General features: G+C 44.7%; 51 protein-coding genes and 2 tRNA genes (1 of these 53 running past the window's edge). 28 read left to right on the top strand and 25 right to left on the bottom strand.

Annotation, left to right across the window (positions count from 1 at the left end; translation table 11 throughout):
• The 5 genes from accD to purF form a co-directional block, all read left to right on the top strand.
• Window positions 1-180, top strand: the final stretch of a protein-coding gene (gene accD / locus OH460_RS22225; RefSeq protein WP_004740637.1) for an acetyl-CoA carboxylase, carboxyltransferase subunit beta. Its footprint begins 747 nt before the window's first position; 180 of the gene's 927 nt are visible here — the last part of the coding sequence; the start codon falls outside the window, past its left edge; the stop codon is at window positions 178-180.
• Window positions 181-222: 42 nt separating this feature from the next.
• Entirely contained in the window at window positions 223-1488 is a 1266-nt protein-coding gene (gene folC, locus OH460_RS22220; protein WP_269999547.1) for a bifunctional tetrahydrofolate synthase/dihydrofolate synthase, read from the top strand.
• Entirely contained in the window at window positions 1489-2055 is a 567-nt protein-coding gene (locus OH460_RS22215) for an SPOR domain-containing protein (RefSeq protein ID WP_008220288.1), read from the top strand. It abuts the gene before it with no gap.
• A gap of 61 nt (window positions 2056-2116) precedes the next feature.
• Entirely contained in the window at window positions 2117-2608 is a 492-nt protein-coding gene (locus tag OH460_RS22210) for a CvpA family protein (protein WP_004740640.1), read from the top strand.
• Window positions 2609-2642: 34 nt separating this feature from the next.
• A complete protein-coding gene (gene purF, locus OH460_RS22205) occupies window positions 2643-4157 on the top strand; it encodes an amidophosphoribosyltransferase (protein ID WP_008220291.1) in 1515 nt (504 codons plus the stop codon).
• 75 nt (window positions 4158-4232) lie between these two features.
• Here purF and OH460_RS22200 read toward each other — a convergent pair whose 3' ends face one another.
• Window positions 4233-5108, bottom strand: coding sequence for a LysR family transcriptional regulator (locus tag OH460_RS22200; RefSeq protein WP_061033732.1), 876 nt, complete (start codon window positions 5106-5108; stop codon window positions 4233-4235).
• A 228-nt stretch (window positions 5109-5336) separates the two neighbouring features.
• Here OH460_RS22200 and OH460_RS22195 point away from each other — a divergent pair, with 228 nt between their 5' ends.
• From OH460_RS22195 to recR, 7 genes are all read left to right on the top strand, one after another.
• On the top strand, window positions 5337-6440 hold the full coding sequence (locus OH460_RS22195; protein ID WP_269999546.1) for a response regulator: 1104 nt from the start codon (window positions 5337-5339) through the stop codon (window positions 6438-6440).
• 149 nt (window positions 6441-6589) lie between these two features.
• On the top strand, window positions 6590-6727 hold the full coding sequence (locus OH460_RS22190; protein ID WP_004740644.1) for a hypothetical protein: 138 nt from the start codon (window positions 6590-6592) through the stop codon (window positions 6725-6727).
• Between the two features lie 74 nt (window positions 6728-6801).
• Window positions 6802-7173, top strand: a complete 372-nt coding sequence (locus tag OH460_RS22185; RefSeq protein ID WP_032498517.1) for a YbaN family protein — start codon at window positions 6802-6804, stop codon at window positions 7171-7173.
• Window positions 7174-7334: 161 nt separating this feature from the next.
• Complete coding sequence (gene apt, locus OH460_RS22180) at window positions 7335-7880, top strand: adenine phosphoribosyltransferase (protein WP_004740646.1); 546 nt, start codon at window positions 7335-7337, stop codon at window positions 7878-7880.
• An 18-nt stretch (window positions 7881-7898) separates the two neighbouring features.
• On the top strand, window positions 7899-10100 hold the full coding sequence (gene dnaX / locus OH460_RS22175; RefSeq protein WP_269999545.1) for a DNA polymerase III subunit gamma/tau: 2202 nt from the start codon (window positions 7899-7901) through the stop codon (window positions 10098-10100).
• A 152-nt stretch (window positions 10101-10252) separates the two neighbouring features.
• Complete coding sequence (locus tag OH460_RS22170; protein WP_004740648.1) at window positions 10253-10582, top strand: YbaB/EbfC family nucleoid-associated protein; 330 nt, start codon at window positions 10253-10255, stop codon at window positions 10580-10582.
• Window positions 10583-10654: 72 nt separating this feature from the next.
• The gene (gene recR / locus OH460_RS22165) at window positions 10655-11254 is read left to right on the top strand and encodes a recombination mediator RecR (RefSeq protein WP_269999544.1); all 600 of its coding nucleotides are present in this window, start codon (window positions 10655-10657) and stop codon (window positions 11252-11254) included.
• 80 nt (window positions 11255-11334) lie between these two features.
• Here recR and aqpZ read toward each other — a convergent pair whose 3' ends face one another.
• Complete coding sequence (aqpZ, locus tag OH460_RS22160; protein ID WP_269999543.1) at window positions 11335-12024, bottom strand: aquaporin Z; 690 nt, start codon at window positions 12022-12024, stop codon at window positions 11335-11337.
• A 93-nt stretch (window positions 12025-12117) separates the two neighbouring features.
• Complete coding sequence (locus tag OH460_RS22155; protein WP_105057441.1) at window positions 12118-12366, bottom strand: YkgJ family cysteine cluster protein; 249 nt, start codon at window positions 12364-12366, stop codon at window positions 12118-12120.
• Window positions 12367-12525: 159 nt separating this feature from the next.
• Between OH460_RS22155 and OH460_RS22150 the strand changes: the two genes are divergently transcribed.
• On the top strand, window positions 12526-12963 hold the full coding sequence (locus tag OH460_RS22150) for a YcgN family cysteine cluster protein (protein WP_061033738.1): 438 nt from the start codon (window positions 12526-12528) through the stop codon (window positions 12961-12963).
• 134 nt (window positions 12964-13097) lie between these two features.
• Here the strand turns inward: OH460_RS22150 and OH460_RS22145 are convergent, their stop codons facing one another.
• The 5 genes from OH460_RS22145 to rlmA all read right to left on the bottom strand — a co-directional run bounded on the left by OH460_RS22145 (window position 13098) and on the right by rlmA (window position 19273).
• The gene (locus tag OH460_RS22145) at window positions 13098-14675 is read right to left on the bottom strand and encodes an alkaline phosphatase (protein ID WP_269999542.1); all 1578 of its coding nucleotides are present in this window, start codon (window positions 14673-14675) and stop codon (window positions 13098-13100) included.
• 195 nt (window positions 14676-14870) lie between these two features.
• Complete coding sequence (locus OH460_RS22140; protein WP_105057439.1) at window positions 14871-16757, bottom strand: BCCT family transporter; 1887 nt, start codon at window positions 16755-16757, stop codon at window positions 14871-14873.
• 133 nt (window positions 16758-16890) lie between these two features.
• Window positions 16891-17244 (bottom strand): hypothetical protein, encoded by a 354-nt coding sequence (locus OH460_RS22135; RefSeq protein ID WP_269999541.1) that lies wholly within the window; start codon window positions 17242-17244, stop codon window positions 16891-16893.
• Window positions 17245-17428: 184 nt separating this feature from the next.
• Window positions 17429-18382: a ChaN family lipoprotein gene (locus tag OH460_RS22130; protein ID WP_269999540.1), complete on the bottom strand. Its 954-nt coding sequence runs from the start codon at window positions 18380-18382 to the stop codon at window positions 17429-17431.
• A 75-nt stretch (window positions 18383-18457) separates the two neighbouring features.
• The gene (gene rlmA, locus OH460_RS22125) at window positions 18458-19273 is read right to left on the bottom strand and encodes a 23S rRNA (guanine(745)-N(1))-methyltransferase (protein ID WP_116871789.1); all 816 of its coding nucleotides are present in this window, start codon (window positions 19271-19273) and stop codon (window positions 18458-18460) included.
• Between the two features lie 205 nt (window positions 19274-19478).
• Between rlmA and OH460_RS22120 the strand changes: the two genes are divergently transcribed.
• Window positions 19479-20447 carry a nucleoside hydrolase gene (locus OH460_RS22120; RefSeq protein ID WP_269999539.1) on the top strand — a complete coding sequence of 323 codons (969 nt, stop codon included), beginning with the start codon at window positions 19479-19481 and terminating at the stop codon, window positions 20445-20447.
• A gap of 103 nt (window positions 20448-20550) precedes the next feature.
• Here OH460_RS22120 and OH460_RS22115 read toward each other — a convergent pair whose 3' ends face one another.
• Window positions 20551-21435, bottom strand: a complete 885-nt coding sequence (locus OH460_RS22115; RefSeq protein ID WP_269999538.1) for a D-hexose-6-phosphate mutarotase — start codon at window positions 21433-21435, stop codon at window positions 20551-20553.
• A gap of 237 nt (window positions 21436-21672) precedes the next feature.
• Window positions 21673-22668 (bottom strand): type I glyceraldehyde-3-phosphate dehydrogenase, encoded by a 996-nt coding sequence (gene gap, locus OH460_RS22110; RefSeq protein ID WP_061033745.1) that lies wholly within the window; start codon window positions 22666-22668, stop codon window positions 21673-21675.
• A 358-nt stretch (window positions 22669-23026) separates the two neighbouring features.
• On the opposite strand from gap, the gene msrB reads away from it, so the two are divergent.
• Window positions 23027-23425 carry a peptide-methionine (R)-S-oxide reductase MsrB gene (gene msrB, locus OH460_RS22105; RefSeq protein WP_032498724.1) on the top strand — a complete coding sequence of 133 codons (399 nt, stop codon included), beginning with the start codon at window positions 23027-23029 and terminating at the stop codon, window positions 23423-23425.
• 159 nt (window positions 23426-23584) lie between these two features.
• Here the strand turns inward: msrB and OH460_RS22100 are convergent, their stop codons facing one another.
• The gene (locus OH460_RS22100) at window positions 23585-24394 is read right to left on the bottom strand and encodes a DUF2989 domain-containing protein (protein WP_269999558.1); all 810 of its coding nucleotides are present in this window, start codon (window positions 24392-24394) and stop codon (window positions 23585-23587) included.
• A gap of 113 nt (window positions 24395-24507) precedes the next feature.
• Here OH460_RS22100 and OH460_RS22095 point away from each other — a divergent pair, with 113 nt between their 5' ends.
• Window positions 24508-24789 (top strand): YeaC family protein, encoded by a 282-nt coding sequence (locus tag OH460_RS22095; protein ID WP_010437067.1) that lies wholly within the window; start codon window positions 24508-24510, stop codon window positions 24787-24789.
• 144 nt (window positions 24790-24933) lie between these two features.
• On the opposite strand, the gene ansA is transcribed toward OH460_RS22095, so the two are convergent.
• Together ansA and sppA are read right to left on the bottom strand one after the other, a co-directional pair.
• The gene (ansA, locus tag OH460_RS22090; RefSeq protein WP_105057433.1) at window positions 24934-25950 is read right to left on the bottom strand and encodes an asparaginase; all 1017 of its coding nucleotides are present in this window, start codon (window positions 25948-25950) and stop codon (window positions 24934-24936) included.
• Between the two features lie 119 nt (window positions 25951-26069).
• Entirely contained in the window at window positions 26070-27920 is a 1851-nt protein-coding gene (gene sppA / locus OH460_RS22085; RefSeq protein ID WP_116871792.1) for a signal peptide peptidase SppA, read from the bottom strand.
• Window positions 27921-28462: 542 nt separating this feature from the next.
• Between sppA and OH460_RS22080 the strand changes: the two genes are divergently transcribed.
• From OH460_RS22080 to OH460_RS22070, 3 genes are all read left to right on the top strand, one after another.
• Window positions 28463-30472, top strand: coding sequence for an NADPH-dependent 2,4-dienoyl-CoA reductase (locus OH460_RS22080; RefSeq protein WP_171731529.1), 2010 nt, complete (start codon window positions 28463-28465; stop codon window positions 30470-30472).
• 176 nt (window positions 30473-30648) lie between these two features.
• Window positions 30649-31197: an NAD(P)H nitroreductase gene (locus OH460_RS22075; RefSeq protein ID WP_008223265.1), complete on the top strand. Its 549-nt coding sequence runs from the start codon at window positions 30649-30651 to the stop codon at window positions 31195-31197.
• A gap of 114 nt (window positions 31198-31311) precedes the next feature.
• Window positions 31312-33306, top strand: coding sequence for a DNA topoisomerase III (locus OH460_RS22070; protein WP_269999537.1), 1995 nt, complete (start codon window positions 31312-31314; stop codon window positions 33304-33306).
• A gap of 18 nt (window positions 33307-33324) precedes the next feature.
• On the opposite strand, the gene OH460_RS22065 is transcribed toward OH460_RS22070, so the two are convergent.
• Window positions 33325-34326, bottom strand: a complete 1002-nt coding sequence (locus tag OH460_RS22065) for a DUF3080 domain-containing protein (RefSeq protein WP_269999536.1) — start codon at window positions 34324-34326, stop codon at window positions 33325-33327.
• 7 nt (window positions 34327-34333) lie between these two features.
• Complete coding sequence (locus tag OH460_RS22060) at window positions 34334-35020, bottom strand: SDR family oxidoreductase (RefSeq protein ID WP_269999535.1); 687 nt, start codon at window positions 35018-35020, stop codon at window positions 34334-34336.
• A 261-nt stretch (window positions 35021-35281) separates the two neighbouring features.
• Between OH460_RS22060 and OH460_RS22055 the strand changes: the two genes are divergently transcribed.
• Window positions 35282-36202 (top strand): histone deacetylase family protein, encoded by a 921-nt coding sequence (locus tag OH460_RS22055; RefSeq protein ID WP_269999534.1) that lies wholly within the window; start codon window positions 35282-35284, stop codon window positions 36200-36202.
• Window positions 36203-36394: 192 nt separating this feature from the next.
• Window positions 36395-38521 carry a methyl-accepting chemotaxis protein gene (locus OH460_RS22050; protein ID WP_269999533.1) on the top strand — a complete coding sequence of 709 codons (2127 nt, stop codon included), beginning with the start codon at window positions 36395-36397 and terminating at the stop codon, window positions 38519-38521.
• A gap of 75 nt (window positions 38522-38596) precedes the next feature.
• Here OH460_RS22050 and OH460_RS22045 read toward each other — a convergent pair.
• From OH460_RS22045 to OH460_RS22030, 4 genes are all read right to left on the bottom strand, one after another.
• A tRNA-Ser gene (locus OH460_RS22045) sits at window positions 38597-38687 on the bottom strand.
• A 400-nt stretch (window positions 38688-39087) separates the two neighbouring features.
• Window positions 39088-39178: transfer RNA gene (locus tag OH460_RS22040), tRNA-Ser, on the bottom strand.
• A 138-nt stretch (window positions 39179-39316) separates the two neighbouring features.
• Complete coding sequence (locus OH460_RS22035) at window positions 39317-41119, bottom strand: DUF3413 domain-containing protein (protein ID WP_061033754.1); 1803 nt, start codon at window positions 41117-41119, stop codon at window positions 39317-39319.
• Window positions 41120-41147: 28 nt separating this feature from the next.
• On the bottom strand, window positions 41148-41375 hold the full coding sequence (locus OH460_RS22030) for a YejL family protein (RefSeq protein WP_004740674.1): 228 nt from the start codon (window positions 41373-41375) through the stop codon (window positions 41148-41150).
• Between the two features lie 84 nt (window positions 41376-41459).
• Here OH460_RS22030 and yejK point away from each other — a divergent pair, with 84 nt between their 5' ends.
• From yejK to OH460_RS22015, 3 genes are all read left to right on the top strand, one after another.
• Entirely contained in the window at window positions 41460-42464 is a 1005-nt protein-coding gene (yejK, locus tag OH460_RS22025; RefSeq protein WP_061033755.1) for a nucleoid-associated protein YejK, read from the top strand.
• A gap of 104 nt (window positions 42465-42568) precedes the next feature.
• Complete coding sequence (locus tag OH460_RS22020) at window positions 42569-43957, top strand: Hpt domain-containing protein (RefSeq protein WP_269999532.1); 1389 nt, start codon at window positions 42569-42571, stop codon at window positions 43955-43957.
• A 76-nt stretch (window positions 43958-44033) separates the two neighbouring features.
• Window positions 44034-45212 carry a chemotaxis protein gene (locus tag OH460_RS22015; protein WP_269999531.1) on the top strand — a complete coding sequence of 393 codons (1179 nt, stop codon included), beginning with the start codon at window positions 44034-44036 and terminating at the stop codon, window positions 45210-45212.
• A 100-nt stretch (window positions 45213-45312) separates the two neighbouring features.
• Here the strand turns inward: OH460_RS22015 and nhaC are convergent, their stop codons facing one another.
• Complete coding sequence (gene nhaC / locus OH460_RS22010) at window positions 45313-46749, bottom strand: Na+/H+ antiporter NhaC (protein ID WP_239937998.1); 1437 nt, start codon at window positions 46747-46749, stop codon at window positions 45313-45315.
• A gap of 501 nt (window positions 46750-47250) precedes the next feature.
• On the opposite strand from nhaC, the gene asd reads away from it, so the two are divergent.
• Window positions 47251-48369 carry an aspartate-semialdehyde dehydrogenase gene (gene asd / locus OH460_RS22005; protein ID WP_008223285.1) on the top strand — a complete coding sequence of 373 codons (1119 nt, stop codon included), beginning with the start codon at window positions 47251-47253 and terminating at the stop codon, window positions 48367-48369.
• 410 nt (window positions 48370-48779) lie between these two features.
• Here the strand turns inward: asd and OH460_RS22000 are convergent, their stop codons facing one another.
• Together OH460_RS22000 and OH460_RS21995 are read right to left on the bottom strand one after the other, a co-directional pair.
• Window positions 48780-49622 carry an ion transporter gene (locus OH460_RS22000; protein ID WP_186170520.1) on the bottom strand — a complete coding sequence of 281 codons (843 nt, stop codon included), beginning with the start codon at window positions 49620-49622 and terminating at the stop codon, window positions 48780-48782.
• A gap of 148 nt (window positions 49623-49770) precedes the next feature.
• Window positions 49771-50409, bottom strand: a complete 639-nt coding sequence (locus tag OH460_RS21995; RefSeq protein WP_008223294.1) for a YchE family NAAT transporter — start codon at window positions 50407-50409, stop codon at window positions 49771-49773.
• A 640-nt stretch (window positions 50410-51049) separates the two neighbouring features.
• Here OH460_RS21995 and adhE point away from each other — a divergent pair.
• On the top strand, window positions 51050-53755 hold the full coding sequence (gene adhE / locus OH460_RS21990) for a bifunctional acetaldehyde-CoA/alcohol dehydrogenase (protein ID WP_061033761.1): 2706 nt from the start codon (window positions 51050-51052) through the stop codon (window positions 53753-53755).
• A gap of 159 nt (window positions 53756-53914) precedes the next feature.
• On the opposite strand, the gene OH460_RS21985 is transcribed toward adhE, so the two are convergent.
• The 3 genes from OH460_RS21985 to sodB form a co-directional block, all read right to left on the bottom strand.
• Window positions 53915-54598, bottom strand: coding sequence for an SDR family oxidoreductase (locus OH460_RS21985; RefSeq protein ID WP_061033818.1), 684 nt, complete (start codon window positions 54596-54598; stop codon window positions 53915-53917).
• A gap of 268 nt (window positions 54599-54866) precedes the next feature.
• A complete protein-coding gene (locus OH460_RS21980; RefSeq protein ID WP_269999530.1) occupies window positions 54867-55370 on the bottom strand; it encodes a VC2046/SO_2500 family protein in 504 nt (167 codons plus the stop codon).
• 233 nt (window positions 55371-55603) lie between these two features.
• Complete coding sequence (sodB, locus tag OH460_RS21975) at window positions 55604-56188, bottom strand: superoxide dismutase [Fe] (protein ID WP_004734050.1); 585 nt, start codon at window positions 56186-56188, stop codon at window positions 55604-55606.
• A gap of 269 nt (window positions 56189-56457) precedes the next feature.
• On the opposite strand from sodB, the gene OH460_RS21970 reads away from it, so the two are divergent.
• Both OH460_RS21970 and OH460_RS21965 read left to right on the top strand, forming a co-directional pair.
• The gene (locus tag OH460_RS21970; protein ID WP_004741702.1) at window positions 56458-56796 is read left to right on the top strand and encodes a Grx4 family monothiol glutaredoxin; all 339 of its coding nucleotides are present in this window, start codon (window positions 56458-56460) and stop codon (window positions 56794-56796) included.
• 96 nt (window positions 56797-56892) lie between these two features.
• Window positions 56893-57522, top strand: coding sequence for a DsbA family protein (locus OH460_RS21965; RefSeq protein ID WP_269999529.1), 630 nt, complete (start codon window positions 56893-56895; stop codon window positions 57520-57522).
• Window positions 57523-57671: the final 149 nt, after the last annotated feature.

Raw genomic sequence — 57671 nt, 5'->3', positions numbered from 1 at the left:
AGTGAGTTCCTACTAGACCACGGTGCTATCGATATGATCGTTGACCGTCGTGAAATGCGTCAGCGCGTAGCTAGCCTAGTTGCAAAAATGACCAATCAGCCTTCACCATTAGTAGTTTCTGTGAACGATTCACCGAATGAAGCTGCTTATGAAGTACCAGAAGCGCCAGAAAAAGGGTAAAGTACCTTCTAACAAACCAACTTTATTATGGTTATGAGTTAGATGAGTCAACAACCTATTCCTCAAGCCACATCCTCTTTGGAGATGTGGCTTGATTATTTATCAAACATCCACACCAGTGCTATTGATCTTGGACTAGACCGAGTTCAGGTCGTCGCCTCTAAGGCAAATCTTACCAAACCTGCTAAACACGTCATTACCGTTGCCGGAACCAACGGCAAAGGCTCAACGTGCGCACTGATGGAAGCCATTCTATTAGATGCGGGATACTCTGTTGGTGTCTACAGCTCTCCTCACTTAATTCGCTACAACGAACGTGTTCGAATCAATGGTCAAGATCTATCTGATGAAAAGATGGTTCAGTCTTTTGATTTTATTGAGAAAGAACGTGGTGAAATCAGCCTGAGCTTCTTCGAATACGGTACTTTGGCTGCGTTGCGCGCTTTTCAAACGGAAGCGGTCGACGTTGTATTGTTAGAAGTGGGCCTCGGCGGGCGCTTAGACGCTACTAATATCGTTGATCACGATGTGTCTGTCATCACAAGCTTGGCGGTTGACCATGTTGATTGGCTTGGCGATGACATCAATGTGATTGGTTTTGAGAAAGCGGGAATCTATCGTAGCGGTAAGCCGGCTATCTGTGGTCAACCTAAGCCTCCAGCGACGGTTGCTGCGCACGCCGATGATATCAAAGCTGAGTTTTATCAGGTCGGAATTCAATATACCTATGCCGTTGATGGCGATACTTGGAACTGGCATAGCGGTGCATTCCAACTGGAGTCGCTTCCTATCCCAACATTGCCACTCCCGAACGCGGCAACGGCATTGATGGCACTGGGCACATCAGAGTTAGATATTAGCGATGTGAACGTGGTTAATGGTTTGAAGAACGCTCAGCTTCCTGGGCGCATGCAACAAATTAGCGACCAGCCTGTGATTGTGCTCGATGTGGCTCATAACCCACATTCAGCAGAATACTTTGCACAGCAAGTTACTAAAAAATATGCGGGCAAGAACTTGCACGTTGTAGTCGCTATGCTTCATGACAAAGACATTCCAGCAACATTAGAAGTGTTAGCGCCAATTGCAACACACTGGTACCCAGCTTCTCTACAAGGGCCACGTGCAGCAACGGCAGCTGAACTTTGTCAGAGCCTTCCTCAAGGTGTTGAGCAGCATACAAACCCGGTTGCGGCGTTTGAGGCGGCGTTAGCATCAGCGAAAGGTGAAGACGATGTCGTGTTGGTGGTCGGTTCTTTCCATACAGTAGGGGAAGTGCTGGAGCATTGGCAGAAAAAAGGAAACTAGATGGCAAGTAAATTTCAGAGCCGCTTAGTCGGCACCATCATTTTAGTGGCCATTGGCGTGATTGTATTGCCAGATGTGCTTGATGGTAAAAAGCTTCACTACAAAGAAGAGTTTGCGAGCATTCCTATTAAGCCTGAACTTGATAGCAATGTGGAAGTGTTTGAGGTGCTTGACCCAGTGGAAGATCAGATTGCACTGCCGGATTCTCCAGTAGAGCGAGTGGTCGAAAGCGGTGGGTCATCAGAAACCCAAACGGCATCGGCTTCTGAAAAAGAAGCAGATAAAGTGGCGGTTGTGGTTAAGCCAGTACCTGAAAAAAATGAGTACCAAGACAGCGCTTGGATCATTCAATTGATGGCTTTGAAGAATGCTGACAACGCGAAAAGCGTGGTTAAGGATTTGCAAAAGCGTGGTTATCAGGCTCATACCAAGCAAGAAAAAACTTTTACGCGAGTAATTATTGGCCCAGATGTATCTAAATCCAAACTTGAGCGACAAATTAAGGAATTAGAAAAAATTACGGGTTCAAAAGGCCAATTGCTCAAATTTAAACCGTTAAATCCATAAGAAAACGTTTGCGTCAGCATTTTTTCTGTTAAAATGCGCGCCAACTTAAGATGAAGAATTCATGAATTGGTTAGATTTTGTCATTTTAGGCGTGATCGGCTTCTCTGCCGTGATCAGTTTAGTTCGTGGTTTCGCTAAAGAAGCGTTGTCACTCGTTATTTGGTTTGGAGCATTTTTTATTGCTAGCCAGTACTACGCAAAATTAGCGGTGTACTTCACCAATATCGAAGATGAGATGTTTCGAAACGGAACTGCGATAGCAGCATTGTTTGTTGCAACGTTAGTTGTCGGTGCTTTAGTTAACTATGTTATCGGGCAGCTAGTTCAGAAAACAGGCCTGTCAGGTACAGACAGAATCCTCGGTGTCGTCTTTGGTGGCTTACGTGGTGTTTTGATTGTTTCTGCAGTGTTGTTTTTCATGGATGCGTTTACTGCATTCCCAAGTTCTGAGTGGTGGAAGAATTCGCAGTTGGTTCCGGAATTTAGTCGAATCATTGCGCCGTTCTTCGAGCATTTACAAGCAACATCTAGTTTCTTATCTGGCGCGCTATAGCGCCAGTTAATGTCGAAAAATCGAGGATTAGGACATGTGTGGTATTGTTGGAATCGTGGGTTCAACACCTGTAAACCAGTCTATTTATGACGCTTTAACGGTATTGCAGCATCGTGGCCAAGATGCCGCTGGTATTTGTACCATAGAAAGCAATCGTTTCCGTCTGCGTAAGGCGAACGGTTTAGTAAAAGATGTTTTTGAAGCAAAACACATGCAACGCCTCCAAGGTAACGTTGGTATTGGCCATGTTCGTTACCCGACTGCAGGTAGCTCAAGCGCGTCGGAAGCTCAGCCTTTCTACGTAAACTCGCCTTTTGGCATCACGTTGGCTCACAACGGCAACCTAACGAACGCGAACGAAGTTCGTGAAAAGTTGTTCGAAAAAGACCGTCGTCATGTGAATACAACTTCAGATTCAGAAGTGCTTTTGAACGTGTTGGCTCATGAGATCGATACGGTTAAAGGCAACGTGACTTCTGATGATGTTTTCCGCGCTGTATCAAACGTACACCGCACAATTCGTGGCGCTTACGCAGTAACAGCTATGATCATCGGCCACGGTATGATCGCATTCCGCGACCCACACGGTATTCGTCCACTGTGTCTAGGTAAGCGTGAAGTCGAAGGTAAAACAGAGTACATGGTAGCGTCTGAGTCGGTAGCACTGGATGCTGTTGGTTTTGATTTCATGCGCGATGTGGCACCTGGCGAAGCTATCTATGCAACATTCGATGGTGAGCTTTTCACTAAGCAATGCGCAGACAACCCACAACTAAACCCATGTATCTTTGAGTTTGTATACTTTGCACGCCCTGATTCATTTATCGATAAAATCTCTGTGTACAGCGCACGTGTTGAGATGGGTGAATTACTCGGTAAGCGTATTAAAGAAGAGTATTCAGACTTAGACATTGATGTGGTTATCCCAATTCCAGAAACCTCTAACGACATTGCACTGCGTATCGCTCAAGCTATCGACAAGCCATACCGTCAAGGTTTCGTGAAAAACCGTTACGTTGGTCGTACGTTTATCATGCCTGGACAGCAGCAGCGTAAGAAGTCAGTTCGCCGCAAACTCAACGCAATTCGCTCTGAGTTTAAGGATAAGAACGTTCTATTGGTTGATGACTCTATTGTACGCGGTACCACTTCAGAGCAAATCATTGAGATGGCTCGTGACTCTGGCGCAAACAAAGTGTTCATGGTGTCAGCGGCGCCTGAGGTTCGCTTCCCTAACGTTTACGGTATCGATATGCCAAGCGCGACAGAGCTAATTGCTCATGGTCGTGACAATGAAACGATCTGTAAGCAGATTGGCGCAGACGCTCTGATCTTCCAAACGCTACCAGACTTGATTTCTGCGGTAGGCATGGGCAACCAAGACATCGCGCGTTTCGATACTTCTGTGTTTAATGGCGAGTATGTAACGGGTGATATCGACCAAGCGTACCTAGATTTCCTAGACTCTCTACGTAATGACGATTCTAAGATTCAGCGTGAGATCCAACAAGATCTAGCGAACCTAGAGTTACACAACGAAGGCGCTTAGTTTTCGTTAGTGGCAAGAATATAAAAAACCAGAGTATCGGCTCTGGTTTTTTTGTTTTTGAAGTAGGGGATTAACCTAGTGAATGTGGTAAGCGATCACAAAGTCAATAAACAATCTAACTTTCTCAGGTAGATGGTCTTTGTGGTTATAAAGCATGTAGATGTCACGCGGGTTAGCGCTCCAGTCTTCCAGTACTTGTACTAGGCTACCATCTTCAATGTATTCGCGAATCATCACGTCTGGCATCAGTGTGATACCTAGACCTTCAGAACAAGCTTGTCTCACCACATTAAGTGCGTTTGCGTTGAAGCGGCCTTTTTCACTGTTAACCACTGTCTCATCATTCGAGTTACTTAGCTGCCACTTAATCAGTGGGTAGCCTTTCAGTAATGAATGGTTCGCTAGTTCTTCAGCATGGCTCGGTGCAGGGTTCTTCGCTAAGTAATCAGGGCTCGCGATAAGAATATCTTTTACTTCACTGATTTTTCGAGCGATGAGGCTTGAATCACGTTGCGGACCCACTCTGAAAATCACGTCCCACTCTGTAGGGTCGAGTTGATCGGCTTGGTTGTTCATCATCAACTCAATATTGATATCTGGGTATTGAGTCATGAAGTCGCTGAACATTGGCATCATCATGCGCTTAGTCAGGTTGGAAGGCGCAGTAATGCGGATCTTACCGGAAGCACCTTTACAAACATCCGTCAGTTCTTCGGCAGTCGAAGAGAGACGTTGCAGCAGTGGAGAGCATTCATTAAAGAAACGTTCGCCAGCCTCTGTTAAAGAGAGTTTACGCGCGTGTCTATTGAGAAGTCTCAGGTTTAGCGAGTCTTCTAGAGCTTGGATGCGTCGTGTGATGGTCGCAACCGGAATCATAGTCTTGCGCGATGTTGCGGTGTAGCTCCCATTTTCAACGACGAGTCGAAAGAGGTTTAAATCATCTAATTTCATAAATCCAGACACATTTGTTTACAATCTCATCTAATTTATACGTAACATTGAGATCAATGTTTGCGTCATGTCAACTTGTTGCACTATTTACAAGTATTCCAAGCCTTGTCACGAATTACCAGTAAAGAGTGAACATTTGTGTATTTAGCATTTTATTACTAAGTTTTATATTAGTTCTTAGAACAGATAACAATAATAATTCGACTTAGTTTTGTGAGGTTAGAAATTATGTACAAAACTCACAGTCAGCCAGTAATGACCTCGGCACAGGAAGTGATTAACCGGAAACGCGTAATGTTGGTTGATGATGATCCTATTTTTCGCCGTATAACCGGTGCTTACCTTGAGAAGGTTGGTTATAAAGTGGTTGAGGCTGAAAACGGACTGGACGCTTTGCAGAAGCTCAGAGATGCAGCGCCAGATTTAATTGTGTGTGACTTATCAATGCCGATCCTGGACGGCATCGAGCTTGTAGAAGAGCTCAGTTTAGAGTACCCATCGCTGCCTATGATTGTGGTGTCTGCGACAGATGACATGTCTGATGTAGCGAAAGCACTACGATTTGGTATTAAAGACTTTTTAGCTAAGCCATTAGAGGACCACGGTCATCTAAGCAGTGCGATTGCCAACACATTAACAGATTCGTTCGACAACCTTTCAGATCAACGAGATTTCTCAAGCCAGTGGTTTTGTGTGGATGATGGAGGAGAGATCCCGGAAGACCAAGAGTTACATTGGCACCTGAATTACTTGCAGGACAACCCAAGCGCAGCAAGAGATTTGTTGCACGCGTTGTTACCAGACAAAGACACAAGACAAGGCTCATGGCGTTGCAGCTACCGTTTGTTGCAATCAACGGAAATGATGCCGCTTGTATTTGATTATGCATGGACGATGAATGGGCAGTTTGCTTTCTACCTTGTCGATTCAGCGTCTTCTGAAAATGGTGGGTCTGCGACTACCTTGTTAGTGAGAGCTTTGTTCCACGATTACTTAAGAAACAGAAAAGATTTTAGTGCTGACCTCAAAGATATTGCTGAAATTTTGGAGAAAGGGATTCGCTGCTCGGCGTGTTCAACACCTGTCAACGCGCTGTTTGGAGTTGCTAACCTCGCTGAGGGCACCATCTCAATTTTGCCTGCGGGTTTGGATGGGCGTTGGTCGAATGGTGAAATGAATCAACATATTGCAGCAGGTGAACGCTTAGGCGATAACTGTAAAAAGAACTTTATCACCAGAGACTTACCAATAGAGCAGGGCTGTCAGTTGTCGTTGAGCCTGCTTGGAGCGGCAAGTTTCAGTTTGGATATCCATCAAGGGACAACCGATTAACCCTATATTTCCTCGGTTTTTGTGAATAATTGATTAAGGTATAGTTGCGCAAATGGTGTGGCTATGCCTTTTTTGTTAAATGTCTATTTAGCAAAGCGGGTTTGGTTCGCCACTGGACTTACCTTTACTAATAAAAACAAGAAGCAATCATGGCAGATAATCAAGACTTTAAAGACCCGTTTAATGTATTCTACTTTTTAGGCTTTCTAGCCGCATTTTTAATGATTCCATTACTACCAGCAACACTAACGTTGATCCGTGTATTTAATGGCTACGCAACATTTTAGTTAAGCTGTCGTCGCCAAATGGTGATAGCTAACTCAAGGAGGCCACAATTAGCGTTCGAGTTTTAAGCCTGAATATTGCTGGTGGCCTTTGTATCTTTCTTGCAGTTCTAGGGATTGTATTACCCGTTCTGCCAACCACTCCATTTCTTCTTCTTGCTAGCGCATGTTTCATGCGAAGCAATCCAAAAGTTCACAAATGGATGCATGAGCATAAAACGCTCGGTCCTCTGTTAGAAAACTGGTACCAACACGGCGCTGTCACCAAGCAAGTTAAAACGCGTGGCGTATTCTTTATCTTGTTGAGTTTTGCGTTATCTATCTACTTTGCTCCACTCATTTGGGTCAAGGCTTTCCTAATTTGTGTACTTGTTATTCTTCTCACATGGTTTATGCGACTTCCAACCCATGAGTTGGTTGCTGACAGCAAAGAAAATCACTACCATTAAGCCAGTGTGCCTGCTTGTATAGCGGGCGTTTATTATTTCAGCAATTAGAGTTATGACTCTCGTTGCAATGAATACCAATCGTACCTTTCCTTAATTTCAAGCGTTGATGTTTGATTCGTTAACCAGAGTTTGGAAAGCGGCCTAATGAAGTGCATAAGATTATGAACACAGAAAAAATCTCTCTGATCAAAGCAAGCATCAAAAGCATTCCTGATTACCCTAAAGCGGGTATTTTGTTCCGTGACGTAACAAGCTTGATGGAAGACCCAGCAGCTTACAAAGCGACTATCGAGTTGTTAGCGGAAACATACAAGGACATGGGCTTTACTAAGATCGTTGGTACTGAAGCTCGTGGTTTCCTATTCGGTGCGCCTTTAGCATTAGAGCTAGGTGTTGGCTTCATTCCTGTGCGTAAGCCGGGCAAACTGCCTCGTGAAACTGTGGCACAATCTTATGAGCTTGAATACGGCACAGACACGTTAGAAATTCATACTGATGCTATCGTTGAAGGCGATAAAGTGTTGATGGTTGATGACCTACTAGCAACTGGCGGTACGATTGAAGCGACAACAAAGTTGATTCGTCAGCTTGGTGGTGTGGTAGAGCACGCTGCATTTGTAATTAATCTTCCAGAAATCGGTGGTGACAAGCGCTTAGAAGGCTTAGGTCTAGAAGTGTTTAGCATCTGCGAATTCGACGGCCACTAATCCTTTTCGGAATTATTCATGAGCTATCTTGCGTTAGCGCGAAAATGGCGACCAACCAAATTCAAAGAAGTGGTTGGTCAAGCCCATGTTTTAACAGCATTAGAGAATGCCCTTAGCCAAAATAGGTTGCACCATGCGTACCTATTTAGCGGAACTCGCGGTGTCGGTAAAACGACCATCGGCCGCTTGTTTGCTAAGGGACTTAACTGTGAAACCGGCATTACTTCAACCCCTTGTGGTGAATGTGCAACTTGTAAAGAGATCGATGAAGGTCGCTTTGTTGATCTACTAGAGATCGATGCGGCATCACGTACCAAGGTAGAAGATACCCGCGATCTTCTGGACAATGTTCAGTACAAACCTGCGCGTGGTCGCTTTAAGGTTTACCTTATCGATGAAGTACACATGCTTTCTAGGCACAGTTTCAACGCGCTTCTAAAGACGTTAGAAGAGCCGCCTGAGTATGTGAAATTCTTGCTTGCAACGACCGATCCACAAAAGCTGCCAGTGACTATTTTGTCACGCTGTTTGCAGTTCCATCTTAAGCCGATCAGCGTTGATAATATTCACGAGCAACTCGACCATATTCTTGAACAAGAGAAGGTAACCTCTGAGTCTCGTGCGCTTGGAATGATTGCTCATGCTGCCGACGGCAGTATGCGTGATGCCTTGAGCTTGACAGATCAAGCTATCGCATTAGGCAACGGCAATGTCGTGACTGATACGGTTGCTCACATGCTTGGCACATTGGATACCGATCAAGCGATCCATCTACTTGAGGCTATTAGCAGTAAGCAGCCACAAGAAGCGATGGCTTGTATCCAAAACTTGGCTGAGAATGGCGTAGAGTGGGATGGTTTGCTGAATCAACTTGCTGCGCAACTTCATCGTCTCGCCATGTATCAAGCGTTGCCGTCTACCTTAGACAAAGCGCAGCCTGACGCAGAGAAGCTTGAACTGCTGAGTAAAGCGTTAAGCCCTCAAGATATTCAGCTTTATTACCAGATAGTGCTAAAAGGTCGTGAAGACTTACCGTTATCGCCAACCGCACGCGTTGGTATTGAGATGGTGGTTTTACGCATGTTGGCATTTAGGCCTGCAGAGCAAAGCGTAGCAACGGCTATCTCTACTCAGTCGACAAGCCCTGTTGCTGCGCCGGTTCAGAGTCAAGCTCAGCCGGTTAGTCAACCAGCGCCAACGGCCGCTCCGAGACAGCCGCAGATGCAGCAGGCTCCTCAAGCTATGCAGCAGCAACCTGCACAACAAGCTCCGCAGCAAAGTCCGGCTCAGTATCCGAATTCACAAGGCTACCCTGAGCATTCTGGTCATCAAGGTTATTCAGAGCAGGATTACCCGCAAAGCCAGTATGATGCGCCGCCAGCTTATGACGAACGTCCTAGCTACGGTTCAGAGCAGCCAATGAGTCCTATGCCTCAACAAGCACAGCCTCAGCCACAAAACGTTGCACCGTCTGCGCCTGAAGGACAGCCTGCTCGTCCGGCATCACCTGTCAGTGGTTTACGCCATCAATTACGCTCTCAGCGTAGAGGTAACGCAGCACAGGACAGCAAAGGTTCAGCGCCAAAAAAGGCCAAAGCGGCACCAGCTAAAACTTCAGTTCTTGACCGAGTTGCTCAGCAACACGGTAGTTCTGAGCGGGTGTCGCCAGCTTCTTTACCAACCTCTCCGACAGAAAATGTTACCAATGATAATGAACCTTATCGCTGGAAACCGTCTAAACCTGTTGTAAAAGAGGCGAGCAAAGAGCTTACACCTACTCAGATCAAGCGAGCGTTAGAGCACGTCAAAACACCGGAAATGGTAGAAAAGCTGCTTAATGAGTCGATTGCTCAAGATGAATGGTCTGCCACGATTCAAAAGCTAGAGACAGCTAAGCTCGTTGAACAGTTAGCGTTGAACTCTGTATTTACTAAGAATGATACATCGATAACGTTAACCTTGAGATCGAGCCAGGCTCACTTGAATACGGATCGAGCGCAGAGTGAACTGTTACAGTCTCTGAATATGGTACTCGGAGAAGAGTGTCACTTGAGCGTCGAAATCGGCGATGGTGGTGAAACACCACTAGAATTACGAGAAAGGCTGTACCAAGGTAAGTTGAAAGACGCGTTTACCAGTTTGGAAAACGATGCCAACGTACAGTTTATCGAAAGACGCTTCGCCGCAGAGCTCGACAGAGATAGTGTTCGTCCTATCTAACGTTAATTTTGATTTAGTGATGGGCGTATCATCTTAGATACGCCGATCGAAGAACTGAACACCGAGGGGTTGAATCACACTGCTTTAACCCCCATTTAAGCGCTTATAGCTTAATAAATTTTAATAAACCAATTAGACCAGAGAGTATTAACATGTTTGGTAAAGGCGGTATGGGCAACATGATGAAGCAAGCCCAGCAAATGCAAGAGCGCATGCAAAAGCTTCAAGAAGAAATCGCAAATATGGAAGTAACAGGTGAATCTGGTGCTGGCCTTGTAAAAGTAACAATCACTGGTAGCCACAGCGTTCGCCGTGTTGATATCGATGAAAGCCTAATGGAAGACGATAAAGAGATGCTTGAAGATCTTATCGCTGCTGCTTTCAACGATGCGGCTCGTCGTGTTGAAGAAACTCAAAAAGAAAAAATGGCTAGCATCACTGGCGGAATGCAACTTCCACCAGGCATGAAGATGCCTTTCTAAGCGACTTATTTCTAAGGGTTCGTTCTTGTCTTACTTGAGCGGACCGTTATTTGAAAATTAGAACGGTTAAATATGCGTACCAGTCATATGCTGGAGCATTTGATGGAGGCCTTACGTTGTCTACCTGGGGTTGGCCCCAAGTCGGCGCAGCGTATGGCCTTTCATTTGTTACAGCGCGATAGAAAAGGCGGCCTTCAGTTGGCTGATGCTCTTAGCCAAGCAATGACTGAAATCGGTCACTGCAATGAGTGCCGTACTTTTACTGAAGAAGATACCTGCCACATTTGTACCAATCCTAAACGTCAGGAAAATGGTCAAATCTGTGTAGTAGAAAGCCCAGCTGATATTGCAGCTATCGAAGCAACTGGCCAATACTCTGGTTGTTACTTTGTGCTTATGGGGCACCTTTCACCACTTGATGGTATTGGTCCAAGTGACATCGGCCTCGATGTTTTGGACTACCGCCTACGCCGTGGTGATATCTCTGAAGTTATCCTAGCGACTAACCCGACTGTTGAAGGGGAAGCGACAGCACATTACATTGCCGAGCTTTGTAATGCCCATGAAGTGAACGCTAGCCGAATCGCTCATGGTGTTCCCGTTGGTGGTGAGCTAGAGCTGGTGGATGGCACCACGCTTTCGCACTCCTTACTCGGTCGTCATAAGATCTAAAAAAGCCGCTTGGTGAATCATCACTAAGCGGCTTTTTCTTTTATCACTTAAAGCTTCTTTTATCCGAGTCTTCTCAGAGCTTAATCCGATCCTCGAACGGCTTTGTATATCACTGCACCGATCACCGCACCAATAATTGGAGCAACCCAGAATAGCCATAGTTGAGAAATGGCCCAGTCACCAACAAATACCGCTACACCCGTACTTCGAGCTGGGTTCACAGAGGTATTGGTTACAGGAATACTGATAAGGTGAATTAGGGTTAAACAGAGACCAATCGCGATGGGTGCAAATCCCGCGGGTGCTTTAGAGTCGGTCGCGCCCATGATCACGAATAGAAACACCATGGTCATCACAACCTCACAAACCAATGCTGCGGTTAGTGAGTAACCACCGGGAGAGTGCTCTCCAAAGCCATTTGACGCGAAGCCAGACGAAACAGCATCAAAGCCAGCTTGACCGGAGGCAATCACAAACAATACGCCGCCGGCAATAATACCGCCGAGTACTTGAGCAATGATGTAAGGGACAACATCTTTGGCATCAAAACGGCCACCAGTCCAAAGGCCAATAGTGACAGCTGGGTTGAGGTGGCAACCGGATATATGCCCAATAGCGAAAGCCATGGTGAGTACGGTTAAACCAAAGGCAAGAGAGACCCCAAGCAGGCCAATACCTACATCGGGAAAAGCGGCGGCTAAGACGGCACTACCACAACCACCTAACACCAACCAAAACGTACCAAACATTTCTGCGATATACCTATTCATAACGATCCTTATTAATCTGTACCAGTATCAACAAGATAGTTTAGATTTATCAAAGTTGTGAAATCTTGGGCATATATAAAAAGAAAAATTTTGCTAGGTTATTGCTTCGAGCTCAATAAGGTTATCGAGTGCTTCTTGATCGGTTTTACCACAAACGACAGGGCAAGCCTTAAACTGGTGACACACTTTAGGACGTGAGTCTTGACCAAACAGCTTACAGAGATTCTGTTCGTTTAACTGAATGCAGCGCACACCCGCAGGTTTGCCATTTGGCATTCCAGGAATAGCAGATGTAATACTTGGAGCGATACAGCATGCTCCACAACCTAGGCGACATTCCATCAAATTAAACTCACTAAATAACAGGGTGCGCGATAGTAGCAAAAAACAATCGCAGTGACAGCTATTGATTGGATCAAAGAATGAACAATTATTATCCTTGAACTTTTTATGGGCTAGCGGTATAACACGCACCCCAGTAAAAGAGTAAGAAGTAATCCTATGACTAATCCATTTTGGCAAGAAAAAACACTAGAGCAGATGTCCGAGCAAGAGTGGGAATCTCTGTGCGATGGTTGTGGTAAGTGTTGCCTACATAAGCTTATGGATGAAGATAGCGATGAAGTTTACTACACCAATGTCGCGTGTAGCTGGCTGAATGACAAAACGTGTTCTTGTAAGGACTACCCAAACCGTTTCACTTCAGGTGAAGAGTGTTTGAAGCTAACTCGTGACAAGATCGACGAGTTTCATTGGCTGCCAGATACGTGTGCTTATCGTCTTCTATCCGAATCTAAGCCGCTTCCAGAGTGGCACCCATTAATTACAGGCTCTAAGTCTGAGATGCATGCTGCGGGTGAAAGCGTTCGCAACAAAGTCGTGTACGAAATTGATGTTGTGGATTGGGAAGACCACATCTTGAACCACCCAAATCGTTAATGATTAAAAAAACAGTCGCTCACAGCGGCTGTTTTGCTATTTGGCGTTACCCAAATTTGAAGCTTAAATTCTTAAACGCTTACAACAAAAAACGCCCCGCAGGGCGTTAAGTGAAGCTAACAAAAAAGATCAGGCTAATTTACTTGCTGTTTGATGTACTCACCAAGCTCTGAGTGATGCATGATTTTTGATACTGGTAATATCTTTTCGGCAGGCCCCCAAGCAAACACATTCACAGGTGTATGGGTGTGTGTGCCTGTACCCCAAACAATGTTTTGACCTGTAGCTTGTTCTCGAGCAAGTAGGTTGCCACGGTCGTTATATGGGAAAAATGCATCGAAATCGTTGATGGCAGGAACATCCTCCTCAGAAAGGTATTTGTGTTGCGCCAATCGATATGGGTTTGGCTTACTTGCGAGTACCTTTTTCGCTTGTTCTGCGGTGATTGGAAATTCACTATTTTTGTTCACGATCTCAGCGAATTTCTCAGGCGTTTGTGCAGCTTTGTCGAGTTTTTGATACTCACTGATCATGCCGTAGTAGCTTTGTTTCTGATTGTATAAACCATCAAGAATATCGAATGCACCGAAGTTAAAGTTTGGCGCATAATCACGATCGGTAAAGGCTTCACCTGGGCGCTTTTGTGGCTTTGGTAGCTCACTTGATGAATAGCTAAAGCCGAAAGATCCGGTTTCATGGTCTGCAGTCACGATTACGATAGTGTCTTCACGATCTTTTGCCCATTCGTATACCGTTTGAATGGCCTCATCAAACTTAAGTAGCTCGTGCAGCATAGTACCTGCATCATTACTGTGCCCAGCCCAATCTATCTGACCGCCTTCAACCATTAGGAAAAAGCCATCTTCATCTTTTGATAAGACGTTAAGCGCTTTTTGCGTCATCTCTTTTAAGCTCGGTTGTGTGCGTTCACCACTCAACTTTTTATTGCTATATGCGATGCCATCGTCCATGCCAGAGTACGCGAATAGACCAAGTAATTTGTCGCCGTTAGCGTTGTCGAGCATATTGCGGTTAAACGCTAACTGATAGCCATCTTTCTGGGCTTCAGCAAGAAGATTTCGGTCATCTTTACGTTTTGACTTGAGGTAAACGTCACCTTGGGTCAGTTGCTCAAGTTGTTTGTAGGTTTCGCCTTTGTTATTTGTTGACTTCGGGATCCAGTGACGCAGCCCGCCAGAAAGCATCACATCGACACCTGTTTCCAGCATATCGCTAGCAATATGGTTTTCTAGCGAGCGGTGTGGCTGATGCGCGGCGAATGCTGCAGGTGTAGCATGAGTTAAGCGCGTATCGGAAACCAGCCCGGTTGCTTTACCCGCTTTTTTTGCTTTCTCCAGCACGGTTTCTACGTGATTGCCTTGGGAATCAATACCAATAACTTCTGAACCTGTGTAGATACCTGTAGCAAGCATGGTTGCGGAACAAGCAGAGTCGACCACAATCGCATCTTCTGGGTGGGTAAGAGATGAACCAATCACGCCTTCTTGAGCAAGCTGATAAAGTGCGGTCTTTTGACCTTTATAGATTGAGTTAGGTGCTTGGTTTGCATAAGTCTCCAATAAGCCAACTTGTTGAGGTCCCATACCATCGCCAATCATTAGAATGACATTTTTGATTTCTGCTGAAAGTACATTGAATGAGAGTGTTGACGTTGCCACTGCGGCGATAACAGGTTTTATAAGGTGCTTCATTGTTTGTCCTTTTTTATATAAGCGGGGTGATTAAAACACCCAAATGTGTCAATTCTGTTTCATATTTATTTCATAAATATAAATTTGATTAATAGCTCAAACTATTTGGAACAGAAATAAAAAAAGGCTCACATCACTGTGAGCCTTTGGCTTATTTAGGAGGGCCCAAACTCGTGGGCAGCGTCATGGCTAAAGTCAAGCAAGCGGTAGTTCTGCAACCACTTGGTTGAACGCGATTCGAGCATTCTGAGCCTGCTCAGATAACTCGACCTTTTTCGCTTGTGCGGCACTAAGATTACTCTCGGCCTGCTCAAGTGCTTGCTGAAGGTTCTCTGGTAACTCGTGAGTTTCCATTTGTGAACCTTGTTCTAGCACATAAGCGCGAATTTCTTTTTTCACTGCTGCTAGTTCTGTATAAGCAACACGCTCAAGCTCTGCAGCTTCTTGCGCAGCGTCTCTCTCTTTCTCAAACTGAGCCAGTGCCATACCTTCTGCAGACCATGGGTCCATGTCTGGCAGCTCTTCGATATTGATGGTTGGCTCGATGTACGCATCTTGGTGACGTAAATCGAGGCTAGTTGCGCGCACTGCTGAAATCATCAACATCACAGAGATAGCCAGTAGTGGTAGGCCACCAACAATCGCTGCGGTTTGCAACGTACTCAAGCCACCCAGGAACATCAGAATCGTTGGTAAGAACGACAATGTGAATGCCCAGAACATACGGTTCCAACGCATTGGTTCTTCTGTCACGTTGTTCTGAACAACAGAAGCAAGGATGTATGAAATCGAGTCAAAGGTAGTCGCAGTAAAAATGATACACAGTAGTGTAAATACCGCGATAACGATTGTGCTCATCGGTAACTGTGCCAGCATCGAGAAGATAGCCTTAGTTGCGCCTTCATTGTTTAGTACAGCTACAACATCTAGCTCGCCAGACAGTTGTAGAGACAGACCGTAGTTGCCCAAGATCATGAAGAATAGGAAACAACCTAGCGAACCAAAGAAGATAGAACCTGACACCATTTGTTTGATGGTTCGACCGCGAGAGATACGCGCTACAAATAGACCCATACTTGGTGCAAATACTAGCCACCACGCCCAGTAAAAAATCGTCCAGTCTTGTGGGAAGTGCGTGTTTTCGAATGTGCCGTAGCCACCAAATGGTTCAGCCCATGTCGCCATCACGAAGAAGTTAGACAATAGACGACCAATCGAGTCTAAGCCGGTTTCTAGCATGAAGATTGTTGGACCAGCAATCAGTACGAAAGCCAATAGACCCATTGCACCCCAGAAGTTGATGTTACTCAGGATCTTAATGCCTTTTTCCAAACCTGCGTAAGACGAGTAAGCAAAAATAGCAGTACAGACCAAAAGAACCGTCACTTGTGTCAGGTTGTTTTTCGGTAGGCCAAACAGGTGATTCAAGCCTTCGGTGATTAGAGGTGCTGCTAAACCTAAGGTTGTTGCTGCGCCACCTAATAGGCCGAAAATGAATAGGATATCAACGATCTTTCCTGGTACGCCTTTACTACGGTGCTCACCAAGAACAGGCATTAGTGCACTTGAGATCTTTAGAACAGGTTGTTTACGCACGTAGAAGAAGTAAGCGATAGGTATTGCCGGGATTAGGTAGATAGACCATGCGATTGGTCCCCAGTGGAATAGGCCGTAGGTCGCTGCCCAGCGTACTGCTTCTTCACTGCCAGGTTCTAGTTGGAAAGGCGGTGATTGGTAGTAGTAAGCCCACTCAATACAGCCCCAGTACAAAATACTTGCACCGATACCACCACAAAATAGCATGGCAGCCCATGAAGCAGTTTTAAACTCAGGCTCTTCATCAGCTTCGCCTAGTTTAATTTGTCCCATATCACTGAACACAACGTACACCATAAATGCACAGGCAGCCAGACCTAGAGCAAGATACAGGAATCCGAGTTGATCAGTCATGAATGTTTTCGCAACCGCAATCCAGTCTGCGCCCTGTGCAGGGAACAAAATGAGCGGGAAAACTATCGTGAGGAGGAGTGCAATCGCACCAAAGAAGGTTGGCTTATCAATAAGCTCAAAAGTGTTTTTCACGAGTATTATTCCATTAAAATGAGAGCGGAATTATGGAATGAACTCGTTTTTTAGACCTAATCGGGTCTATTGTCGTGACGACAAATCGCTTTTATTTTGAATAAAATACGATCAAAGAATTAAGCGGGTAAGGCTATATTAGAGCAAGAAGAATACCGCCTACGGTTGCCGCTGCGGACAGGTATTGCCCCGCTGAATAAGAACCGTCATCCTCTTCTTCGATCTTATCTGGGTGATCCATACCTAGAGCGCCGTGAGCGAAAGACTCGACTTTATCGGTGACTGTCGCGTTTTCTGCTTCAACTTTCTTTGCTTCTTTATCGATTTCTTTAAGGGCAGATAAGAGTGCTTTGCCTTCATCAGAAAGCTTAACCGTATTTTGCTCAACCTTAAGCGGTGCAGGCTTTTCAGCTTCGTTAGCTGAACTCTTAGCGTTCATCTGCGAAGGCGAATATAGCTGAGTATTACTCGTTCCTACTGGCGTCATATAGCTCTCCTTACCTATCCTTAAACATAGTATCGGCAGAGGTGTGAAAAACTTGTGCAATTAATCATCGATAGTGATGTTTTTTTATTCGCACATTACATTTTCTTCTGCTTAATCAAAACTGCTTGGTATTTAAGCAATTCCTATGCCGATACATATGTTTGTTGTAGAAGGTTAAGCGAGCTCAATCACATTGTAGATCTGAGCTGCGTTTAGATAGGTGTTTATATGCCTTCATGCGGTTTTCTTTCTGAACAAAACGTATGGGTGGAGACAATACCTGTAGTTGGTAATCACTTGAATCTGAAGACAATACATCAACAGGCGTGATGATGGCGACTCTCAGGTCAGGATTGCGACGCGAGATAGAAGCGGCTGTGCCTAAACCACCTTCCGTATGGAATTTACCAGCGACATGAATCACTTGTTTGTCAGGGTTCGTTGCTAGGTAATCGACAATCGATTCCGCCATGGTTTCATCCCAAGTCACTTGAGCGGCAAACTGCTTTTCAGTTTGTTCAGGCGTACCGTGGTGCATCGATGACATGAACTTGTCTTTGTAAGGGCTATCGCCAATATTAACTTCAGTCGCTACCCAATCTCTCTGTTCCGAAGAAAGCTGCTCTAGATACGGTAACCCTTTACGGCCAATACACTGAACAAAGGGCTTTGGTGCATTCGCTGCGATAACATCTAAGTCATTCGCTTTTGCGAACTCTACTAATGCGCGGTAATCACTTTCGTAATTTGGCCAAGCAGCAGCCTGAGAAATAAGCACTTGTTCACCAATCTCATCATTTAGGTATTGGTTAAGTGTGTCTTGGTGTTCTCGAGTGAACTGTTCCATTGACAGGGCAATGTTTGAACCTGTGTTTTGGCGCGCTTTTAAGAAGTCAGTTTGAAAGCGGTGGATGGCGGAATGAGTGTGCCATTCGCCAATAAGAATAACGTCAGCGTCTAGCAGCTCTTGAGGTAAAGCGTTAAGAGAGAGTGCTTCGCCTTGTGGTGAGGCAAACTGATAATCGTAGTAGGTGGAAACTGTTTCCGGTTGAACCACTTTTTGAGAAGTGTTTTCTGAAGGTTGATTAGCACAAGCTGTGAGAAGAGTAGCTAATCCGATAAGAATAATACGTTGCATGAAATGCCTCCTTGAAGAACACGCATACTAAAGGAGGCAAGGTGAGATTTCAATGCAAACGATAATCAATATCAATTAAATCTGTTTGCGATACACTCTTAGCATAAAGTCAGCTTCACAGTTGAATTGCTCTGCGTTGGTGAGTTGTTGTTTAAACTCTTCAGTTGCTTTCCAAGCAAACGGCGTCATCTGTAGCAGGTCGAATGCATCGGACCCCGATAGTTCCATCATATAGTTTAGATGCTCTTGGTGCTCAAGAGTAAAACCTTCGATCAATTCAGGATCTTCATCGTGTAAACGCACACCATCATAAATGGCGTCACGCAACTGATATAGGTGTCGGCTTGCTGGTGTCACTGTAATCACGACACCATTATCTTTGATGGTACGTTGCAGCTCTTCTGCCTTGCAAGGCGCATAAATGCGTAGAATGCCGTCTAAGCTGTTTTCAGCAAAGGGCAGGCGATGGCTAGAGGCAACTGAGAAGTCAACCGCAGGGTAGCGTTTAGCCGCGTATTTGATGGCAATCTTAGAAATGTCTAGGCCAAAAATCGCGCCGTTTTTATTTTGAAGATTCAACGCAATTTCGTTGGTGTAATACCCTTCGCCACAGCCAATATCCAATAGGCTAGGATCTGTGTCTGGCAGGTAGCTAGAACATAAGCCGACAACCGCTTGGCGCATTGGATCGTAATGGTTGCCTTCAAGGAAGCGACGACGTGCCTGCATCATCTCTTTGTTGTCACCTGGATCTTTTGAACGTTTATGGTGTGCTGGCATCAAGTTGACGTAGCCTTCTTTTGCTAAATCGAACTGATGGTTCTTTTCACACTTAAACGTACGATCGTGTTGAGATAAAGGTTGGTGACACAAAGGGCATTGGTAGTGCATGACGATCTCAGAGCATAGAGTAGGGCGGCAAATTCTATCAAAAAGGTCTCTGTCAGGCTAAACAAAAAAGTCGTTGATAGTCGCTCTGGAGATGTGGAGTGTTGGGGCTGATAACATAAAAAATCATTGCTTCGATTTTGGTCACGTTTGTCTGCCGTTTTTCTGGGTATTGTTCACTCTTTCCTAGCGTGAATAAGAAACTGATATGACAAAGAAAATTATCCTCGATACAGACCCAGGCATCGATGACGCAATGGCAATTCTATTTGCTGAAGCTCACCCAGAGATTGAGCTGATGGGAATTACGACGGTTTATGGCAATGCGACGATATATAACGGTACTCAGAATGCGCTTTATCTGAAGCAAAAGTTTGGTATGAATGCGCTGGTGGCAAAGGGTACTGATAAGCCATTAGTCAGAGACCCAGTTGGTGCTACCGTGGTCGTGCATGGTGAGGCTGGCTTTGGTGATGTAAAAGCACCGAGTTCACTAGAGGTTAAAGCGATTGAGAAGCCCGCTTATCAGTTCATTATTGATAGTGTTCGTTCTGAGCCGGGAGAGATTACACTCGTGGCGGTTGGTCCTCTCACTAACCTTGCTCTAGCGTTGGAAGCGGATCCTGGCATTGTCGATTTGGTTAAGGAAGTCGTCATTATGGGCGGAGCCTTTGGCGAAAATGACCACAGGGGCAATGTGACACCATTTGCTGAAGCGAACATACACGATGATCCTCATGCTGCAGACAAGGTCTTCACGGCATTATGGCCAGTGACGGTTATCGGACTTGATGTAACAGAGGAGAGCTTCTTTACTGCTCAATACTTGGATGATTTGAGAGATGACGCTGGAGAGGTCGGGCAGTTCATCTGGGATGTTAGCCGTTACTATTTGAAGTTCTACTCAGAAAAAGTGGGAATGGAAGGCTGTCACGTTCACGATCCATCAGCCATTGCTTATGTTATCCAACCTTCTTTATTTGAGTGCCGAAGTGGTGCGATTAGAGTGGTCACTGACGGACCTGCAGAGGGCATGACCATCCAGAAAAGCGACCAGCGTAGTTACATGAATGATGAGTGGAGCTCATTCCCGGCGCAGAAGGTCGGCGTTAAAGTAGACGATGAAGCGCTGCTGTCACTCTATAGAGAGACGTTAGTTCGATATTCTCAGAGTTAAGTTTAATCGTTAGCCGATTGAGAGCAATAAAAAGGCCGGAGTGAACCGGCCTTTAATGTGTCTTGCGTAGCGAACTGATTACAGAATCAATTCCTGAATAAGGTTACTGAACAGAAATCGTTGTAATTAGCTGGTGGTTCTCGCCAGGCTGAAGTGTTTTACCTGCCTCTAAACTTGGCGCGTGCAGTGTTGATTCAACACATAGCATGGTGAGGTAGCCATCATCTTGCATGTCGCCCATACCAGCAGCACCTTCTGCCCAAGGGTTCCACAATACCGCAGAGTTATGGCCTTGGTTTTCAACTGTTAAAGTACGCTCAAGTTTTTTGTCCGCAACTAAGATTTGCGCTTCTGGCTGAGTGTACACTCGGTCAATAGTGTCGGTTAGCACAAGCTCAGCACCGCCTTGGCAGATCTTGCCACCTTGTAAGCTGTCGATGTACTCAGCACCCATACCTGTGGTGGTTGTGTTATGGATGTCTGCAACGTTTAGGTAAGTGTGCAGCGCACCAGAGAAAGTCCATGGTTGAGAATCTGTGTTCTTCACATCTAATGTTACTTTTAGCTCATCACCAATCTCAACATTTAGGCGAGCATCGAACTGATGAGGCCATACTGCCAGCGTCTCTCCACTAGGCTTTAGACCTAAGCTGACAATCACACCCGCTTCACTTTCACGGTGCTCAACTAATTGCCATTCACTTGAGCGTGCAAATCCATGCGCAGGTGCCGCAATGCGACCAAACCAAGGCCAACATACTGGAATACCACCACGCAATGCTGTTTTTCCATCAAACTTAGCTTGTTGACTCATCCAAATCAGGTCTTCTTGACCTTGTGGTTGGAACGACACAACATGACCGCCAAACAGTGAAATCGCGGCATTTGCCTTCTCGTGGTTAACACGAACTAGTTTTACACCTTGGTGCTCAACGATAGTCACGTTATCAGAAAGTACAGTCAGTGCAGGTAGAGTAGATAAATCCATTACATGATCCTTCTAAGGAAATTGAATTCAAATGCTGACTCGATTCAAGCTTGTGATGAGAGGTGCAAGCAAACCAGTATTGGAATTGAATTTTACGTTTGGGCTATCTTGGTGGATTAAAATAGACGAAGTTAAAAGATAGCAGGTATTAAAAAGGCGACACTAAGGTCGCCTTTTTCAAAGTCTGCTCAAAACAGTCTTTGCTAATGCTTATCTAAAGCTATTTCTAAAAAGAAATTACTTAGAGATGTGAGCGATTAGGTCAAGAACTTTGTTTGAGTAACCGATTTCGTTGTCGTACCAAGATACAACTTTAACGAATTTGTCAGTTAGAGCAACACCAGCTTTAGCATCGAATACTGAAGTGTTAACTTCACCGATGAAGTCTTGAGAAACAACTTGGTCTTCAGTGTAACCTAGAACGCCAGCCATTTCGCCTTCAGAAGCTTCTTTCATTGCAGCACAGATTTCTTCGTAAGAAGCAGCTTCTTTTAGGTTAACTGTTAGGTCAACTACAGAAACGTTAGCTGTTGGTACACGGAAAGCCATACCAGTTAGAAGGCCGTTTAGTTCTGGAAGAACAACGCCTACAGCTTTAGCAGCACCAGTTGAAGATGGGATGATGTTTTGAGAAGCACCACGGCCACCGCGCCAGTCTTTAGCAGAAGGACCATCTACAGTTTTTTGAGTTGCTGTAGTAGCGTGAACTGTAGTCATTAGACCAGACTCGATGCCCCACTTGTCGTTAAGAACTTTAGCGATAGGTGCAAGACAGTTAGTAGTACAAGAAGCGTTAGAAACGATGTCTTGACCAGCGTAAGTTGCTTGGTTAACGCCCATAACGAACATTGGAGTTGCGTCTTTAGAAGGACCAGTAAGAACAACTTTCTTAGCACCAGCAGTGATGTGCTTACGTGCAGTCTCGTCAGTTAGGAAAAGACCAGTTGCTTCAGCAACAACGTCTACGTCGATTGCATCCCACTTAAGATCTTCTGGGTTACGCTCAGCTGTAACACGTACAGTTTTACCGTTAACGATTAGGTTACCGCCTTCAACTTCAACAGTACCGTTGAAACGGCCGTGAGTTGAGTCGTACTTCAGCATGTATGCCATGTATTCAACGTCGATAAGGTCGTTGATACCAACAACTTCGATGTCATTGCGCTCTTGCGCTGCACGGAATACGAAACGACCGATACGGCCAAAACCATTAATACCTACTTTGATAGTCATTGTAGTTGCTCCACAACTTAATTTCTGATTAAAGATAACTGGTAGTAAAATTACAGAATCCAGTCTAAATCTGCAATAGATAATCCGACTTAACTTGTTTAATGTCAAAAAAAAGCGACGCTTTTCTTAACAATTGAGTGTAAGTGGTTGAAAATTGACCATTGCTAGTGGTTCTGCACCCTTCCAGTTGGGTAAAATACCTCTAAATGACGATTCACTTATGAGTGTATATGTACAATGTTTTCTTGTGAGAAAGTATGTGCTACAAAACGACTCATATGCAAGCCTTTATAGAAAAAAGTAAATATAATAAATGAGAATGTGGAGAGATATTAACGTGATTCAAAAGGAAGAAAAGATGATAAAGCCTGATGAATACTGGCGTGAACGCCTAACTGACGATGAGTATGAAGTGTGTCGTCTACGTGGTACTGAAGCCCCTTATAGCGGTAAGTTATTACACAACCACAAGACGGGTGTTTACAGCTGCACATGCTGCCAAGCCCCATTATTCCTGTCGGATAACAAATATGATTCTGGGTGCGGGTGGCCGAGCTTCGATGCGCCTGTAAACGATACAGCAATACGCTATATAGAAGATCTAAGTCACGGAATGAAGCGTGTAGAGATTCGTTGTAGTGCCTGCGATAGCCACCTAGGTCACGTTTTTCCTGATGGTCCGAAGACAACTGGCGAACGTTTTTGTGTTAATTCTGTGTCGTTAATTTTCAACAAAAATGACGAAAGTACGAAATAACTTGTCACTATTGTTTAATCCTTACAGATCGCATTTGTCGATGAAATTGTAATGAACAGCCCAAGATTTCAGCGTTAACTCTAGTACAAATAAAAACAGCTACCATGATGGTAGCTGTTTTTTTACAATTTGTTGAAGAGGCTAATTGGTCGCCTAAGATTACTCGTAGCTCTTCACAACAGCAGGGCTGTAAACGCCGTCTTCAATGGCTTCGACAATCTTGTCTGCGTCTTTATTCAACTGCTTATATTTTTGCTTTTCAAAGTGATAGAGAACAGCGAGCTCAGATTCAGAGGCGATCGGCACGTTAAAGTCTTTAGCGACCATTGCCCATACATACGCTTCTTCCATATTACCTAAGCTGTGGTTAATACTGGCCATCGACTTAAAAATTTCAGTGTTGACGTTCGAGTTACTCGATAAGGTCAATGCGTTATTAAGCAGTTTTAACGTCTTCACATGGTCTCGAGTGGTGTAGAACGTTGCTAGGGCATACTGCATCTCTGCCGTATTTAACGCATCTGTTCCTTCCAGTTGTAAGAAGCTGCGTCTTGCATTGGTATCCCCGGTTTGTGACCACAAGAAGTAGAGCGTTTCTGGCGTGTCTGATTGAGACAGTTCACTGACAATACGTTCAGACTCTTCGATGCTGTGCATTAAAGAAGTAAAACGACGCTCTTGAAGTTTAGATTGATCGATCGTTTCTATCTGCGCGGCTAGCTCAAGACACTTTTTATAGGCTGTGACTAATTCGAACTCTTTGATCTTATTGATTTCGGTTGGATGTTTTTGAACTTCAAAGCGATGCCAGATAAGGTCGGTACGCGCCACGCGGCACTGTCCGTCGTTCATGTTCAGCTGTTCGCATCGCAACCCAGGATTGCTCTGGCACAACTGATCGGTATTTTTGTTTCCTTCAAGACACCCAACCAGAGTGAAAGGTAATAGGCCAATTGCCAACCATTTCATAATTTTCATATTCCTTCACTTGTGATCAAATGCACTTATTATTGGTCAGGTTCTTGACTCAATTCTGTTACGGGTTATTTTCTGGTGAAAATTGTTAAAACTAAGGCTTTACCATGGATGCAGAACAACTTCTTAGCGCAATGACACCCGAGGTCTACGAACGTTTAACCTACGCAGTTGAAACGGGTAAATGGCCAGAAGGAACAGCGCTTTCTAAAGAGCAGCGCGATTCGTGTATGCAGGCGGTTATGTTATACCAATCTAAACATAACTCTGAAGCTCAACACATGACAATTGCCGCTGGTGGTGAAATTAGCTTTAAGTCTAAATCTGAACTCAAAAAACAGTTTAAGTCAGATCAAGAAGACATTGTGAGAGTTAACCCAAATCATTAGGCTTTAAATTACAACAAAGGGGTGGCGCAGTGCCACCCCTTTTACGTTAAGTCGTTTATTTATAAGTAATAAAACGATTTAGCTCACGTTAAACTGCTGCTCACATCATAGAAGAGCAGCCGCTCAAGATGAACCTTAACGAGCTTACAAGCTCATCTCACCACGCAGTACTTGCTGCATCTGAGTTTTCACTTCTTCGTAGCTTAGGTTTTGGCTTAATAGGTAATGAAGTTTCGCTAGTGCCGCTTCCGGAGTCATATCATAACCACTAACAACCCCAGCTTCTGCTAAAGCACAGCCCGTCGCATAGCCACCCATGTTCACTTTACCTGCTAAACATTGAGTTAGGTTTACCACGATAACACCGCGCTCTGATGCGTCTTTTAGGTGCTGAAGTAGCTCTGGGTTTTGTGGTGCATTACCAACACCAAAAGTCAGCAGGATCATTGCGTTAACAGGTTGTAGTAACGTGTTACGGATCACTTCGTGTGAGATGCCTGGGTACATAGTGATTACGCCGATTGGTTGCGGTGTAATGTTATGAACCTTGAACTTCCCTTCAGGTTGCTCGTTGACTACAACGTTGTTGCTTAGCTGGATATTGATACCAGCTTCCAACAGCGGATTAAGGTTTGGAGAGGTAAACGCATTGAAGCCATCTGCGTGTGATTTGGTGCTGCGGTTACCACGCATTAATTTGTTATTGAAGAACAGTGTCACTTCGTTGATTGGGTAATTCGCCGCGATGTGTAGTGCATTCAATAGGTTTGCTTGGCCGTCAGAACGTAGCTCAGCAAGTGGGATCTGAGAGCCGGTAACAATCACAGGTTTGCCAAGGTTTTCTAGCATGAAAGACAACGCAGAAGCGGTGTACGCCATGGTGTCAGTACCGTGCAGGATAACGAAGCCATCGTATTTGTCGTAGTTCGCGCGGATGTCATCAGCGATAGTCTGCCAATCAAGTGGCGTCATGTCTGAAGAGTCCATCAATGGCGAGTATTCGTGGATGGTGTACTCAGGCATCTCTGGGCGATGGAATTCAGGCATACCAGCAAGCTGTTTATCCATGAATCCAGCAACAGGGACATAGCCGTGATCATGCGATTTTTGCATGCCGATTGTGCCGCCGGTGTACGCGATATAGATGTGTTTTCTTTCCATGGCGATTATTACTTTAGTGTGATGTAGGGAACAGGTGGGCGATTATAGCGAATTATTATGTAATAAAAAGAGGCGCCTCACACAGAGGCGCCCCTTGATAATAAAGCGTTGAGCTTAAATTATTGAACTTGGCAGTTTAAGCAAAAAGCGTAACGGCCTTGTGGGTCGTTAAAGTTGCTTAATAGTTGGCTATCTTGAGCTAACTGCTGCGTAACCGGCTGCAAACTGCTTGGTATCATTGACTGAATATCAAGGCCAATCGACATCTGAACTTGGTTCATAAATTCTTGAATAAACTGCTCAGTGGCTGAAAGTGGCTCTTCTACCCAGTAGATGTTGTAGCTTTCGAGTTCTGCAAGTGAAGCGGCGGCTGCAATCGCGTCATCGAAGTCACCAATTTCATCGACTAAACCGTTTTGCATAGCGTCTTGGCCTGTCCATACGCGACCTTGAGCAATTTTATCGACCGCATCAACATCCATTCCACGGTTTTCTCCAACTAGACCGATGAATCGGCGGTAGCCATGTTCAATACCCATCTGGAACGCATCTTTCGCGCCCTCAGTTAGGCCGGTGGTGATACCAAGACCTGAGAACGGTGATGTGCCAACGCCATCAGTATAAACACCAATATCATTTAAGCCTTTTTCGAAGGTAGTGATGACACTGAAGATACCAATCGAGCCAGTTAACGTCGTTGGTTGAGCGAGGATCTTGTCTGCGCCCATTGAGATCCAGTAACCACCAGAAGCGGCAAGGCTAGACATTGACACAACTACAGGCTTACCCGCTTGCTTAATCGCTTCTATTTCATTGCGAATAACTTCTGAAGCAAATGCGCTGCCGCCAGGGCTATCCACTCTAAGAACAACGGCTTTAACTTTGTCATCGTTACGAGCTTGGCGAAGTAGAGCCGCGGTTGTATCGCCACCCACGGTGCCACGTGGCTGTTTGCCATCCATAATAGCGCCGCTAGCAACAATCACAGCTACATCGTGTGACTCACTGCTCATGTCTGGAAGCATGGTTGCACGGTACTCGTAGTAGCCAAGTGCGTTGTAACTGTCTTGACCATCACTGCCGAACACATCTGCAAGCTCTAGTCGAACTTGCTGGCGAGTGGCTAGCTCATCCACCAAACCAAGTTTTTCCGCCAGTTTCGCGATATCGCCATCAACAGATTCAAGCTCTTTCAAGAAAGTGTCCATGCTTGGATTGAGTGTCTTCGCATCAATTTGGCGGTTATTGCTCACATCGTCAACGTAAGCACTCCATAGTTGGCCTAACCAACGTGATGCCGACTCTTTTGCTGCGTCAGACATGTCGTCACGAATGAACGGCTCAATCGCTGATTTGTAAGTGCCCACGCGGAACACATGAGTGTTTACATCGAGCTTCTCTAATAAGGTTTTGTAGTAAAGCGAGTAGGCGCTGTAACCTTTAAGAAGTACACCACCATCAGGCGACATGTATACCTTAGTTGCGTAGCTTGCTAGGTAGTATTGGCTTTGGTTGTAGAAGTCACCCACCGCATAAATTGGCTTTCCTGAAGCTTTAAACTCATTTAAGGCTTTAGCGATGTAGCGCAGTTTAGTTAGGTTGGTCTCTGGCAGCTCTTTAAGTGCCAAAACAATACCTGTTACATTGTCATCGTCTTTGGCATAGCGAATGGTTTCAACGATATCAAAGAGAATATTTTCTTTTGGCAGATCTTTGCCCAGCAGCGAACCGGTAACGGAATCCATCGGATTGATATAACGGCTTTGTTCAACAATCGGACCTGACAGGTTTAACACTAAAGCAGATTGTTGTGGCACGGTCGGCGGCGCTGTGTCTGAGTGGAAGTACACAAAGTAGATAACGGCAATACTGAGCAAGAAGATTAGGTTAACAAGCGCAACACGTACAAACGTAATCAGCTTCCATATCCCTTTGAAGATCATGCCTATAAATTTGAATATTTTTTTCATTCTGTCTCCGCAGTGAGATTATGTCGCTTTAACAAGCAGCAGTACCATTAATCTCAATAATATGAACTGCTTAGTATCCTACGATAATTCCCTAATTCAAACTATACCAAGAAGTGTTAATCGATTTATATTCTCATTAAGTGTAGTCAGATAAGGGGCTGTTGACCTTTCGTGGTTAAGTTTTGTTCGAGATAAAATCGTTTTAGGCGCGGCGAAGAGTATGTAGCCTAGCATTCTAAGCAAATATTCTTCAACAAAGCATAAAATGATTTTAGACGAACCCTTCGGGCAGCTCTTGTGGTTCATTTCTACTGCGTTATCGGCTTTTCATGTAGGCCAGCTACACATCAAAGCCTCTTCCTTGTATAAATTTCCCACAAGATGCTGCAAAACCAATCTCGAAAGGTTAACAGCCCCTAGGACTTTTGAACGATTAATACCTTCAGCATTATGATCGGTGTTACAAAAATGTAAACGGTTGTTTGAACTTTTGGTGATTGAGCTATACTGTGGTCAGACCACAAGGATAAATAATAGAAGTGATGTCTGCCATGTACCCACATTTACTTGAACCACTCGATCTTGGATTTACTCAGTTACGTAACCGTGTATTGATGGGATCAATGCACACCGGCTTAGAAGAGCACAAAGAAGGCCTACATAAACTCGCCGCGTTTTACGAAGAGCGAGCAAAAGGAGGCGTTGGCCTAATTGTTACAGGCGGCTTTTCTCCGAACTTACGTGGCAGATTATCCCCATTTAGTGCTGAATTCAGTAAAGTTAAGCACGCGAAAGCCCACCAGGTTGTTACCGAAGCGGTACATAAACACGGTGGCAAGATCGCTTTGCAGCTGTTGCATGCTGGTCGATATGCGATGCACCCATTCGCGCAGAGTGCGTCAGGTATAAAAGCACCAATCGCCAAATTTGCGCCAAGCGAGATGAGCCCTCGTCAAATCAAAAAGACCATCAATGCCTTTGCTAACAGTGCCGAGCTTGCTCAAGTGGCAGGTTACGACGGCATTGAAATCATGGGCTCTGAAGGTTACTTGATTAACCAATTTATCTGTAAGCGAACCAACATGCGTTACGACGAGTGGGGTGGCTCTTATGAGAAGCGCATGCGTTTCCCACTAGAGATCGTCAAATCGATTCGTGAAGCTGTGGGCGATGATTTCATTATTATCTTCCGACTGTCGATGCTGGATTTGGTTGAGCAAGGCAGTACCTTTGAAGATGTTGTGTTACTGGCTCAAAAGCTTGAAGAGGCGGGCGTTACCATTATCAATACGGGTATTGGCTGGCATGAAGCACGTATCCCAACTATCGCGACACAAGTACCACGTGGTGCTTTCTCATGGGTAACTGAGAAAGTGAAACCGTATGTCTCTATTCCAGTGATCACTTGTAACCGTATCAATACACCTGAAGAAGCAGAACGTATTATCAGCTCCGGTCAGGCCGATATGGTCTCCATGGCTCGTCCTTTCTTGGCAGACCCTGATTTCGTCAATAAAGCCGCACAAGATCAAGCACAGTTCATCAACACCTGTATTGGTTGTAACCAAGCGTGTCTTGATAACGTATTCAAAGGGAAACGTGCGAGCTGTTTGGTTAATCCACGAGCGTGTCACGAGACTGAAATTGTCGTTCAACCCGCACCAGCGACTAAGACTATAGCGGTTGTAGGTGCAGGCCCTGCAGGTTTAGCTTGTGCGACGACTTTGGCTCAACGCGGGCATAAAGTTGATTTGATTGAGAAAAATGATCGTATAGGCGGTCAGTTTAGACTAGCAATGCAGATCCCGGGCAAAGAAGAATTCAGAGAAACGATTCGTTATTTTGCTAACCAAATAGATGCATCGGGCGTGAACCTGAAACTGGATACTGAAGCTACGTTTGAGATGCTACTTAAGTACGATGAAGTGGTGATGGCTGCGGGTGTTGAGCCAAGAAAATTGAACATTGAAGGTATTGATCACGAGAACGTGGTCGATTACCAAACCTTGATCCGCGAAAAGACACCTGTAGGTGAAAAGGTCGCGATTGTTGGTGCTGGTGGTATCGGTGTCGATGTGGCAACCATGCTCACCGAGCCGACGTCCCATAGTTTAGACGATTGGCTACATGAGTGGGGCATCGATAAGAATATGGAACACCCAGGTGGCTTGTATCCTTACCCGGATTCATTCAGTGACAAAACGGTTTGGGTTATGCAGCGTAAAGCGGGTCGCGTTGGTAAAGGTCCGGGCAAAACCACAGGCTGGATTCACAAACGCACACTAGAAAAACGCGGTGTGAACTTACTTGGTGGCGTGAGCTACAACAAGATTGACGACCAAGGTTTGCATATCAGTGTTGGTAAACAAGATCAGGTATTAGATGCCGATTCTGTTATCGTGTGTGCAGGTCAAGTATCGGTGAGACCATTCGAAGATATGTGGCAAGAGTTTGGTGGCAAATTGCACGTGATTGGTGGTGCTGATTATGCTGGTGAGCTAGATGCTGTGCGCGCTATCCGTCAAGGTGTTGAACTAGCGATTAAGTTATAGAGCCAGTTAGCTAAGTTACTGAGATAGATGTTTGAACAAGGCTCCTAAGTCGTAGATTTAGGAGCCTTTATTGTTTCTAATCTAGTCTATATGGGGAGTCGTTGAGATTTATTATCGTTTGTATTCTGTGCTAAAGTTCAAGTATACAAATAATAAAGAAATAGTAAGGACTTCAAATGGATGCTTTGGATCTACTGCTCAACCGACGCTCTATCGCAAAACTCTCTGATCCGGCACCTGAAGGTGTAGCGTTAGAAAACATCATCAAAGCGGGCTTACGAGCTCCTGACCACGGTGCACTAACACCATGGCGCTTTGTTATCGCACAAGGTTCAGGGCTACAGAAGCTATCTGATATCTTGGTTCGTGCTGCTGAAGCGGAAGACAGCGAAGAAGCGGTGATTGAGAAAGTGAAAAAGGCGCCGTTCCGTGCTCCTATGGTAATTACTGTCATCGCGAAAGTAACCGAGCACGAGAAAGTACCAGCGATTGAACAACATCTTTCTGCAGGTTGTGCGGCGCAAGCAATGCAAATGGCGGCTGTCGCTCAAGGTTTCCAAGGTTTTTGGCGCTCAGGCAAATGGATGTTCCACCCAGAGGTACATCAAGCATTCGGTCTAGAAGGCGATGACGAAATTGTTGGCTTCCTATACCTAGGTACGCCGGGCTGCACACCAATGAAAGTGCCAGAGCGTGACTTCTCTAAGTTTGTTGAGTTCCTATAAAGAGCACTGAAGCTGAATAGTGGAATGCTAACTGTATAAACAACCAGTTTTTCTTGATTTATTAGGGTCACATTAGATAATGTGGCCCTAATTGTTTGTAGCATCTGGAAAAACATGTCTCGCCTTATTATTGCTGAAAAACCAAGCCTCGGTCGCGCGATCGCCGCCGCACTGCCAAATCCACAGAAGAAAGACCAAGGGTTCATTAAATGTGGTAACGGTGATGTAGTGACTTGGTGTATTGGACACTTATTGGAGCAGGTTGAGCCAGACGCTTATGACGACCGCTATAAGAAATGGAACTTGGCCGATTTACCTATTGTGCCTGAGCAGTGGCAGCTAAGACCACGCAAGACTTCAAGCAAACAGCTCACGGTGATCCGAAAGCTATTGAAGGACGCCACTCAAATTGTTCACGCCGGAGACCCGGATAGAGAAGGGCAGCTGCTGGTTGATGAAGTGATTGATTACTGCAAGGTATCTAAAGCCAAGAAAGAGTCGATGGAAAGGCTGCTGATTAGTGATTTGAACTTACCTGCCGTGAAGCGTGCACTTTCTCAAATGCGCAGCAATCGCGACTTTATCCCTCTTTCTGTTTCAGCATTGGCACGCTCTAGAGCTGATTGGCTGTATGGCATGAACATGACTCGCGCTTATACCTTGCTGGGTCAAAAAGCCGGTTACCAAGGCGTGTTGTCGGTCGGGCGAGTGCAAACACCGGTACTTGGTTTGGTGGTAAGGCGCGATGAAGAGATCGAAAACTTCATTCCAAAAGATTACTTCACTTTGCATGCTTTGATCCCTTACCAAAACAACGGTCAGAGTTTTGATATTCGTGCTCGTTGGAAACCAAGCGAAGCATGTAAACCATGGCAAGATGAAGAAGGGCGCGTGCTCAATCGAAAGCTGGTTGAGAATGTGGCTAACCGAATTGCGAATCAACCAGCGACGGTGACGGAATCAGAGCAAAAGCAGAGCAAACAAGCTGCGCCACTGCCTTACTCGCTGTCAGCACTGCAGATTGACGCATCTAAGCGTTTTGGTATGAGTGCTCAGCAGGTGTTGGACACTTGTCAGTCTTTGTACGAGAAGCACAAGCTCATCACTTACCCACGTTCTGACAGCCGCTATCTACCCAAAGAGCACTACTCGCAGCGAGAATCGATCGTTGATGCTATCGCTAATAATGCGAAAGAGCTGCAAAGTGGCGCTCAAGGTGCGGATCTTTCTCTTAAATCCAAAGCATGGAACGACAGTAAGGTCGATGCTCACCACGCAATAATCCCGACACCGAAGAAATCATCGGTGAACGGCCTGTCTGCCAACGAGATGAAAATCTATCAGCAAATCGCTCGTCAGTATCTGATGCAATTCTACCCACCTGCCGTTTTTGCTGATGCTAAGCTGGTCTTTGATATCGCTGGTGGCGTGTTCATTGCGAAAGGACGTCAGCTTATCAACCCCGGTTGGAAGGTGTTGATGGGTAAAACGGATACCGAAGAAAAAGGCGATGGCACGGATACGGTTCCTCCATTGGATAAAGGTACGGTGTTGACGTGTCGTGAAGGCGTGATTGGTGATAAGAAAACAGAGCCGCCAAAACACTTCACGGAAGCGACATTGCTTCAAGCGATGACAGGTATCGCGCGTTTTGTTGCGAACAAAGATCTCAAAGCCATTTTGAAAGAGACCGATGGCCTTGGCACAGAAGCAACTCGTGCAGGCATTCTAGATACTCTATTTAAAAGACAGCTGCTAACGCGCCAAGGTAAGAGTATTCACAGTAGCCCTGCGGGCAGAGGCTTGATTCATGCCTTACCTGAGGACTCTACCTTTCCAGACATGACGGCACATTGGGAGCACCAACTGCAAGGCATGGCAGAGCGAAATCAAGCTTATCAGCCTTTCATGCAAGCGTTAGAAAGCAAGATTGATGGTTTGATGGGCAAGGTAAAAACGGGCGAAGTTCCTGAGTCTCTGCGTCATCTTCCTAAAGTCGAAAGACCAGCTTTTAAACGCCGTAAAGGCGGTGGTGCGAAGAAGTCTTATGCCAAGACAGGTTCGTATGCTAAGAAAGGTACTTCCGCTAAAAAGAGCACCAAAAGCTAAGACTTATTGAGTTAAGGATTAACGTCCGACTTTACGCCCACAACGTTTAAACAGCTGCTGCCAATAGTCGACATGGCGGCGAGTTGATGATCGAAAGGCTTGATGTGCATCTTGAATGGGAAAGTAATAACTGTGCAGTTCAGGTTGCGCGTCAAACATTCCTAGTTGCGGGGCTAATTGCTGATAGTAGCCATCCAGTTGCGCCATGTAAGGCTGAACCTTACCTATGTATTGTTGCTCGAACACATTGTTGAGATAGCGAAACTTTGTGGTGTCTCGCTGCTTGCCGCAGATGATGTTGGCATCAAAAGTAGTGAGTTGCTTGGTGATGGTATCCAGCTCAACCGACGCACGAGCCAGCGAGTAGTACAAATCCCCAAGGGTCGAACTTTTCTCTAGTACTTCTTGAACCTCTGTGGTTTTGCCCGAAACGAGCGATGTGTTTAACGCTTGATTGATATGTTCTAAAGCATCACTGGTTTGTCGTACCTGATCGCCGATATCAGCGCGTAACCACTGACTACCACGCATCTGAGACTGCATAGCATCGCTGGCATAGATGAGATTCCATTGATGTAGTGGAAACTGTGCGAGTTTCTGTTGCTCAATTTCTCTTAGTAATTCTACGATCTCTGGGTCTAATTCATTACTGGATAAACACTTGCCCACGCCTTCAAGTAGCGCGATTTGATAATCGTAGTTACGAAACTCATCCGCCACCTTGCCCAGAACCGAATTTCTTTCTGCTATCAGATTGAACAGTCCACATTGACGAAGCTGGTAGCCGTCGATGAGGCCGATAGAGAGTGAGGGCACGTCAAGAAGCAGTTCTCGTTTTCTCGGTAGGCTTTCAAATTCCCATTCCTCTTTTATCTCGTCAGCATCTTGTACTCTAGCTACCTTGGTTTGATAGTCGTCGAACAAGTCGCCGGGACCATCACTGAAACAGCCAGCTAGCATCACTGTCAGACAAAACAGCGTTGAGTGCTTAACTAGGTTTGAGAGAGGGCCTAAATTCATCTGTGGATTACCAGTCTATTTCGCTGCCATCGAAATTGAAGAAGTGACCACTTACTTCGATATTCGCTGACTCGATGACTTTAATAAGGCCAGAAGCTGAGGTGTCGGTGTCGATCAGAGCGTTTGGCCCTCCCATTTCAGTCTGTACCCAACCTGGATGCAGTGCTAACACCGTAAAGCCATCATCGGTTAAGTCGTTGCTTAAGCTCTTCACCACGGAGTTTAGAGCGGCTTTAGAGGAGCGATAGATGTAACCGCCGCCTGAGGTGTTCTCTGACATACTGCCGACTCTAGAGGATAAACAAGCGACCTTTTTGATATCGCTGTCTTCTAATAAAGGCAATAGCGTTTCGACAAGTTTCAGCGGAGCAATGGTGTTGACTTCGAATACACGACGCCACTCTTCAACATCGGTATTACCCAGCCCATAGCCTTTTGGACCATAGTAGCCAGCGTTGTTGATCAAGATATCAATCGACTCTATTTGCGAAGGGAGTTGGCTTACTGCTTGGTAATCGGTTATCTCTAATTGAATGCAGGTAAGGTTGGTGTTGTGGCCTGCCAGTGAGAGCAGTTCTTTTGCTGAGTAGTCATCACGATAAGTCGCGTACACCTTGTGGTTACCTTTCAGGTATTGTTGAGTCAGGCTTAAGCCAATGCCGCGGTTCGCCCCAGTAATAAAAATAACGCTCATGGTGATTCCTTTTCAGTTCAATTAGTTAAGTTTGATGGCTTAACACGAGAAAATCAACGCTCCACCAACTGGCCATTAGCATTCCTACAAAAATCATTACTGCTGCTACTGAACCGCAGATCACCCCAAAGATGAGTATTAGGTTTTTCATTGCTGTCTCTTTTTGAAAGTTAAGTTAATGATAACTATTATCATCAATTAATGTTGTCGCCTAGGCTGAGACTGTTATGATTTTGAGAAAGATACGCAATTAACCTGATTATGATTCCTTTAATTTACCACCCAATCTATTCGCAGTTACCTTTACCAGAAGGTCACCGTTACCCAATTAACAAATATCAGTTGTTACACAGTGCTGTTGAAGCGTTAATGGATCGCGATCATCTATGGAAGAGTCAGTTTGAAATCTTCCAACCAACGCCGGTTTCGGTTGAACAGGTAAAGCAGGTTCACGATAGTGAGTATGTGGATTTACTTGTTTCTGGTAATTTGCCCGCAGCAAAGATGAGACGTATCGGTTTCCCCTGGAGTGAACAACTTATTGAGAGAACACTCTACTCAAGTGGTGGAACCTGCTTGGCCGCTGAAATGGCAATAGAGACTGGTTTAGCGATTCATTTGAGTGGTGGTTATCATCACGCGCATCATGATTTTGGCAGTGGCTTTTGTTTGTTGAACGATTTGGTTTTAGCGGCAAAACACGCACTGACCTTTGAACATATCGATAAAGTGCTGATCGTTGACAGCGATGTTCATCATGGTGATGGCACAGCAACTCTTTGCCAGGAGAACGACGACATCATTACTCTGTCGTTCCACTGCGATAAAAACTTCCCTGCACGAAAGCCACTATCCGATTTAGATGTGCCGTTAAGTCGTGAAACAGAAGATGCAGAGTTCTTACGTTGTTTTGAACAAGTCACTAAGTTAGCGATTGCTCACCATCAACCGGATCTGATTATTTATGATGCGGGGATCGATATCCATCAAGACGATGAACTGGGTTATTTGAATGTCTCGACACAAGGGATATTTGAACGTGACTGTTTCATGATTGAATTAGCGAAATCAGAGTCTATTCCGATGGCCTGCGTAGTCGGTGGCGGGTATCGAACTCAACACCAAGATCTGGTGCCGATTCACATGCAGCTGTTAAAAGCGGCTTATCATGTTCACGGTTAGCTTCCTAAATTAACGACTGAAAACTCATCAGAAATGATGGTGTGAAATAAGGCCTCTGCACCATGAAAGACACGCTTGCACCATTGTGATTCATATAAAGTGCTTTTTTATTAATTAGTTACGTATTTGTGTGATTAATTGTGGTCTGTAAATTGCTTTACCCATGTGTCTATAAAAACACAAGGGATAAAAATGAACCTGACGGACAAGGAACGTAGTTGGCTTAATTGGTTTGGCGAAACAGGAAAACTGGCTATGCGCAGAGCTTGCTTCCTCAATCGAAGTAGGACGGAAGAGCTTGAACAAGCTTTTGAAAGTATTGCTCACACGCGAGTTCAACTTCTGCATAACTGGGTCAAGAATCAATGGGATTTTTTAGAAGACTCTGCTGTTTATTTGGCAAGTCGAACGGAAGAGCAAGCACAGGGGACGTTAGCTAGCCTTCTTAAACGCAGTACGGATTTTTCTGAGTTGGCGATCGTCGATGCCAAGGGGATCGCACAAGCATCGAGTTATCATGAGCATGTAGGGGTTAATCTTGGAGACAAGAAGGCCTTAGTTGAAGGGGCTTCAAAGCGTTATCTTCATGGGCCGTATATGGATCAACGCACGTTGAACGTAGGGGCCTCGAGTTCATCGTTTCATGACCAAGTGACGCTGATGTTTTATGTCCCATTTTCTCGGGATGAAGGGGCGCAGCAATTCCTATGTGGTCGTGTTCCAAATGATGTTATTGGTGACATTATTCAGAGAGAAGCGGGGCATATTTATAGCGAATCGGGTGATAACTATATCTTTATGGTCGACTCCATTCATGAGCCTCATACTCAGCCGGGTGTTGCGCTCTCTCGTTCTCGCTTTGAAGATAATACCTTTTCACACGGCGAGAACTTAAAGCAAGGGATTCATACTGATTGGGGAACGGTTAAGATCCAGCAGCATACCGAATTTGAGATTCGCTTTACGGACCCAGCCACTAATCAGCTTCACCCAGGCGTAAGAGAAACCATTAAAAATGGCAGTAACCTGTTTATAGGTTATCCCGGGTATTCCGATTATCGCCACATACCTGTTATTGGTAAAGGTATCACTTTTCAATTGGATGGTTCACCAGATACCTTTGGCATGATGTGTGAGTCCGATTTAGAAGAGGTCTACAGAGACCGAAGCCTCAGTTATACCTTATCTAAGCACTTCATCAGTTGCATGCTACTGCCCCTATTTGTTCCATTACTGTTTGCCAACCTTTATTCACTCACACCTTTTATGCAGAGTGGCATTATGTTCGCTTGCGCGTTGCTCTCATTGGGCTTATTCCGTTTAGTTAGCGCCAAACCACTAGCGAAGAAGATTCACGAAATGACCGGGGTAATGCAGACCTTAGCTGAAGGTGATGGCAACTTAAGTCGGAGACTTGATCCCACCACATTCAGTCATAATGAACTTGGCAACTTAGGGCGCTGGACTAACAGTTTTATCGACAATTTAGATAACACGGTGAGTGAGTTGATCCATGCGAGTCACGAAGTTAGAGAGGTTTCGGAATCGATGTTTCGTCGCAGTGTCGTGATGAAGCAAACCAGTGATGATGCATCACAAGCACTAAGCAATATGCTTCAGTTGAGTCAGTATCAACAGAGTGAAATTACTCATGCGAGTGTCTCAGCAACGCAAATGGATACGGTGATGAAACAAGCCGTTCTGAGTGCGGAGAAGGAATACAATCAGTCCGTCGAAGGTATGGAGATTGTTCGCAATATCGTAGAAAGCTCGGCGCATAGCGTGAATGAGGTGAATAATGAAATGACTAAGGTGTCTGACATTATAGATATCATTACTGACATTACTGCGCAGACTAACCTTTTGGCCTTGAATGCGGCCATTGAGTCGGCAAGAGCCGGTGAACACGGGAGAGGGTTCTCTGTCGTCGCTTCTGAAGTAAGAACTCTGGCTGACCGAACTTCACAAGCTGCTAACCATATTAGTGACCTAATGAAAGAGCTGCATAGTAAGTCTCGTAGTGCTGTTGAGTCCATGGAGCGAGGCGTCGAGAATGTGAGTAAAGGAAACTTAACAGTCGACTCAAATGCTCGCAGTGAGCAAATTCAAGCAGCGGTGAGCGATCTCTTTACCACGATGTCCAATCTAGATGAGAACAGTCAGAAAAACGGACAAACGGCAGATAAAGCCCAACGTTCAATATCTGACTTACAACTGTCTACTAAGCAACTCGCACGTCGAGTTTCTTTGATGGGCAATGCATTGAGCCGCTTAGACCAATTGATCGGGCGTTTTGAAGTGAGCCGAAAGGTGGCGTAGTAGAAACTGCATAAGTTCGTTACGCAAACGCCAGATACAAAAAAGCCGCTGATTTCTCAGCGGCTTTCTTTAATGTGGTGGAGGGATAGGGATTTGAACCCTAGAACCGCTATTAACGGTTGCCGGTTTTCAAGACCGGTGCTTTCGACCACTCAGCCATCCCTCCAATGGCGCGTATAATATAAGGGTGGCTTTCGCTTGTAAATACCCTTATTAACTGACTGCTTTTTTTATGAACGTTTTTTGGTGTTTTTGTATTGAATGGCCGTTTATTGTGCACTTTCTGATGGTTTATCGTAACTACCAACTAAAAACGGATAGCTAAAAGTTAAAAACGAGCGCCAAAGAACTGCATGTGTCCTAAGCCTGGTGAACTAAATAGGTAATAACAGGAATCTTTAACTGAAAGTTTGGCAAAGTAATAGAAGGAGTAACGCTAGATAACCGAGAGACTGCGGTATTAACAGCTACTCAAGATTCACTTAGTGTGAGGGGGAAAGCATAGAGATAAGTGATAAACCCTAGATGCAAAAAAGCCGCTGATTTCTCAGCGGCTTTCTCTAATGTGGTGGAGGGATAGGGATTTGAACCCTAGAACCGCTATTAACGGTTGCCGGTTTTCAAGACCGGTGCTTTCGACCACTCAGCCATCCCTCCAGTGGCGTGAATAATATAAGGGCATGAGGATCTTGTAAACCCCTAATTTACATAAATTTGTTCTGCTGCTTGTTTTCTAGGCATTAACGGCAATAAAAAAGGGAAGCCATTGGCTTCCCTTCTTCGTTTGGTGATCATTTAATCATTTTTTGCGTAGAATCGCTGTAATTCAGTGAGACCTTGCATGAGCACTGGTAAGCGAGGGCTTACATTTTTTAGTCGTTGGTAATCTTGGTCGTACAGTTTGTAGTTACCAAACTTATCTAGCACAGTAGTTTGCTTATCTGTCACAAGCGCTAATTCACGAGAATCACCCGCAAGAACCCATTTTCTCTTACGCTCATCAAACAAGCTGCGGCCGCTGCTAAAGTCAGTTGGGTTTGAAGATACACCCAGTAGCTCTTGCATTAGTGTTACTGAAATATCTAAGTGGCTAGAGCGGTGAGTGTACTCAGACGCTGATTTACCTGGCCAGCTGATAAACAGCGGAACCTGCAATTGATAACGACTGTAGTTAGAGTTTGCACCCCAGCTGTTAGTCTTGGTTTCGTTAAACTCAGTACCATGATTGGAGGTAATGATAACCACCGTATTATCGATAAGGTCTAAGCGTTCCAATTCTGCGTAGATAGTCGCAAGCTGTGCGTCCGCTGCTTGAGCTGACTTTTGGTAATCAGCAGCAAAGCGCTCTGCGGTTGTTAACGCTGAGTCTGACTCGGCTTCTGAACTTGCAAAGTTGTCCAGTGTTGTCAGCTCAATAAAGTTAAACCAAGGGCGTTTAGCTTTCGGTGATTCCACCCAGCTTGACCAAGCTTGGATTGCACTCTGGTCATTAAACGTCGCTTGCTCTGACATGATCTTACGACCTCGGAAGATGATGTCCGAGTAAAGTGTATCGTCAAAGTTGTCACCGCTGAATGCGGCCAACTTGTAATTGTGATTATCTAATACATCCAATAGTACTGAGCTCGCGCCTTGAGCTTCAATGCTGCTCGCATAGCTGCTAGGAAGGCCGTAGAACAAACCGAAAATACCAAACATGTCGTTACTAGAACTGTAATGGTTAGTAAAGTTGATCGACTGTTGCGCGAATGCATAGCTATTCGGCATTGATGCTTCGTTAAGAGCGTCTGAGCGTAGGTTATTTACGCTCACCATCAGGATGTTCAAGTCATCGCTGCGGCGGTTGTATTGAATTTCTTCTAGCGGGTAGCTAACAAGGTTTACATTGCCTTTGTTCGCTTCTAAACGCTCTAGATATTCTTCACGGTCTAACAGACCATGTTTCTCCATAAAGCTTTTCGCTGTCATTGGGTAAGACAGTGGGAAGTTGGCTTTTTGGCTGGTAATTGGGTTATAGAAATACGCATCAGCCCACATGTAAGTCAGGTGGCTACTGATGAAACACAAGAAGAAGACGGCGGTAATAGGACGGCCGATGTGTTTATGAGACAGTTTACGCTGCTTACGCCAAACCCACTCAGATAGACCGAGTTGCAGCAAGAAGATAAGCGGCATAACAATGAAGAGGTGCTGCAAGTCAGATGTGAATGCAGACTCCTCTCCACTGAATAAAACCTCCCACACGACAGGCGTCAGGTGGAGGTTTATATCTTGATACGTTTGGGTATCAATCAATAGGACAGTTAAACCTATGGTCGCAAAGCAAACGGCAACCAAACGTAATAACTTCCTCGACGGAAGAATAAATGTGAGCGGGAACAGCACTAATAGATAGAGCGCAAATACCAAAAAGCCGAAATGACCAACCCATGACGCAGCCAAATAGAACTGACCCAGCAGGGTTTCTGGCCAAGCAGATTGAGTGATATAACGAGTACCAATCAACATCGCAGCAATGATGTTGAAAAATGCAAACCAGTGACCCCAACCAACTAGGCGAGATACACGATCGCTATATGAGTTTGCGCTGTCTACCATTTATAATTCTTTTATCCGTCAATCAAATTTAGTGAGACTTTTTATCTTCAAGAGAAGAAATTAAAGCCTCGGCAAATTTTTCAGCAATTCCTTTGCGTTGTGAAGCAGCAACGTTCTGATTTAAGACATTGGTTGCGATATTTCCAGCGATCATCAGTGAAAGTTCTGGTGAAGCTTTGTGCTTAGATAGTACAGCACCTACTTCAGCTAGGATTTTTTCAACTTGTTCATCTGTGTATTTAGATATAATCGGCATAAGGACTCTAATAATGATAGTAAAAGCGGCTTATGATAACCTACTATGCACGACAACTGAAACCTGAACGGTAATATTTTCACTATGAGCCTTCACCTTTCCAACGTAATTTTACACCAGCTGAGCAAGAACGATCAGGAAGAACTGATTGTTAACTATCGTGCTGAATCTCTAGAAAACGATGCTTCTTCTGAAAGCCTAGTTGCTGAACTTCATCGTGTTTTTAACTCAAAAGCAGGCAAAGGGTTTGGTTCTTTCAAATCTGACAGCGAATTCCAACAGTGGTTGCATCAACTTCGTGCTGGTGAGACAAACTTTTACGATTTTTCTCAAAAGAGTGCGCAACGTCTAAAAGACGAGCTTTCAAAATACCCATTTGCTGACGAAGGCATCTTGGTAATGGCTGAATATCAGTCACTTGCAACTGATTACCTTTTCATTGGTCTACTGCCTTCAAACCAGAGCTTGAAGGTAACTGAAGGGCTAGATATTAGCGCGACTGACTACTTAGATATTTCTAAAATGGACATCGCAGCTCGTTTAGATCTTTCTACTTACGAGACAGACAAAGAGTCAAACCGTTACCTAACGTACATCAAAGGACGTGTCGGTCGTAAAGTGGCAGATTTCTTCTTAGATTTTCTTCAAGCTGAAGTAGGCCTGGATGCAAAACTGCAAAACCAAGTGTTGATGCAAGCGGTAGAAGACTTTGTTTCTGACTCTAAACTAGAGAAAGAAGAAGCGATCAGCTACAAAAAGCAGGTTGCGGATTACTGTAACGAGCAGCTAAAAGCGGGTGATGAGGTTCAAGTGCGTGAACTTTCTGGAGAATTACCGGCGAGTTCAGATGGCACCAGCTTCTTTGACTATACTAGTGAGCAAGGCTACGAATTAGAAGACAGCTTCCCAGCCGATCGCGCAACTATGCGTAAACTAACAAAATTTGTTGGTGCTGGTGGCGGTTTGAATGTTAGTTTTGATAGTCTGCTTCTAGGCGAACGTATCTTTTACGATCCGGAGACAGACACGCTAACGATTAAAGGCACACCACCGAACTTACGTGACCAGCTGACTCGCAATAAGTCATAGTCCGGAGTTTGCGTATAGAAGCGGCAGCAGGAAGTTGCCGCTTATTTGTGCTTAATCTTTTAGCTACTGTCACAGCTTCAAGTTAACACGCACAAGGAATATAGATGGAACAATCAGTAGCAAAGCCCAAACGCTTTAACAAACCAGCCACCTTCTTGGTCGTGCTCTTGGCTCTGTGGCTACTTCCTTCATTGGCACTTCTTAATTTAAGCCGTTCCTACACCAATTCTCTTGCTCAAATCGAAGAACTCGGCATTCGCGTCAATGAATTGAGGCAATCGCTTTATTTCTCTGAGCCGCTTCGAGTTTCTCGTATCAATGATCTCGCACTTGATGCTCAGTTGGTTTACTCGATCCGACTGCAGATTGAATCTGATTTTCAACACGCGTTTTTTCGCCCTGACGTAAATCAACTGCTTTATGTGGCAGACCAGTTTCTCGAAAAGTTTGATGAGTTCATTCCAATTGAAAGTCAGGTCCAAGAGATTGTCGACAACATCAGACTTTTACGCGCAGACGAATCACTTTCTCCGAAGTTAAAGCCACTGCTTAATGAATTCGGTGTGGTTGTTTTTGAAGCTATGTATTCAGACAGCCAAAGCTCGTCGGCAACCTATCGAGCCTTTGATTCTATTCTTGAAAGATCTTACAAGTTAAAGACGGAGGAGCAGGACGCCATCCAACAGTTGTTGGCTGATGCTTCTGCTTTATTGGTGGATTATGCTCAACTTAACTTTCTAGTCGATAAGATTAAACAGAACTCAGTGAATAAGCAGATCATCAAATTGGAGGCTGAGTATCATGAACGTCAGTTTAACCTTTTACTTGTGATGTTAGGTTTGGGCTTAGTGGCGATGGGTGCATTGGTTGTTTGGAGTATCAACGTGAGAAAATCGGCGCAGCAACCTAAAGCGGAGCTGAGTGCTGATCCCGAACCTAGCATGGAGAAGGTGGTTCAATTTTCTGATAAAGAAGAATTGTTTCCTGAAACCAGCGTGGAACCGCCTCCCTCAGTAACTGAAAAGCTTGAAAGTGATTCTGACGCCGCGTCGAATCAGCAGACACAACCTCTACAAACAATGGACACTGCAAGCCAACCTGATTTGCAAGAGGCGGCTTTGACTGAGAGGCATGTTGCCAGTGTGACCGATTCAAAGCCCGCGATTGATATTGAAGATATGCTCGAAACACTTGATGGCGATGCGGAATCGGTAGAATTGTTGCTTGGGGTTTTTGTCCAAGACCACGCTAACGATTTTGAAAAGTTTAAAGCGCTGTTGACCAAAGATGAAACCTCAGCTGCTCGTATTGTGCACAGTCTAAAAGGTGTGGCAGGCAGTATTAAAGCATCGCGATTAGCTATTATTGCCGCAAGTATCGAGATGACGATGAAGCAATCAAGAGCCATCAGTGAACATGATCTGACTGAGCTTGAGCAGGCGATAAAAGCCTCGGTGGATTCCGCTGTCGAATATTTAGATAATCAGCGTTAACTTTTGCGGGAGTTTTGACAATACTCTGACGAAGCGCTCATACAATCCGCGCCCTTAGTCTTTGTCAGAGGTTTTTATGTTACGAGTTTTGAGTCGAAGTTGGATGGTGTTGGTGCTTAGCATTGTGCTAAGTGGTTGTTCTCTCTTAGAAGTTAAGTTAGATAGTCAGACGACGCCTCTCACTCAACAAGAGCTGAATGCTCGGCTCATGACGCGTGAATACGCTAAGTTGTTTTTTACACAAGTAGAAGACTCGGCTGATTTAATCGCGCAATCTTATCCTGCCGATGACACCTTACATCAATCTTATGTGTTGCTTTGGAAAATCCACGCTGAGCAGGGCTTACAACAAGCGGCTTACCAAACTTCTCCTATGTCTGCTCTCATCGATACTTGGGTGTTTACTGCACAAATGAATCAATTCTATGCCGAAGGTGAAGGAGCGGATCTGTTCACGACGGATCATGCGGTTAACACTGCACGTTCTCTCAACCAAGAAGCGGAAAAGCTAGCAAAGGGCGTTTTGAGCTCGAGTGATTTTATAAAGAGCAAGGCATTTGTTGCCGAATTTGTTGCGAGCAATCCCTTTAAAGATCTTACCTTCAGAAGTACGCCCGCTTATCGAGAATGGCTTGCTTACCTTGGTAAAGATGAATCACAGATCGTTCAGAGCCTAGGCACCATGCCAGAAGCCATGAGCGACGCATCAGACCGTTTAAGCTTAATGGCGGACCAAACGCCAAAACTGATGTCTTGGAAAGCAGAGTTAGTGGCGATGAACAGCTCACTGACGGGTGAAGATTTGTCTATGACACTAGAAAGCCTTCGCCAAACGTCAGCAAGCATGCAGGACTTCATTGAGAACAACCCTGAATACATGCAAACACTGGCTTCCATTATGTCGGCAGAAATGCAGCCGCTGCTTAATGATCTTAGCGACAAAACAGACCAAAAGCTGGCTATGCTGAGTGATGAGCGTGTGGCGTTAGAAAAGATGGTAACGCGTGAGAGAGAAGCTCTGGTGCAGATGATTGAGAAAGAGCGTATCGAGATTGCAGGTATCGTGACATCTGAAAGAGAACTGTTCACTCAGGATTTAGACCGTGTCTCTCAAGAGGTCGTTGTACTTGCGATTGATAAGCTGATGGAGCTAATCAAAGGTGTGATTATCTACTTCATCTTATTTATCTTAGTGGTGTTCTTTGCACCTTTAGGTATCGGTTATTGGTTGGGTAAACGAACCGCCAACAAATAAGCAAATCATCAGATAAGAAAAGAGCGCTCTAGGGCGCTCTTTTTGCATTTATATCACTAACGGTTTGTTTTACGTTCTAACGTTTTTGAACGATGGACTACTATGCTTGTTGCTTTGTCAGCTCTGCCGCTTCTTCCGTTTCAACGGCCGGAGCTGTTGGTTCACACTTATCAACGAACCAACCCATGTAAGAGGTTACGATAGTAACGATGATACAGATGAAGCTTAGCCACATGAATGGTGCGTACGACAGCGTTGCAACGCCTAAGATACTCGCCATGTAGATGCCGTTATCACTCCAAGGCACCATACCTGATGTTAACGTACCACCGAACTCAGCGTTACGAGAAAGGTTCTTACGTTTGTAACCTAGGCGGTCGTAGTTTTTGGCACAGATTTTTGGTGTCAGGATCAGTGATACGTACATTGCAGAGCCAAACACGTTACCCATGAAAGCCGTACCAATCGTGCTGGTTGCTAGCGACCCTGCGCTGTTTACGCGGCGTTCGAAGACTTTTGCGATGGTTTCTAGTACGCCTACTTTATCCAGTAAGCCACCAAAACCAAGGCCGAACACGATAACTGCAACTGAACCAAGCATTGAAGACATGCCACCGCGGTTTAGGATTGAGTCAATGAAGTCGACGCCAGATGAGATGGAGAACGGTGCCCATGCTGTGTTGAATGCTGTTAGGAAGTCGATCTCTTGAATCATAACTGCCCAGATAATACCGAGCAGAGAACCAAAGCTGATTACTGGGAATGAAGGCATACGGAAAGCCAGTAGGCCTAATACGATCAGTACCGGAACAAATGAGTATGGCGTGATGTAGAACTGAACTTCCATCGCTTTGATAACAGATTCTACTTGGCTCATGTCAACGTTACCGGCGTAGTGGAAGCCAAACGCGGTAAACATAATGCCAGTAATAACGTAGCTGATTAATGCTACAGGCAGCATGCCTTTGATATGTTCAACCACTTCAACATTTGACATAGAAGAAGCCAAAATTACTGAGTCAGAAAGTGGAGACATCTTGTCACCGAAGTAACAACCTGACAGTACTGCGCCTGCTGTAATTGGCGCTGGAACGCCTAGGCCTTGGCCAATACCCATCATCGCAATACCCGCTGTACCAGCGGCACCCCAAGAAGTACCAGTAGCCAACGCTGTTAGAGAACAGATGATCATGGTCGCCAAAAGGAAGATAGAAGGATGGATAGCTTTCAGACCATAGTAAATGATGGTCGGTACGATCCCGCCAGAGATCCAAGTACCAACAAGAGCACCAACGGCTAAAAGTATTAAAACTGCGCCTAAACCGTTAGATATTCCTTTGAGTGCTGCTTTTTCTAAGTCTTTGTATTGGTGTCCAAGACGAATACCAAGCACCATGATAATGAACCAACCAATGTACAAGGCAAGTTGGATTGGAAGGTCAAGCTTTGCTGTAAAGGAAAAAGCAAGGGATAGAAATAGTCCTAACGCGATGAATACCTGCATCAGGTTCGGTAGGCGAGTTTTACTCTGCTTCATAAAAGCCTCTTGTGATTTCGAGCATTTATAGTGCTTCATTATATTGTGGGGTACGAAATGGACACTACAGTAATTAGATTATTATATCGAAAAAATACACTTAAGTTGTGATATTTGACTGCATATCGGACCTGTTATGGTTTCATAATCTAAATTTTTGTTAAATTCATGATTGTTACATGTTGAATTATGTCGCACGTTGTTTTCGTTTTGTAAAATAAAATGCCAATTAACCATGGTTTAATAGAGGGAATTACTGTTTGTGATCGGAGTTCTGTTGTTAGGTTTAGCGTGCTAAATCGTTGAATTTTTCGGTGTTGGTCTTCCTATCAATAAGCTGGAGGCTGAATCTCTGTACTGAGATAACTTTGTGATTCATCGCGTTCACTTAAAAGAAACGAAAAAGTTACACTTTTTGACAAAAAGCACTTGAGTTCTGTTTCTGAAAAACTTATAGATGGGGGAGAGCAATTTTTTAATTTTATACATGGAGAGTGAGCGATGAGAGTAGGTCTAGTTGGTTGGCGCGGTATGGTGGGTTCTGTACTGATGCAACGTATGGTTGAAGAGAAAGACTTCGACCTGATTGAGCCTGTTTATTACAGCACATCTCAGATTGGTATTCCTGCCCCTGTTCTAGGTGGTAAAGATGCGGGTCTACTTCAAGATGCTTTTGACATTGATAGCCTAAAACAGTTAGATGCCGTAATTACCTGTCAAGGTGGTGACTACACATCAAAAGTTTACCCAGCGCTGCGTCAAGCGGGTTGGAAAGGTTACTGGATTGACGCTGCTTCTACTCTACGTATGGACGCTGATTCAATCATCACTCTTGACCCTGTTAACTTGGCTCAAATCCAACAAGGCATTCACAGCGGCACGAATACTTTTGTTGGCGGTAACTGCACAGTGAGCCTAATGCTTATGGCACTGGGCGGCCTGTATGAGAAAGGCATGGTTGAGTGGATGAGTGCCATGACTTACCAAGCGGCTTCAGGCGCTGGTGCTAAGAACATGCGTGAGCTTATCTCACAAATGGGTGTGATTAACGATAGCGTGAGTTCTGAGCTAGCGAACCCTGCAAGCTCAATTCTTGATATTGATAAGAAAGTTGCTGACACCATCCGTTCATCTTCATTCCCAACAGACCAGTTTGGTGCTCCTTTAGCGGGTTCTCTGATTCCTTGGATCGATGTGAAGCGTGAAAATGGTCAGAGCAAAGAAGAGTGGAAAGCGGGCGTTGAAGCGAACAAGATTCTTGGCCTAGATGGTCAGCCTATCCCAATCGATGGTACTTGTGTACGTATCGGCGCAATGCGTTGTCACGCTCAAGCACTTACGATCAAACTTAAGCAAGACGTCCCAATGGACGAGATCGAAGAGATCATCGCGACCCATAACGATTGGGTTAAAGTGATTCCTAACGACCGTGACATTACGGCGCAAGAACTGACTCCGGCTAAAGTAACAGGCACTATGTCTGTACCAGTAGGTCGTCTGCGTAAGATGTCTATGGGTAACGACTTCCTAAACGCATTCACGGTTGGTGACCAACTGCTTTGGGGTGCTGCAGAACCACTACGTCGTACTTTACGTATTATCCTAGCTGAAAAAGCGTAATCGAAAGCTCTTTCCATTCAAAAGTTAAGCAGGCGCCACTCTTTGTGAATGCTTAGCTTCGTGAGAGACAAAAGCCGGTGTTAATACATCGGCTTTTTTGATCGCGGAAGGTTGATTAATTTCACTCGCAACTTCACTTAACTTTTCTCGTTTGCTATGGGACAAGGAAGAGGCCCCCAATTCGTTCGTTCCTCACTCTTGAGGATGACATTTTCTTCTAACTTAAATTGCGTCATTCCCGATAGCGACGAAGGAGCGTAGTCGGGAATCTAGCTTTTGCTCAGTGAACCAACAACAAAAAGGGTGACGATAAATGTCACCCTTTCTAGTCCCTAGATATCTCGTTATCCGGCTCCCATATCGGCTCTTATAGCCTTTCGCATCTCGCTACTCGAATCCCGTATCTGCTTTTATCTCTCTTCAGTAACGACTCGTTTGTCAGGGTCGGCCAATTCACTGGCACAGTGTTTACAATAGATGGCATCAGAATCATGACCCGCGCGATTGCAGTTTGGGCATTTGACTAACTCTTTATGCGAGTTCATTTCGTTACTGAGTTCTGCGGTAATAATCCCGGTCGGCACCGCAAGGATGGAATAACCTAACAACATGGTCAAAGATGCAATAGCTTTGCCGATTGCTGTTTGTGGAACCATGTCTCCGTAACCAACGGTTGTGATCGTCACAATCGCCCAATAGATACTGTGAGGGATACTGGTGAAGCCATTCTCAGGTCCTTCAATAACAAAGATCAAAGCACCAAAGATCACAACCAAGATGCCGACTGTACTGAAGAAGATGAGAATTTTTCGTCTCGCCATTAACAGTGAGCGCAGCAATATGTTGGAATCTTGTAAATAGCGAACTAGCTTGAGAATTCGGAAGATACGCATCACACGTAGCAATCTCACGACCCCCATAAACGAAGCGCCCGGGAAGATGATTGCTAGGTAGGTTGGGAGAATCGCTAACAGGTCAACGACACCATAAAAGCTGGTGGCGTAAGATTTCGGTTTTGGAGAACAGTAGAGCCTTAGCAGATACTCGACGGTGAATAAGGCGGTAAAGCTGTATTCTATGTAACGAAGCTCTTGCGACCATTCCGTCATGACATTAGGGATAGACTCAAGAATAAGAACCAGCAACGAAGCCAAAATTGCAACGATCAGTGAAATATCAAATGCGCGTCCGGCTGGCGTGTGCGTGCCAAAGATAATGACGTATAAATGATGCTTAAGTGGCTTGCGTGACATAAGGAAAGCTTTGTCTTCTATTAAATGCGTTAACCGTCATTATACAAGCTTCATAATAACGAGGCGAGTGAAAGCCAAATCGCTTTACTCGCCTCATATGTGTTCCACATTAAATAGCCGCAGTTAAGCGACCATGTGCTGTTAGTCGCTATGCTAAACCTGGGAATAGGTTACGCAAGCCATTCGCAATGAACTCGATGCCAAGTGCACCAAGAATCAAGCCCATGATACGGGTGATAACGTTGATCCCAGTTTGACCTAAAAAGCGCACGATAACAGGCGCTGAACGGAACAAAAGCCAAGAGCAAGTTGCGAATGCAATAATACTGATACCAATACCAATGGTATCAATTGCCGCAGGGTAACGAGACCCGTAAACAATGGTCGAGCTGATAGCACCTGGACCAGCCATTAAAGGCATTGCTAAAGGCACAACACCGATTTGTTCTTTACTGATGTACTCAGACTTTTCCTGCTTATTCTGTTTATCTTCACCCAGCTTACCGCTCATCATCGAAAATGCGATGCTCAATAACAGTAAACCACCCGCTACGCGAAACGAGTCTAGTGAAATGCTAAACATATCGAGTAGCAACTGACCTGCAACTAGCGACACGATTAAAATAACAGCAACGGCAATATTAGCTTGTAAGGCAGTCCTGTTTCTCTCTTCTGGCGGCATATGAGCAGTAAGAGAAACGAAAACAGGCATGATGCCGATTGGGTTAACGGCTGCAACAAGCCCAAGGAAGAATTGCATAAAGATTGCGAGTTCTAAACCTTGCATGGGAGCGATCTCCAAGTAACGTAAAGTAATATAGTGGGTTTGATCTGACCTTTATCAGAGTGCGTAATGTAAGGGACAAATTCAATCAGAGCGAATGAAAAAAACTAACGTGAAGAGGGGGCTATTTTTTAGAAAAACTAATTGAGTGTGAGATGTGTAATACCATTGTTACAAAGTGTTTTCTCGTGTTTCGTGTTGTAACGTAATTTGAATTAAATGTTACCTCACGCACGCTTTTAATAAAAATTATGACAGTTTCTAGCTGGTTGCAACGGTATGGATATACTCTCAGTAGCACAGTTTTAGCCGTATACATGTAAGTGAGCTGACTAAAAATGAAACTTTTTTACAGTTTATGACGCTATGTAGAAAAAAGTTGTCTGTTTGCTTGTTTTTTGCGCGAACTAAAAATGTGATATTAATCTATGTAAATCATAAGTTTAAGTTCATTTATGCGATTGCCTTACTACTTTCTGGTTAATTCCTTTAGGGTAACTGATCTGGGTCAATTTTTTTCACACTGTGAAATAATATACTCAGCCCTGAAAGCAATTTACTAAGAACGCTGGTGTTTAAGGTTAACGGCAAGCAGCGAATTTAATAAAAAGTTTTTAATATTTATTATTTTAGGAGATCCACCATGCCTGTAACTAACTTAGCGGAACTTGATGCTCTAGTAGCTCGCGTTAAAGCAGCACAAGAAGAGTTTGCAACATTCTCTCAAGAGAAAGTAGACGCAATCTTCCGCGCAGCTTCTCTTGCTGCTAACCACGCTCGTATTCCACTTGCACAACAAGCAGTTGCTGAATCTGGAATGGGTATTGTTGAAGATAAGGTTATCAAGAACCACTTTGCATCTGAATTTATCTACAACAAATACAAAGACGAAAAAACATGTGGCATCTTAGAAGAAGATGACAACCTAGGCACAATGACTATCGCTGAGCCTGTAGGTATCATCTGTGGTATCGTTCCAACAACGAACCCAACTTCTACAGCAATCTTCAAATCTCTAATCTCTCTTAAAACACGTAACGGCATCATCTTCTCGCCACACCCACGTGCAAAGAACTCAACTAACGACGCAGCGAAACTCGTACTAGACGCAGCGGTTGCAGCGGGTGCTCCAAAAGACATCATCGGTTGGATCGACCAACCATCTGTAGAGCTTTCTAACGCGCTTATGAAGCACGACGGTATCGCACTTATCCTTGCTACTGGTGGTCCAGGCATGGTTAAAGCAGCATACTCTTCTGGTAAGCCTGCTATCGGTGTTGGTGCTGGTAACGTTCCTGTAGTTATCGATGAAACAGCTGACATCAAACGTGCTGTAGCATCTATCCTTATGTCTAAGACATTCGATAACGGCGTTGTATGTGCTTCTGAGCAAGCTGCAATCGTTGTTAGCGATGTATACGAAGAAGTTAAAGAGCGTTTCGCTTCTCACAAAGCTCACGTTCTGTCTAAAGCTGACGCAGATAAAGTACGTAAAGTACTTCTTATCGACGGCAACCTAAACGCTAAAATCGTAGGTCAACCTGCTCCAGCAATCGCTGAAATGGCTGGTGTTAAAGTGCCTGCTGATACAAAAGTACTTGTAGGTGAAGGTCTTGGTAAAGTTTCTTACGATGACGAATTCGCTCACGAGAAACTATCTCCAACTCTAGGTCTATTCCGCGCAGACGACTTCGAAGACGCTGTTGCTCAAGCGGTAACTATGGTTGAAATCGGTGGTATCGGTCATACATCTGGTCTTTACACTAACCAAGATACTAACGCAGAGCGCATCCGTTACTTCGGTGACAAGATGAAGACTGCTCGTATCCTAATCAACATCCCTACTACTCACGGTGGTATCGGTGACCTGTACAACTTCAACGTTGCACCTTCTCTAACTCTAGGTTGTGGTTCATGGGGTGGTAACTCTATCTCTGAGAACGTAGGTCCTAAGCACCTAATCAACAAGAAAACTGTAGCGAAGCGAGCTGAAAACATGTTGTGGCACAAACTACCTAAGTCTATCTACTTCCGTCGTGGTAGCCTTCCAATCGCAATGAGCGACCTAGAAGGCAAGAAACGCGCATTCCTAGTAACTGACCGTTTCCTATTCAACAACGGTTACGCTGATGACGTAGTTAGCCTGCTTAAAGCACAAGGCATCGAAGTTCAAACTTTCTTCGACGTAGAAGCGGATCCAACGCTATCTGTTGTTGAGAAAGGCGCTGAAGCAATGAAGAGCTTCCAACCTGACGTAATCCTTGCTCTAGGTGGCGGTTCTCCAATGGATGCTGCTAAGATCATGTGGGTTATGTACGAGCACCCAGAAACTCACTTCGAAGAACTAGCAATGCGCTTTATGGATATCCGTAAACGTATCTACAAGTTCCCTAAAATGGGTCAAAAAGCTGAGCTTGTATGTATCACTACAACTTCAGGTACTGGTTCAGAGGTTACTCCATTCGCTGTTGTTACAGACGACAAGACTGGTGCTAAGTACCCACTAGCTGACTACGAAATCACGCCAAACATGGCTATCGTTGATGCGAACCTAGTAATGAACATGCCTAAGTCTCTAACAGCGTTCGGTGGTTACGATGCAGTAACTCACGCTCTTGAAGCTTACGTATCTGTTCTAGCGAACGAATACTCAGACGGTCAAGCTCTTCAAGCACTTAAGATGCTTAAAGAATACCTACCATCAAGCTACAAAAATGGTGCGGCTGACCCAATCGCTCGTGAGAAAGTACACAACGCAGCAACTATCGCTGGTGTAGCATTTGCGAACGCATTCCTAGGTGTGTGTCACTCAATGGCTCACAAAATTGGTGCTGAGTTCCACCTACCACACGGTCTTGCTAACGCACTACTTATCTCAAACGTGGTACGTTACAACGCGAACGATAACCCAACTAAGCAGACTGCATTCTCTCAGTACGACCGTCCACAAGCACGTCGTCGTTACGCAGAAGTTGCTGACCACCTAGGCCTAAGCCAAGCTGGTGACCGTACTGCTCAGAAGATTGAACGTCTACTAACTTGGTTAGAAGAGCTTAAGAAAGACCTAGACATCCCACTATCTATCCAAGCTGCGGGTGTTAACGAGTCTGACTTCATTGCTAAGCTAGACGAGCTAGCGGTTGAAGCGTTCGATGACCAATGTACAGGTGCTAACCCACGTTACCCACTAATCACTGAGCTTAAAGAAGTACTAACAACTTCTTACTACGGCGAAGCATACGTTGAAGGTGAAACTTTCGAAGGTACTACAGTTATCCTTAAGAAAGCAGACCAAAAACCAGCTGAAGCAAAAGCGCCAAAAGCTAAGAAAGAAAAAGCTAACGCATAATAAGTAAGCATTAGTTTTGAGATAAGTTTTCGCTAGCACGATACTTATCTATCGGGAAAAGTTAAAAGCCCCAGTCGAAAGACTGGGGCTTTTTTTATGGCTGTTGATTAGTGAACTGCCCTTAGAGTTGAGACTTTATCTGAGTAGGAATGGGTGAGTCTAAACCTCTGCTGCAACAACTCGTCCACTGAAGTAATCATTAGAGATAATGTATTCAGCGGTTCGGGTGAGTTCGTCTTGCAGTTGTGCCCAGTGACAACGGTTGAACTTACCATCGGCGTTGTGAATCGCAGGAACGACACCGCCAACACGGATCTTAAATGGGGTGAGTTCTTTGGCCCAGCTGTGGGTAAAACCGGTGATCATGGAATTGGCGCTTTCTAGTCCGGATACATCGTGAAAGTCGTCGTGCGATATAACATTCACGATAACCCCTTCTTTGTTTTCTTCTCGTAGCCTCTCAGCGCTGATTTGGCCAAAAGCAAAAAGGGTCGATGCCATAGAGGAAAGATCATTAATAAAGCTGCTGACGGGCTGATCACCAATTAGGCTCGGCATCGGTGAACTTATCCAGTTATTGACCAGTACATCGGGGGTGGTGTTGAAAGTGGTTTGGATAAAATCAAACACGCTGAGAATCGACTGGCTGTCATGGCTTTCGAGTGGGTAGTGGTAAACGGAATCAGAGAACCGAGCACATTGTAAATAAGTAGCCTGAAGCGCTTCGGTATCGTTATCACAAAGGATGACGGTGGCTCCAAGGTTCACAAAGTGGTTCGCAATCGTCCCTCCTAGTCGCGAACCGGCAGCTGTTACCAATATGATTGAGCTTTTTATTTCCATCCCAGTACCTAAACAAATCATCCATGTAGGATAAGGATGGGTTAAATTTTATACAATGGGTGTGAATTGGTTCAAACTAAGTTAGGTGAATTAATAAGTTTTTATGAACTTAGTGGCAGGTCACATTTTGTAGTAACTTCAAGCAGTAATCGACATTTGTTAATTTGAGGGTGCCTAAGGCTGGTGGTTCATATCACTCTAGTGAATCGTTCGAATGGCGTGAATTGAATAAAGCAGATAGAGATGCAGGAATAAAGTGAGACTGAAGCTATACCTGAGCCTGGATCTGATACTTACGTTGAGCGGTAGATAGCACGTTGTACAGCGTTGCTGATGGTAAGTCAGGCTGGTTTTTGTTTGCTAGCTTACGACGATCGTGACCAGATAGGTTTTGGTAAACTTCTTCAGGTAAGTCACCAGTGTCTTCTGGCATAAATGCCAGTGCTTCTGGTTTTAGGTAGTGACAGAGCTTAGCACTCACCAAGCTTGATTGGTGAAAGTGATTAGACTGTTGTGCTGATATCTCGTAAGACGATTGATTTGAACGCAGTTGCTGAGGTTCGGCGATGCCAAACTGTTTACGGAGGCGATCTTCCGTTGTCTCTGTGACTTCAATAGTATCGATAGGCGTACAGTCTCGAACATCATTAGAGAACATAGATAACAGCAACGCGAAATCCGCACGGCGACCTTGCTCAACCGCTTGGCTGATTCCGATGCCGAACTTCAGTTCGTTGATGATTCCTGCTTTATCTAAAGTATGTATTTGCATGACGCCTCTCATTTGATACATCTTTAACGGCATGAAGGCAGCAAACTTTAGCCTTTAATTACAAGCGAATAGAGATTTAATTTAGGCTAGGAAAGGGTAGTTAAAAGGGCTAGATTATTGATCGTTATGTTCGTTGTTTACTATGTAGCATATCGTAGATACAAAAAAGCTCACGCCGAGGCATGAGCTTTTAATAGTTAACTCGCTATAAATAGCGCAGCTTAAGTAATAGATTACTTAGCTAGGTTCTCTTCTACGAAAGACCAGTTTACTAGGTTCCAGAATGCAGCCATGTAGTCAGGACGAACATTGCGGAAATCGATGTAGTAAGCGTGTTCCCATAGGTCAACAGTTAGAAGTGGAGTAACACCTTCTTCTGTTAGAGGAGTCGCAGCGTTAGAAGTGTTAACGATGTCTAGAGAACCGTCAGCTTTCTTAACTAACCAAGTCCAAGAAGAACCGAAGTTGTTGATTGCTGAATCGGTGAATTTTGCTTTGAATTCTTCGAAAGAACCGAATGCAGCGTTGATAGCTTCTGCAACAGCGCCAGTTGGTTCGCCGCCTGCTTTTGGAGCAAGACAGTGCCAGTAGAACGTGTGGTTCCAGATTTGAGCAGCGTTATTGAAAACACCACCAGTAGAAGTCTTAACGATCTCTTCTAGTGTTTTGCCTTCAAACTCAGTACCTGGGATAAGACCGTTTAGCTTAACAACGTAAGTGTTGTGGTGCTTACCGTGGTGGAAATCTAGCGTTTCTGCTGAGATGTGTGGTTCTAGTGCGTCTTTCGCGTAAGGAAGAGCTGGTAGTTCAAATGCCATTGCTCAATTCTCCATTGATATGAAAGAGTTAACTCTTTCGATTGCTTCCAGTGATATTATTATTCATGGCTCGCTATGCAGCCAACCATGGTCAATTTGCTGACTTGGTTTCTAGTTTAGCAAGTTTTTACTTTATTAAAAGCATATTTCATCACTTTTATGTGAATTATTAGTCTAGCTTGTTAACCGCTTTTTTTATATGGTTTTTATTCTTTTGGTTTGGGGTAGAATAAAGGCAATAAAAGCCGTAATCCATTAACGAGGAAGCAATGGAAACTATCGATAAAATCAAACAGCAAATTGAAGAAAACACTATTCTACTGTACATGAAAGGTTCTCCTAAGCTACCTAGCTGTGGTTTCTCTTCTCAAGCGTCTCAAGCTCTAATGGCATGTGGCGAAAAATTTGCTTACGTAGATATTCTACAAAACCCTGATATCCGTGCAGAGCTACCAGCTTACGCACAATGGCCAACTTTCCCACAACTTTGGGTTGAAGGTGAGCTAATCGGTGGTTGCGACATCATTCTTGAGATGTTCCAAAAAGGCGAACTTCAGCCAATCATCAAAGAAGCGGCTGCTAAAGTTGCTGGCGATGACGCAGAGTAAGTTCTAGCCTTTATGCTGAACAGTAAACTAGGGGCCTTAATCAGGCTCCTTTTTTGTTGGAACTGAGAGAAGAATTGACTCGATAAGGAACGAACAATGGATGTAAAACTGCATTATGTACATGATCCAATGTGCAGCTGGTGTTGGGGATATAAGCCGACACTGGAGTTACTAAAACAACAATTGCCTGCGAGTATTGAGTTTAACTACGTAGTCGGTGGTTTGGCTCCGGACTCTGACGAGCCAATGTCAGAAGAGATGAAAAGTAAGCTGCAAGCTATCTGGAAGCAGATCGAAGCTAAGCTAGGTACAGAGTTCAATCATGAATTTTGGACTGAGTGTAAACCTGTTCGCAGCACTTACCCTGCGTGTCGCGCTGTTATTGCTGCGGGTTTCCAAGATCACTATGAGCAGATGCTTGAAGCGATTCAACACGCATACTACTTGCGTGCGATGCTGCCGCACAGTGAAGAGACTCATAAGCAATTGGCTGAAGAGCTAGGCATGAATGTTCAGCAATTCGAGAATGACCTTGCTGGTAAGTTACTAGAGGGTGAACTAGAAGATCAGCTGAGCTTCAAACATGCGATGGGTGTGCATTCTTACCCAACCCTAATGCTTGAAGTTGACGGTATCTTCACTGAAGTCGAGCTGGATTACCACTCATCAGAAACGACACTGAAGTCGATTCGAGAAGTTCTAATAAAGAGCGCTCCTGCCGTTTAATTGTCGATACTGAATCGTACTACTTCAAAGGCTTGCTCATAAGAGTAAGCCTTTTTTGTCATAGGTATGCGGTTCTTCTTTGTAACTTGGTGGGAGAAACGCCGGATACAAAAAAGACCGCACTAGGCGGTCTTTTTAAGTTTTGAACA

The organism is Vibrio sp. Makdt, assembly GCF_027587015.1.
In the GTDB taxonomy this organism is placed as follows: Bacteria; Pseudomonadota; Gammaproteobacteria; order Enterobacterales; family Vibrionaceae; genus Vibrio; species Vibrio chagasii_B.
This window is presented reverse-complemented; position numbering and strand designations above follow the sequence as displayed.

Bases quoted from the DNA above. Each gene is read 5' to 3' on its own strand.
- folC (WP_269999547.1), top strand. From the start codon at position 223: ATGAGTCAACAACCTATTCCTCAAGCCACATCCTCTTTGGAGATGTGG.
- OH460_RS22215 (WP_008220288.1), top strand. From the start codon at position 1,489: ATGGCAAGTAAATTTCAGAGCCGCTTAGTCGGCACCATCATTTTAGTG.
- OH460_RS22210 (WP_004740640.1), top strand. From the start codon at position 2,117: ATGAATTGGTTAGATTTTGTCATTTTAGGCGTGATCGGCTTCTCTGCC.
- purF (WP_008220291.1), top strand. From the start codon at position 2,643: ATGTGTGGTATTGTTGGAATCGTGGGTTCAACACCTGTAAACCAGTCT.
- OH460_RS22200 (WP_061033732.1), bottom strand. From the start codon at position 5,108: ATGAAATTAGATGATTTAAACCTCTTTCGACTCGTCGTTGAAAATGGG.
- OH460_RS22195 (WP_269999546.1), top strand. From the start codon at position 5,337: ATGTACAAAACTCACAGTCAGCCAGTAATGACCTCGGCACAGGAAGTG.
- OH460_RS22190 (WP_004740644.1), top strand. From the start codon at position 6,590: ATGGCAGATAATCAAGACTTTAAAGACCCGTTTAATGTATTCTACTTT.
- apt (WP_004740646.1), top strand. From the start codon at position 7,335: ATGAACACAGAAAAAATCTCTCTGATCAAAGCAAGCATCAAAAGCATT.
- dnaX (WP_269999545.1), top strand. From the start codon at position 7,899: ATGAGCTATCTTGCGTTAGCGCGAAAATGGCGACCAACCAAATTCAAA.
- OH460_RS22170 (WP_004740648.1), top strand. From the start codon at position 10,253: ATGTTTGGTAAAGGCGGTATGGGCAACATGATGAAGCAAGCCCAGCAA.
- recR (WP_269999544.1), top strand. From the start codon at position 10,655: ATGCGTACCAGTCATATGCTGGAGCATTTGATGGAGGCCTTACGTTGT.
- aqpZ (WP_269999543.1), bottom strand. From the start codon at position 12,024: ATGAATAGGTATATCGCAGAAATGTTTGGTACGTTTTGGTTGGTGTTA.
- OH460_RS22155 (WP_105057441.1), bottom strand. From the start codon at position 12,366: ATGGAATGTCGCCTAGGTTGTGGAGCATGCTGTATCGCTCCAAGTATT.
- OH460_RS22150 (WP_061033738.1), top strand. From the start codon at position 12,526: ATGACTAATCCATTTTGGCAAGAAAAAACACTAGAGCAGATGTCCGAG.
- OH460_RS22145 (WP_269999542.1), bottom strand. From the start codon at position 14,675: ATGAAGCACCTTATAAAACCTGTTATCGCCGCAGTGGCAACGTCAACA.
- OH460_RS22135 (WP_269999541.1), bottom strand. From the start codon at position 17,244: ATGACGCCAGTAGGAACGAGTAATACTCAGCTATATTCGCCTTCGCAG.
- OH460_RS22130 (WP_269999540.1), bottom strand. From the start codon at position 18,382: ATGCAACGTATTATTCTTATCGGATTAGCTACTCTTCTCACAGCTTGT.
- rlmA (WP_116871789.1), bottom strand. From the start codon at position 19,273: ATGCACTACCAATGCCCTTTGTGTCACCAACCTTTATCTCAACACGAT.
- OH460_RS22120 (WP_269999539.1), top strand. From the start codon at position 19,479: ATGACAAAGAAAATTATCCTCGATACAGACCCAGGCATCGATGACGCA.
- OH460_RS22115 (WP_269999538.1), bottom strand. From the start codon at position 21,435: ATGGATTTATCTACTCTACCTGCACTGACTGTACTTTCTGATAACGTG.
- gap (WP_061033745.1), bottom strand. From the start codon at position 22,668: ATGACTATCAAAGTAGGTATTAATGGTTTTGGCCGTATCGGTCGTTTC.
- msrB (WP_032498724.1), top strand. From the start codon at position 23,027: ATGATAAAGCCTGATGAATACTGGCGTGAACGCCTAACTGACGATGAG.
- OH460_RS22100 (WP_269999558.1), bottom strand. From the start codon at position 24,394: ATGAAATGGTTGGCAATTGGCCTATTACCTTTCACTCTGGTTGGGTGT.
- OH460_RS22095 (WP_010437067.1), top strand. From the start codon at position 24,508: ATGGATGCAGAACAACTTCTTAGCGCAATGACACCCGAGGTCTACGAA.
- ansA (WP_105057433.1), bottom strand. From the start codon at position 25,950: ATGGAAAGAAAACACATCTATATCGCGTACACCGGCGGCACAATCGGC.
- sppA (WP_116871792.1), bottom strand. From the start codon at position 27,920: ATGAAAAAAATATTCAAATTTATAGGCATGATCTTCAAAGGGATATGG.
- OH460_RS22080 (WP_171731529.1), top strand. From the start codon at position 28,463: ATGTCTGCCATGTACCCACATTTACTTGAACCACTCGATCTTGGATTT.
- OH460_RS22075 (WP_008223265.1), top strand. From the start codon at position 30,649: ATGGATGCTTTGGATCTACTGCTCAACCGACGCTCTATCGCAAAACTC.
- OH460_RS22070 (WP_269999537.1), top strand. From the start codon at position 31,312: ATGTCTCGCCTTATTATTGCTGAAAAACCAAGCCTCGGTCGCGCGATC.
- OH460_RS22065 (WP_269999536.1), bottom strand. From the start codon at position 34,326: ATGAATTTAGGCCCTCTCTCAAACCTAGTTAAGCACTCAACGCTGTTT.
- OH460_RS22060 (WP_269999535.1), bottom strand. From the start codon at position 35,020: ATGAGCGTTATTTTTATTACTGGGGCGAACCGCGGCATTGGCTTAAGC.
- OH460_RS22055 (WP_269999534.1), top strand. From the start codon at position 35,282: ATGATTCCTTTAATTTACCACCCAATCTATTCGCAGTTACCTTTACCA.
- OH460_RS22050 (WP_269999533.1), top strand. From the start codon at position 36,395: ATGAACCTGACGGACAAGGAACGTAGTTGGCTTAATTGGTTTGGCGAA.
- OH460_RS22035 (WP_061033754.1), bottom strand. From the start codon at position 41,119: ATGGTAGACAGCGCAAACTCATATAGCGATCGTGTATCTCGCCTAGTT.
- OH460_RS22030 (WP_004740674.1), bottom strand. From the start codon at position 41,375: ATGCCGATTATATCTAAATACACAGATGAACAAGTTGAAAAAATCCTA.
- yejK (WP_061033755.1), top strand. From the start codon at position 41,460: ATGAGCCTTCACCTTTCCAACGTAATTTTACACCAGCTGAGCAAGAAC.
- OH460_RS22020 (WP_269999532.1), top strand. From the start codon at position 42,569: ATGGAACAATCAGTAGCAAAGCCCAAACGCTTTAACAAACCAGCCACC.
- OH460_RS22015 (WP_269999531.1), top strand. From the start codon at position 44,034: ATGTTACGAGTTTTGAGTCGAAGTTGGATGGTGTTGGTGCTTAGCATT.
- nhaC (WP_239937998.1), bottom strand. From the start codon at position 46,749: ATGAAGCAGAGTAAAACTCGCCTACCGAACCTGATGCAGGTATTCATC.
- asd (WP_008223285.1), top strand. From the start codon at position 47,251: ATGAGAGTAGGTCTAGTTGGTTGGCGCGGTATGGTGGGTTCTGTACTG.
- OH460_RS22000 (WP_186170520.1), bottom strand. From the start codon at position 49,622: ATGTCACGCAAGCCACTTAAGCATCATTTATACGTCATTATCTTTGGC.
- OH460_RS21995 (WP_008223294.1), bottom strand. From the start codon at position 50,409: ATGCAAGGTTTAGAACTCGCAATCTTTATGCAATTCTTCCTTGGGCTT.
- adhE (WP_061033761.1), top strand. From the start codon at position 51,050: ATGCCTGTAACTAACTTAGCGGAACTTGATGCTCTAGTAGCTCGCGTT.
- OH460_RS21985 (WP_061033818.1), bottom strand. From the start codon at position 54,598: ATGGAAATAAAAAGCTCAATCATATTGGTAACAGCTGCCGGTTCGCGA.
- OH460_RS21980 (WP_269999530.1), bottom strand. From the start codon at position 55,370: ATGCAAATACATACTTTAGATAAAGCAGGAATCATCAACGAACTGAAG.
- sodB (WP_004734050.1), bottom strand. From the start codon at position 56,188: ATGGCATTTGAACTACCAGCTCTTCCTTACGCGAAAGACGCACTAGAA.
- OH460_RS21970 (WP_004741702.1), top strand. From the start codon at position 56,458: ATGGAAACTATCGATAAAATCAAACAGCAAATTGAAGAAAACACTATT.
- OH460_RS21965 (WP_269999529.1), top strand. From the start codon at position 56,893: ATGGATGTAAAACTGCATTATGTACATGATCCAATGTGCAGCTGGTGT.